This window comes from Microbispora sp. NPDC004025 (assembly GCF_053604425.1).
This window is the reverse complement of record NZ_JBSGHN010000026.1, coordinates 1-56,298: the sequence shown is the minus strand read 5'-3', so window position 1 is coordinate 56,298 and position 56,298 is coordinate 1. Positions and strand designations below refer to the sequence as shown.

General features: G+C 70.7%; 50 protein-coding genes, 2 tRNA genes and 1 riboswitch. Of the genes, 26 read left to right on the top strand and 26 right to left on the bottom strand.

All coding sequences use genetic code 11. The annotated features are described in order from the left end of the window. Positions 1-279: 279 nt before the first annotated feature. On the bottom strand, positions 280-540 hold the full coding sequence (locus ACWEQG_RS37930; protein ID WP_030509616.1) for a hypothetical protein: 261 nt from the start codon (positions 538-540) through the stop codon (positions 280-282). A gap of 335 nt (positions 541-875) precedes the next feature. Here ACWEQG_RS37930 and ACWEQG_RS37925 point away from each other — a divergent pair, with 335 nt between their 5' ends. From ACWEQG_RS37925 to purU, 4 genes are all read left to right on the top strand, one after another. Further along, on the top strand, positions 876-2,465 hold the full coding sequence (locus tag ACWEQG_RS37925) for an XRE family transcriptional regulator (protein ID WP_363462678.1): 1,590 nt from the start codon (positions 876-878) through the stop codon (positions 2,463-2,465). Between the two features lie 21 nt (positions 2,466-2,486). After that, a complete protein-coding gene (locus ACWEQG_RS37920; RefSeq protein ID WP_452292333.1) occupies positions 2,487-3,053 on the top strand; it encodes a GNAT family N-acetyltransferase in 567 nt (188 codons plus the stop codon). Positions 3,054-3,300: 247 nt separating this feature from the next. Beyond that, positions 3,301-5,226 (top strand): tetratricopeptide repeat protein, encoded by a 1,926-nt coding sequence (locus ACWEQG_RS37915; RefSeq protein ID WP_452292331.1) that lies wholly within the window; start codon positions 3,301-3,303, stop codon positions 5,224-5,226. 152 nt (positions 5,227-5,378) lie between these two features. Then, positions 5,379-6,227: a formyltetrahydrofolate deformylase gene (gene purU / locus ACWEQG_RS37910; protein ID WP_452292329.1), complete on the top strand. Its 849-nt coding sequence runs from the start codon at positions 5,379-5,381 to the stop codon at positions 6,225-6,227. A 3-nt stretch (positions 6,228-6,230) separates the two neighbouring features. Here purU and ACWEQG_RS37905 read toward each other — a convergent pair whose 3' ends face one another. Next, a complete protein-coding gene (locus ACWEQG_RS37905) occupies positions 6,231-8,294 on the bottom strand; it encodes a prolyl oligopeptidase family serine peptidase (protein WP_363462674.1) in 2,064 nt (687 codons plus the stop codon). 299 nt (positions 8,295-8,593) lie between these two features. Between ACWEQG_RS37905 and ACWEQG_RS37900 the strand changes: the two genes are divergently transcribed. Genes ACWEQG_RS37900 through ACWEQG_RS37890 form a run of 3 tightly spaced genes read left to right on the top strand, consistent with a single transcriptional unit; the run spans position 8,594 to position 10,199 of the window. Then, entirely contained in the window at positions 8,594-9,103 is a 510-nt protein-coding gene (locus ACWEQG_RS37900; RefSeq protein ID WP_363462673.1) for an HNH endonuclease, read from the top strand. A gap of 5 nt (positions 9,104-9,108) precedes the next feature. Further along, the gene (locus ACWEQG_RS37895; RefSeq protein WP_452292327.1) at positions 9,109-9,927 is read left to right on the top strand and encodes a GNAT family N-acetyltransferase; all 819 of its coding nucleotides are present in this window, start codon (positions 9,109-9,111) and stop codon (positions 9,925-9,927) included. A 50-nt stretch (positions 9,928-9,977) separates the two neighbouring features. Then, positions 9,978-10,199 carry an FmdB family zinc ribbon protein gene (locus ACWEQG_RS37890; RefSeq protein ID WP_452292325.1) on the top strand — a complete coding sequence of 74 codons (222 nt, stop codon included), beginning with the start codon at positions 9,978-9,980 and terminating at the stop codon, positions 10,197-10,199. A gap of 96 nt (positions 10,200-10,295) precedes the next feature. On the opposite strand, the gene ACWEQG_RS37885 is transcribed toward ACWEQG_RS37890, so the two are convergent. Continuing rightward, positions 10,296-10,790, bottom strand: coding sequence for a helix-turn-helix transcriptional regulator (locus ACWEQG_RS37885; protein WP_452292323.1), 495 nt, complete (start codon positions 10,788-10,790; stop codon positions 10,296-10,298). 297 nt (positions 10,791-11,087) lie between these two features. On the opposite strand from ACWEQG_RS37885, the gene ACWEQG_RS37880 reads away from it, so the two are divergent. The 3 genes from ACWEQG_RS37880 (at position 11,088) to pip (ending at position 14,780) form a co-directional block, all read left to right on the top strand. Beyond that, on the top strand, positions 11,088-12,827 hold the full coding sequence (locus ACWEQG_RS37880; RefSeq protein WP_452292322.1) for an alpha/beta hydrolase domain-containing protein: 1,740 nt from the start codon (positions 11,088-11,090) through the stop codon (positions 12,825-12,827). A 299-nt stretch (positions 12,828-13,126) separates the two neighbouring features. Beyond that, positions 13,127-13,648 (top strand): hypothetical protein, encoded by a 522-nt coding sequence (locus ACWEQG_RS37875; protein ID WP_452292320.1) that lies wholly within the window; start codon positions 13,127-13,129, stop codon positions 13,646-13,648. A gap of 169 nt (positions 13,649-13,817) precedes the next feature. Next, positions 13,818-14,780 (top strand): prolyl aminopeptidase, encoded by a 963-nt coding sequence (gene pip, locus ACWEQG_RS37870; RefSeq protein WP_452292318.1) that lies wholly within the window; start codon positions 13,818-13,820, stop codon positions 14,778-14,780. Positions 14,781-14,858: 78 nt separating this feature from the next. On the opposite strand, the gene ilvD is transcribed toward pip, so the two are convergent. After that, positions 14,859-16,697 carry a dihydroxy-acid dehydratase gene (gene ilvD, locus ACWEQG_RS37865; RefSeq protein ID WP_452292316.1) on the bottom strand — a complete coding sequence of 613 codons (1,839 nt, stop codon included), beginning with the start codon at positions 16,695-16,697 and terminating at the stop codon, positions 14,859-14,861. Between the two features lie 100 nt (positions 16,698-16,797). Continuing rightward, on the bottom strand, positions 16,798-17,433 hold the full coding sequence (locus ACWEQG_RS37860) for a nuclease-related domain-containing protein (RefSeq protein WP_452292315.1): 636 nt from the start codon (positions 17,431-17,433) through the stop codon (positions 16,798-16,800). Between the two features lie 339 nt (positions 17,434-17,772). Here ACWEQG_RS37860 and ACWEQG_RS37855 point away from each other — a divergent pair, with 339 nt between their 5' ends. Continuing rightward, positions 17,773-19,200 carry an amidase gene (locus ACWEQG_RS37855; RefSeq protein ID WP_452292313.1) on the top strand — a complete coding sequence of 476 codons (1,428 nt, stop codon included), beginning with the start codon at positions 17,773-17,775 and terminating at the stop codon, positions 19,198-19,200. Positions 19,201-19,203: 3 nt separating this feature from the next. On the opposite strand, the gene ACWEQG_RS37850 is transcribed toward ACWEQG_RS37855, so the two are convergent. From ACWEQG_RS37850 to pepN, 4 genes are all read right to left on the bottom strand, one after another. Beyond that, positions 19,204-20,172, bottom strand: coding sequence for a hypothetical protein (locus tag ACWEQG_RS37850; protein WP_452292311.1), 969 nt, complete (start codon positions 20,170-20,172; stop codon positions 19,204-19,206). 9 nt (positions 20,173-20,181) lie between these two features. Next, positions 20,182-22,071, bottom strand: a complete 1,890-nt coding sequence (locus ACWEQG_RS37845) for a DUF2207 family protein (protein ID WP_452292309.1) — start codon at positions 22,069-22,071, stop codon at positions 20,182-20,184. Between the two features lie 2 nt (positions 22,072-22,073). Then, on the bottom strand, positions 22,074-22,625 hold the full coding sequence (locus tag ACWEQG_RS37840) for a LemA family protein (protein ID WP_452292307.1): 552 nt from the start codon (positions 22,623-22,625) through the stop codon (positions 22,074-22,076). Between the two features lie 296 nt (positions 22,626-22,921). Next, positions 22,922-25,486 (bottom strand): aminopeptidase N, encoded by a 2,565-nt coding sequence (pepN, locus tag ACWEQG_RS37835; RefSeq protein ID WP_452292305.1) that lies wholly within the window; start codon positions 25,484-25,486, stop codon positions 22,922-22,924. A 182-nt stretch (positions 25,487-25,668) separates the two neighbouring features. Between pepN and ACWEQG_RS37830 the strand changes: the two genes are divergently transcribed. Both ACWEQG_RS37830 and ACWEQG_RS37825 read left to right on the top strand, forming a co-directional pair. After that, positions 25,669-26,277, top strand: a complete 609-nt coding sequence (locus ACWEQG_RS37830; RefSeq protein ID WP_452292303.1) for a mycothiol-dependent nitroreductase Rv2466c family protein — start codon at positions 25,669-25,671, stop codon at positions 26,275-26,277. 94 nt (positions 26,278-26,371) lie between these two features. Beyond that, the gene (locus ACWEQG_RS37825; protein ID WP_452292301.1) at positions 26,372-27,778 is read left to right on the top strand and encodes an aldehyde dehydrogenase family protein; all 1,407 of its coding nucleotides are present in this window, start codon (positions 26,372-26,374) and stop codon (positions 27,776-27,778) included. Position 27,779: 1 nt separating this feature from the next. On the opposite strand, the gene def is transcribed toward ACWEQG_RS37825, so the two are convergent. Next, positions 27,780-28,268 carry a peptide deformylase gene (gene def / locus ACWEQG_RS37820; protein ID WP_452292300.1) on the bottom strand — a complete coding sequence of 163 codons (489 nt, stop codon included), beginning with the start codon at positions 28,266-28,268 and terminating at the stop codon, positions 27,780-27,782. Positions 28,269-28,375: 107 nt separating this feature from the next. Here def and ACWEQG_RS37815 point away from each other — a divergent pair, with 107 nt between their 5' ends. Continuing rightward, the gene (locus tag ACWEQG_RS37815) at positions 28,376-28,846 is read left to right on the top strand and encodes a ribose-5-phosphate isomerase (protein WP_139576480.1); all 471 of its coding nucleotides are present in this window, start codon (positions 28,376-28,378) and stop codon (positions 28,844-28,846) included. 58 nt (positions 28,847-28,904) lie between these two features. Here the strand turns inward: ACWEQG_RS37815 and ACWEQG_RS37810 are convergent, their stop codons facing one another. Continuing rightward, positions 28,905-29,066 carry a hypothetical protein gene (locus tag ACWEQG_RS37810; protein WP_363462657.1) on the bottom strand — a complete coding sequence of 54 codons (162 nt, stop codon included), beginning with the start codon at positions 29,064-29,066 and terminating at the stop codon, positions 28,905-28,907. Between the two features lie 36 nt (positions 29,067-29,102). Further along, a complete protein-coding gene (locus tag ACWEQG_RS37805) occupies positions 29,103-30,338 on the bottom strand; it encodes a GNAT family N-acetyltransferase (RefSeq protein ID WP_452292298.1) in 1,236 nt (411 codons plus the stop codon). 117 nt (positions 30,339-30,455) lie between these two features. Between ACWEQG_RS37805 and ACWEQG_RS37800 the strand changes: the two genes are divergently transcribed. Further along, positions 30,456-31,568: a PP2C family protein-serine/threonine phosphatase gene (locus tag ACWEQG_RS37800; RefSeq protein ID WP_363462655.1), complete on the top strand. Its 1,113-nt coding sequence runs from the start codon at positions 30,456-30,458 to the stop codon at positions 31,566-31,568. A 4-nt stretch (positions 31,569-31,572) separates the two neighbouring features. On the opposite strand, the gene ACWEQG_RS37795 is transcribed toward ACWEQG_RS37800, so the two are convergent. Beyond that, on the bottom strand, positions 31,573-32,178 hold the full coding sequence (locus tag ACWEQG_RS37795; protein WP_452292296.1) for a LuxR C-terminal-related transcriptional regulator: 606 nt from the start codon (positions 32,176-32,178) through the stop codon (positions 31,573-31,575). 190 nt (positions 32,179-32,368) lie between these two features. On the opposite strand from ACWEQG_RS37795, the gene ACWEQG_RS37790 reads away from it, so the two are divergent. Continuing rightward, the gene (locus ACWEQG_RS37790) at positions 32,369-33,673 is read left to right on the top strand and encodes a M50 family metallopeptidase (RefSeq protein WP_452292294.1); all 1,305 of its coding nucleotides are present in this window, start codon (positions 32,369-32,371) and stop codon (positions 33,671-33,673) included. Positions 33,674-33,690: 17 nt separating this feature from the next. Here the strand turns inward: ACWEQG_RS37790 and ACWEQG_RS37785 are convergent, their stop codons facing one another. After that, the gene (locus ACWEQG_RS37785) at positions 33,691-34,200 is read right to left on the bottom strand and encodes a DinB family protein (RefSeq protein WP_452292292.1); all 510 of its coding nucleotides are present in this window, start codon (positions 34,198-34,200) and stop codon (positions 33,691-33,693) included. Continuing rightward, positions 34,197-35,414, bottom strand: a complete 1,218-nt coding sequence (locus tag ACWEQG_RS37780) for a serine hydrolase domain-containing protein (protein WP_452292290.1) — start codon at positions 35,412-35,414, stop codon at positions 34,197-34,199. Before ACWEQG_RS37780 ends, ACWEQG_RS37785 begins: the two co-directional genes overlap by 4 nt. A 322-nt stretch (positions 35,415-35,736) precedes the next feature. On the opposite strand from ACWEQG_RS37780, the gene ACWEQG_RS37775 reads away from it, so the two are divergent. Next, positions 35,737-36,168: a hypothetical protein gene (locus ACWEQG_RS37775; RefSeq protein ID WP_452292288.1), complete on the top strand. Its 432-nt coding sequence runs from the start codon at positions 35,737-35,739 to the stop codon at positions 36,166-36,168. A gap of 65 nt (positions 36,169-36,233) precedes the next feature. Here the strand turns inward: ACWEQG_RS37775 and ACWEQG_RS37770 are convergent, their stop codons facing one another. The 3 genes from ACWEQG_RS37770 to ACWEQG_RS37760 all read right to left on the bottom strand — a co-directional run bounded on the left by ACWEQG_RS37770 (position 36,234) and on the right by ACWEQG_RS37760 (position 39,290). Continuing rightward, a complete protein-coding gene (locus ACWEQG_RS37770) occupies positions 36,234-37,166 on the bottom strand; it encodes a coiled-coil domain-containing protein (protein ID WP_452292286.1) in 933 nt (310 codons plus the stop codon). Positions 37,167-37,179: 13 nt separating this feature from the next. Beyond that, a riboswitch (cyclic di-AMP (ydaO/yuaA leader) is annotated at positions 37,180-37,318 on the bottom strand. Positions 37,319-37,390: 72 nt separating this feature from the next. Beyond that, a complete protein-coding gene (galT, locus tag ACWEQG_RS37765; protein ID WP_452292284.1) occupies positions 37,391-38,449 on the bottom strand; it encodes a galactose-1-phosphate uridylyltransferase in 1,059 nt (352 codons plus the stop codon). Between the two features lie 37 nt (positions 38,450-38,486). Next, positions 38,487-39,290 carry a DeoR/GlpR family DNA-binding transcription regulator gene (locus tag ACWEQG_RS37760; protein ID WP_452292283.1) on the bottom strand — a complete coding sequence of 268 codons (804 nt, stop codon included), beginning with the start codon at positions 39,288-39,290 and terminating at the stop codon, positions 38,487-38,489. A gap of 140 nt (positions 39,291-39,430) precedes the next feature. Here ACWEQG_RS37760 and ACWEQG_RS37755 point away from each other — a divergent pair, with 140 nt between their 5' ends. Then, entirely contained in the window at positions 39,431-39,508 is a 78-nt protein-coding gene (locus ACWEQG_RS37755) for a 50S ribosomal protein bL37 (protein WP_373320643.1), read from the top strand. 9 nt (positions 39,509-39,517) lie between these two features. Here ACWEQG_RS37755 and ACWEQG_RS37750 read toward each other — a convergent pair whose 3' ends face one another. The 4 genes from ACWEQG_RS37750 to ACWEQG_RS37735 all read right to left on the bottom strand — a co-directional run bounded on the left by ACWEQG_RS37750 (position 39,518) and on the right by ACWEQG_RS37735 (position 43,988). After that, positions 39,518-40,084, bottom strand: coding sequence for a TIGR03086 family metal-binding protein (locus ACWEQG_RS37750; RefSeq protein ID WP_452292281.1), 567 nt, complete (start codon positions 40,082-40,084; stop codon positions 39,518-39,520). 87 nt (positions 40,085-40,171) lie between these two features. Beyond that, entirely contained in the window at positions 40,172-41,905 is a 1,734-nt protein-coding gene (locus ACWEQG_RS37745; RefSeq protein WP_452292279.1) for an ATP-binding SpoIIE family protein phosphatase, read from the bottom strand. A 162-nt stretch (positions 41,906-42,067) separates the two neighbouring features. After that, positions 42,068-43,426, bottom strand: coding sequence for a TrpB-like pyridoxal phosphate-dependent enzyme (locus ACWEQG_RS37740; RefSeq protein WP_452292277.1), 1,359 nt, complete (start codon positions 43,424-43,426; stop codon positions 42,068-42,070). Between the two features lie 64 nt (positions 43,427-43,490). Further along, positions 43,491-43,988, bottom strand: coding sequence for a DUF2087 domain-containing protein (locus ACWEQG_RS37735; RefSeq protein WP_452292275.1), 498 nt, complete (start codon positions 43,986-43,988; stop codon positions 43,491-43,493). Positions 43,989-44,038: 50 nt separating this feature from the next. Between ACWEQG_RS37735 and ACWEQG_RS37730 the strand changes: the two genes are divergently transcribed. Then, a complete protein-coding gene (locus ACWEQG_RS37730; RefSeq protein WP_363462642.1) occupies positions 44,039-44,431 on the top strand; it encodes a VOC family protein in 393 nt (130 codons plus the stop codon). Between the two features lie 3 nt (positions 44,432-44,434). Here the strand turns inward: ACWEQG_RS37730 and ACWEQG_RS37725 are convergent, their stop codons facing one another. Both ACWEQG_RS37725 and ACWEQG_RS37720 read right to left on the bottom strand, forming a co-directional pair. After that, the gene (locus ACWEQG_RS37725) at positions 44,435-45,196 is read right to left on the bottom strand and encodes an enoyl-CoA hydratase (RefSeq protein ID WP_452292273.1); all 762 of its coding nucleotides are present in this window, start codon (positions 45,194-45,196) and stop codon (positions 44,435-44,437) included. A gap of 164 nt (positions 45,197-45,360) precedes the next feature. Further along, positions 45,361-45,437: transfer RNA gene (locus tag ACWEQG_RS37720), tRNA-Pro, on the bottom strand. 90 nt (positions 45,438-45,527) lie between these two features. On the opposite strand from ACWEQG_RS37720, the gene ACWEQG_RS37715 reads away from it, so the two are divergent. Next, positions 45,528-45,598, top strand: a tRNA-Gly gene (locus ACWEQG_RS37715). Between the two features lie 109 nt (positions 45,599-45,707). Here the strand turns inward: ACWEQG_RS37715 and ACWEQG_RS37710 are convergent. Together ACWEQG_RS37710 and ACWEQG_RS37705 are read right to left on the bottom strand one after the other, a co-directional pair. Further along, positions 45,708-46,688: a ferritin family protein gene (locus ACWEQG_RS37710; protein WP_452292271.1), complete on the bottom strand. Its 981-nt coding sequence runs from the start codon at positions 46,686-46,688 to the stop codon at positions 45,708-45,710. A gap of 148 nt (positions 46,689-46,836) precedes the next feature. Then, a complete protein-coding gene (locus tag ACWEQG_RS37705; protein ID WP_452292269.1) occupies positions 46,837-47,316 on the bottom strand; it encodes an ATP-binding protein in 480 nt (159 codons plus the stop codon). Between the two features lie 276 nt (positions 47,317-47,592). Here ACWEQG_RS37705 and ACWEQG_RS37700 point away from each other — a divergent pair, with 276 nt between their 5' ends. From ACWEQG_RS37700 to ACWEQG_RS37675, 6 genes are all read left to right on the top strand, one after another. Continuing rightward, the gene (locus tag ACWEQG_RS37700) at positions 47,593-48,459 is read left to right on the top strand and encodes a helix-turn-helix domain-containing protein (protein WP_452292267.1); all 867 of its coding nucleotides are present in this window, start codon (positions 47,593-47,595) and stop codon (positions 48,457-48,459) included. 201 nt (positions 48,460-48,660) lie between these two features. Further along, positions 48,661-50,052 (top strand): trigger factor, encoded by a 1,392-nt coding sequence (gene tig / locus ACWEQG_RS37695; RefSeq protein ID WP_452292265.1) that lies wholly within the window; start codon positions 48,661-48,663, stop codon positions 50,050-50,052. Positions 50,053-50,405: 353 nt separating this feature from the next. Beyond that, positions 50,406-51,050, top strand: coding sequence for a ClpP family protease (locus ACWEQG_RS37690; protein WP_452292263.1), 645 nt, complete (start codon positions 50,406-50,408; stop codon positions 51,048-51,050). A gap of 14 nt (positions 51,051-51,064) precedes the next feature. Beyond that, on the top strand, positions 51,065-51,712 hold the full coding sequence (locus ACWEQG_RS37685) for an ATP-dependent Clp protease proteolytic subunit (protein WP_169987687.1): 648 nt from the start codon (positions 51,065-51,067) through the stop codon (positions 51,710-51,712). A 206-nt stretch (positions 51,713-51,918) separates the two neighbouring features. Then, positions 51,919-53,202: an ATP-dependent Clp protease ATP-binding subunit ClpX gene (clpX, locus tag ACWEQG_RS37680; RefSeq protein WP_169952773.1), complete on the top strand. Its 1,284-nt coding sequence runs from the start codon at positions 51,919-51,921 to the stop codon at positions 53,200-53,202. 76 nt (positions 53,203-53,278) lie between these two features. Further along, positions 53,279-55,867 (top strand): valine--tRNA ligase, encoded by a 2,589-nt coding sequence (locus ACWEQG_RS37675; RefSeq protein WP_452292261.1) that lies wholly within the window; start codon positions 53,279-53,281, stop codon positions 55,865-55,867. Positions 55,868-56,298 lie beyond the last annotated feature (431 nt).

The window sequence follows — 56,298 nt, the reverse complement described above, 5'->3', positions numbered from 1 at the left end:
TTGTGCGCCGGCACCCCCCCCTACCCCGCCCGCCCCCCACTCGCTGGTGGGGGCGCTCCGGCGCACTTTCCGCCGGGGGGGCGGTTCGGCCCGGGGGGTTGCCCGCTATGGGGCGGGTCGGGGGCGGGCGGCACGCCGCAGCGTCGCCGTCGCGCCGGGGCGGCGCGACGGTGACGCTCCGCACCGGGCGTCCTGCCCGCCCCCTGAGGCCGCGGTGGATGCGGCGGCCCACGGCGAGTGCGTTTTCACCGTGCTTTCACCTCGGGCCGCCGCCTTCCCCTACTCGCTCACCGCGGCGAGCACACGGGCCACTTTCGTGGCCGCTCCGGCGGGGTCGTCCGCCCGGTGCATCCGCTCACCCCAGGACCACCAGTAGTCTGCCGCCTGGCAGACGACGTTCTCCGTGAGGCTTGTCGCGTCGGGGTTGATCACGCGCACGTAGGCGCGGCCCGACGGGGTGCGCACGACTCGTGCGAGCAGGCCCCGGGCGTCGAGTTCGGCCACCAGATGTTCCAGGCGCCGGAAATCGTCCTCCCCCACCGTAGGTCCTCCTTCATTTCCGTTCGCGGGCGGAATGTGTACTTTGCGTTCCCGTCTGTTCACTCTGGTGCGCCAAAGATGGCTCACAGAAGTGCTCGGGTCAACGAGGGCCGCAAGCGGCTGAGGTGAAGGAAAACCCTTGTTGGTTGAAAGAAAACCCCTATCGGGAGACGATCCTTAGTCGGCACGTTCAGGTTGGGGGCTTGGCTGCGCCAACTATGGTCCATCATTATGTTGTGGGCGGAGCGCGACGGCAGCGTCACTCTCTGTCACTAGGTGAGGACCGCTCGAGACCACGGGCTGCTAGCGCGGCCGGCCACGAGAGAGGGGCCGGAATGTCCGGCAGGCAACACAGGGAGACGGAGATCGCGCGCCGGATCCGGGCGCGGGGCCTGGCCACCGGGCGCAGCCTGGCCGAGATCGCAGAGGAGATCCACAGCGACTGCGGGCCACAGTTCGGCACGACCCGGATCAAGGCACATCGCCTCTCACACGGTGTGGCGCTCGCCGACGTGATCGAGCAGGTGCGCGCTCTCTTCGAGAGGGACGGAAAAGCCGTCCCCGGCATCGGAGAGACGCTACTGTCCGCGTACGAGTCGGGGATGAAGCGGCCCGGCCCGGAGTATCTCCACTACCTGTGCTCGGTCTATCGGGTGGAACCGCTGGCTCTCGGGTTCGAGAGCCCGTGCATCTGTGGCCACGGACACCTCGCCGAACCGAGTAGTGGAGCCCCAGAAGAGGACAGACCTGACACTTCACCCGCTCCGTGGGGTGCGCCGGCCCCGTCGGGCGGCGAGACCCCCACGATGAACGGGGGCGAGGAGGACGAGAACGTGCTACGGAGGACGCTATTGAGGCTCCTCGCCGGCGGCGCCGTGGGGGCGGCTGGCCTCCAAGAGCTCGACGAAAAGGTGCTCGGCGCGGTGGAGAACCTCCGTCGGCGTATGGACGAGACCATGGTCACGGCCACCGTCTCGCCGGCGATGCTCGATCAGTGGGAGCAGGCCACGTCCGGGTTCGGGCGGCAGTACATGAACACCCCGCCCGTACGGCTGCTCTGCGACGTGATGCTGGAGTTCACCGCCGTGCGCAAGGCGCTGGACCGCCGCCAGCCCATCGACGTGCAGGAGCGGCTGTGCCGTATGGCCGCCCAGCTCGCCGGGCTCTCCGGGATGATCATGATCGACCTGGGGGACCAGCGGCTGGCCCGCTCGTTCTTCCGCACCGGCAGAATGGCCGCGGACGAGACCGGAGACCGCGCTCTGCGCGCCTGGGTCACCGCCCGCGAGGCGCTGGTGCCGCTTTACTACGGCGATCCGCGCGAGGCGCTCACGCTCGCGAAGAAGAGCCGCGACCTGGCCGGCCACACCCCGTGCGCCGCCCGGACCATGGCGCCGGTCGTCGAGGCGAGGGCGCTGGCGAAGATCGCCGGCGTCAACGGCTCGCGGCACGAGGTGGTCGAACAGGCCAAGCGGGCGCTGCACCGCGCCCGGGCGGCCTTCCAGCAGATGAACGACAGCGACCGGGAGGACCCGGCCTTCGGCTACACAGAGCGGCAGCTCTACTTCTACCAGGGCGACGTCCTGGTGAAGCTGGGGCAGACCGTGGAGGCCGACGTGATCCTGCAGCAGGCGCTCGACAAGTACACGGACGAGGACCTGCTCGACCAGACCCTGATCCGGTTCGACCGGGCGATGTGCCGGCTCATCGACGGCGACGTCGAGGCGGCGCTCAAGCTGGGCCAGGAGGCCATCGACCTGGTCGACAAGGACTACCGGACCGACCTGCTGCTCAAACCGGCGTACGACCTGGTGAAGGCGATCAGGGCGAAGCACGGCGACTCCGCCCGGTTGCAGGAGTTCTGCGAGGTGATCAAGCAGAGCCGCGTCACGATCCCGCCGGAGCTGGTCCGGGACGTCGGGTGACGTGGGTAGCAAGGAGGACGTGTGGCAGGAGACGCGCTGGCGGGAGATCTCGAGCCGGGAGATCCCGTGAGAGGCGGGGAGGGCGGGATCGCACCGCTGAGGATCCGGCGGTACCGCTGGTCGGATCTCGACGCGGTGTGGTCCCTTCATCAGATCGGCCTGGCCCAGGTGGGCGTGGTTCCGGGCGACGGCGTCTACTACGACGACGACTTTCCCCGGATTACCGAGATCTACCTGGCGGCCGGGGGTGACTTCCTGGTCGGAGAGGTGCCCGGGGCGGGGCTCGTCGCGATGGGCGGCCTGCGGCGCATCGACGCCGACACGGCCGAGATGTGCCGGCTGCGCGTCCACCCCGATCACCAGCGGCGCGGCTACGGTGCGCGGATCACGCAGGAGCTCGAGGAACGGGCGCGCCGGCTCGGATACTCGACGTTGCGCGGGGACACCACCCTGCGTCAGGCCGCCGCGCTGGAGCTCTACCGCAAATCCGGCTGGCGGGAGTTGCGGCGCGAGGTATGCGGCGACAACGTGGTGATTTATATCGAGAAGCAGCTAAATGGCGTGGTCTCCCGGCTTTTCTCCCGATAGATAATGGTTCCATCCCTTGGCGGATAGCTGATCCCTGCGAATACTTGTGCCTTGTCCGCAAGAGTGGGGAAAGAGGCGTGATGAAGAAGATCATTATCCGTAAGCCGGGGACGACCAAGCTGAGCGGCACCTCGAGCGTGATCCACAAGGGGTGAGGGACCTCCCGAGCCACATCTGGGTCCGGGGAGACCTCTCCCGCGACCGCGTAGCGGCCCTCCGATCGCTGGTTGCGAACCACGCCCTGGAGGTGCCGCCCCCAGTCGCGCCCGTCGTCAACGGGCACCGCCGGCTACGCGGTCCGTACACGATCGGCGGCGCGCTGCTGCGCGCCCTCGTCCCGGTCGCCCTGGAGCGTTCCCCGGGCCTGGTGGCGGCACACGACATCGAGATCCGCGCCGTCGCACCCGGCCTGCGTTCTCTGGTGCCGGCGCGCCGGCAGCCCATCGAGGACCGCCTGACCGAAGACGAGCGGATCCTCGTGCCCGCGCCGCGCCGCACGCTCCGGATCGCCAACGGCATCGCCGAGTTCGTGCGCGACTGCCTGGAGGAACCGCGGACGCTGCTGGTGGACAACCTGCACGAGGCGGATCCGGCCGACCGCGAACTGCTGCGCGTCCTGGCGCGCCGCGCGCCGGGCCTGACGCTGGCGGTGGGCTCCGTGGAGCCGCCGTGGGAGGGCATGCGGCCGGTGGAGGCGCGGGCTCAGGGCGGGCCGCCCGACGACTACGTCGCCTCGGACGGCACCTGTGACGACCCCAGGGCCTACCGCGCGTACCTGTCGCTGCCGCCGGAGGAACGCGCGCGCCGGCACGACCGGCGCGCCGCCGAGCTGAGGGCCGGCGCCGCGGCGGCGGAATACGCACTGGGCGCGGTGCCCTACCACCTGGAGCACGGCGGCGACCTGGACGCCGCGGCGCAGGCGCTGTGGGCGGCGGTGGACCACTGCGTCACCGAGGGGTTCCTGCACGCGGTCGTGGAGTTGGGCTCGCGTGGCCTGCGGCTGGTGGAGCCGGGTTCGGACCTGTGGTGGCGATTCACTCAGCGCACCGCGACCGCCCTGGCGGGGCTGGGCCGGCGCGCGCACGCGCAGGAGCTGTACGACCAGGCCCGGCGGGTCAGCGTCGATCCCGCCGTGCACGCGGCCGCCGCGTACGGCACGGCGATGCTCGACGCGCGCGACCGCGATCCGGCACGGCGGGACCTGGTCAGGGCCAGGGCCTGGATCAACGAGGCGATAGCGATCTCCACGCTGCTGCCCGACCGGCGGACGCGGGCCTTCAAGCTCGGGTTCGACCAGAACGCCCGCGCGTTGATCGAGCTGCGGGAGGGACGGGCCGACGAGGCGCTCGGCCTGGTGCAGTCGGCCATCGATCTGGCCGAGCGCGACCTGCCGCCGGGCGCCCACCCCGTCCACCGGATGGTGCTGTTCGCCAACCGGGCGCAGCTTCTCGCCCGCCTGGGCCGCACACGGGAGGCGCTGGCCGACTTCGACCGGGCCGTCGCGATCGATCCGGGCTTCCCCGACCACTATCTCGACCGGGGCAACCTGTTGTTCGAGATGGGGCGGACCGGCGAGGCGCTGGCCGACTACGAGACCGCGATCCGGGTGAGCCCGCCGCTGCCCGAGGCGTACTACAACCGGGCCGAGCTGCGGCTGGCCGCCGGGGATCTGGACGGCGCCCGGGCCGACCTCGACCACGTGCTCGACCTCGACCCGGGCTACCTCGACGCCTACGTCAACCGGGCCGGCGTGCTGGAGATGCTAGGCGAGCACGAGGCCGCCAGGCGCGACGTCGAGGCGGGGCTCGCGCTCGATCCCGGCAACGCGCACCTGCACGGTGTGCTGGGGCAGCTGGAGACCGAGGCGGGTCGCTACGCGGAGGCCACCCTGGCCTTCGACGCGGCGCTGGCCGCCGACGCCCGCCTGGCCTCGGCCTGGGCGAATCGCGCGACTCTCCGGTTCGAGACCGGCGACGCGCCGGGCGCGGTCGACGACCTGACCCGGGCGATCGAGCTGGGCGAGGACGCGGCCCTGTACTTCAACCGGGCCACCGCCCTCGACGCGCTCGGCCGGGGCAGGGAGGCACTGGCCGACCTGCGCCGCGCGCTGGCCCTGGCCCCCGGCGACCCCGACGTACGCGCGGCGCTGGAGCGGCACGAGAAGGAGGGCTGACGGGGCAGGGGGACGGTCACGCCGAGGCGCCGGGGAGCCGCTCGACGACGTCCGCGAGCCCGGTCGTCGTCCGCGTCCCCGCATGTCCGCACCTCCCGGGCCACTGGCCCTACCCTTGAACCCGATACGTCACCCCTGTCGAGGATCTGAGCATGAGCGCTGAATACGTGCTGACCCTGTCCTGCCCGGACCGGCCCGGAGTGGTCGCGGCCGTCTCCGGGCTGCTGGCCCGGAAGGGCTGCAACATCATCGAGAGCCAGCAGTTCGGCGACCCGGTCGAGGAGCGGTTCTTCATGCGGGTGCAGTTCTCCAGCGGGTTCGCCGTCGACGAGCTGCGGGCCGAGTTCGCCTCGCTCGCGCCGGAGTTCGCCATGGAGTTCCAGCTCTTCGACCTCGCGGTGCGGACCCGGGTGCTGGTGCTCGTCAGCCGGTTCGACCACTGCCTCAACGACCTGCTCTACCGCGTGCGCTCGGGGCTGCTGCCGATCGAGATCGTGGGTGTGGCGTCCAACCATCCCGACCTGCGCCCGCTCACCCAGTCGTACGGCGTGGACTACCACCACCTGCCGGTCACCCCGGAGACCAAGCCGCGGCAGGAGGCGGAGATCCTCACCCTGGTCGACCACTACCAGGCCGACCTGGTCGTGCTGGCCCGCTACATGCAGGTGCTGTCGGAGGACATGTGCGCCAAGCTCGCCGGGCGCATGATCAACATCCACCACTCGTTCCTGCCGTCGTTCAAGGGCGCCAAGCCGTACCACCAGGCGTACTCCCGCGGCGTGAAGCTGATCGGCGCCACGGCGCACTACGTGACGCCCGACCTCGACGAGGGGCCGATCATCGAGCAGGAGGTCGCGCGGGTGAACCACACCCACTCGCCGGAGGACCTCGCCGCGATCGGCCGCGACCTCGAATGCCAGGCGCTGGGCCGGGCCGTCCGCTGGCACGCCGAGCACCGCGTGCTGCTGGACGGCCACAAGACCGTCATCTTCCCCCGCTGAGAATCAGCCCACCTTCAGGCCGGTGTGCCGGGCCAGGAAGGCGAGCTGGTCGGCCGACAGCTCGACCGACCGGCTCACGGCCCGGGCGCCGTGACCCACCTCGGTCTCGTTGCGCAGCAGGATCGGGCGGTCGCCCGCCTGCGCGTGCTGCAGGGCCGCCGCCATCTTCCACGCGTGCAGAGGGTGAACGCGGGTGTCCGAGGCGAACACGGCGAACAGTGTGGCCGGGTAGGACACTCCCTCGCGGACGTGGTGGTACGGCGAATAGCCCCACAGCCAGGAGAACTCCTCCGGCACCTCGGCGGAGCCGTACTCGACGTTCCAGGTCGCCCCGAGACCGAACTTCTCGTAGCGCACCATGTCGAGCAGCGGGGCCGAGCAGACGACGGCCGCGTACAGGTCGGGGCGCTGCGTGAGCGCCGCGCCGACGAGCAGGCCGCCGTTGGAGCCGCCGGAGATGGCCAGCCGGTCGGGGCTGGTGACACCGGTGGAGACGAGGTGCTCGGCCGCGGCGTGCAGGTCGTCGAAGACGTTCTGCTTGCTGCCGAGCATGCCGGCCCGGTGCCACTGCTCGCCCTCCTCGCCGCCGCCGCGGAGCTGGGCGACCGCGTAGACGCCGCCCGCCTCGACCCAGGCCAGCGTGGTGGCGGAGAAGCCCGGGTTCATCGAGATCCCGAAGCCGCCGTAGCCGTACAGGATGGTGGGGCGGGGCCCGGAGCCGGGGCGCGAGGTGACCAGCATGTGCACCTCGGTGCCGTCCTTCGACCGGTAGACCACCTGCTCGGTGGTCGCCTCCGGCACCTCCACCGCGCCGGGCGGCGCCTCCCAGAGCGTGGTCTCGCCGGTCAGCGCGTCGTAGCGGTACACCGCGGTCGGGGTGATCTCGTCGGTGTAGCTGAACCAGGCCTCGTGTCCGCCCTCCGGCCGCTCGACGATCCCGCCGATCGAGCCGAGCCCCGGCAGCGGGACCTCGCCGATGCGCTCGCCGCTCTCCAGCGCGTGCACCGAGATCTCGCCGATCGCGTGCCTGGTCCAGCCGACGAGCAGGACCGGCTCGGCCATGCCGTCGAGGATGGCGAAGTCGGACAGCACCGCCTCGGGGTCCTCGGGGACCAGGTCGCGCCAGTGCTCCGCACCGGGGGTCTGCGGCGAGGTGACGCAGACGCGCCCGCGCGGGGCGTCCCGGTCGGTGAAGACGTAGAGCCGCCCGTCGCGGCCGAAGTGGAGCCCGGTCTGGGCGTCGACGTCCTGCTGTACGGTGACCAGCTCCGGCGCCTCGGGCGACGAGGCGACCAGGTCGGCCACCCACAGGTCGTTGCGCGGGGCCGTCCCCCGCGAGGCGGAGATCGACAGCCACCTGCCGTCGAGGGAGACCGACACCCCGTAGTAGTTGGTCTTCTCCAGGCCCTCGCCGAAGACCAGCACGTCGTCGTCGGGGGAGGTGCCGACGCGGTGCAGGTAGACACGGCGGTGGTACTGCTCCTCGCCGGCCGGGACCAGCGAGGGCGCCAGCCTGCGCACGTAGTAGAACGCCTCGCCGCCGGGCAGCCAGGCCACGGGGGAGTAGCGGCAGCGGTCGATCGGCCCCTCGACGACCTCTCCCGTCGTCACGTCGACGACGTACAGGCGCGACTCCTCGTCGCCGCCGACGGAGATCTGGTACGCCAGCCGGTTGCCCTCCTTGTCCGGCTGGTAGGAGTCGAGCGTGGTCAGGCCCGAGGGATCGAGGGCGGTGGGGTCGAGCAGCACGCGCTCGCCGTCTCCCTCCCCGACGTACAGGACCGGGTGCTCCTGATCGGGCGCCCGGCGGGTGAAGAAACGGCGCCCGCCGCGCCAGGACGGCGTCCCCACCGACCCGGAGCGCAGCAGTTCGGCGACGCGCTCGCGGAAGTGGTCGCGCCCCTCCAGTTCGGCGGACCGGAACAGAATCTCCTGCGCGTCCAGCCACTCCTTCGTCGCCGGATCGTCCGGATCCTCCAGCCACCGGTACGGGTCGGGGACGGGCGTTCCGTGGAGATCGTCGACGATGTCGTCACGGCGGGCTGGCGGGTACGGCGGTCGGCTCATGCTGGCACTTTAAATCAGCCGGGCGACTGCGACGGTACATCGGCCGTACCCGGCCAAGACGGGAATAAAGGGGTGATCGGCTGGGCATAGAAGCAGCAGGCGTCCCTGTCGTTCACCTCGCAGACCCTTTTATGGGTGGCGAAGGGGTCGCCGGAAAGGCCACACTTTGGTGAAGGGCGGTGCCGTGGTGACGATCCGCTGGGCCGTCCGGCGGAGGTCCCTGTGACGGAAGCACCCGGGTCCCAACAGGCGGGGCCACAACCCAGGCGCACAGCCGAGATCGCTGTGGAGGCCGGCTGATGCGCCAAGTCCTGCTCCTCAATGCCACATACGAGCCGCTGACCACGCTCTCCCTGCACCGGGCCGTCATCCTGGTGCTCAGAGAGAAGGCGGATGTCGTGCACCGCGACGGCCGGGGCGCGGTCCTGCGCTCGGCGACCCGCACGCTCGACGTCCCGTCGGTGATCAGGCTCCGGCGCTACGTCCGCATTCCCTATCGGACGCGGATCCCGCTCACCCGCGCGGCGCTCATGCGCCGGGACAACTTCCGTTGCGCCTACTGCGGGCAGCGGGCCGAGACGATCGACCACGTCATCCCGCGTTCCCGGGGAGGTCCCCACACCTGGGAGAACTGCGTCGCCTCGTGCACGCCGTGCAACCACCGGAAGGCCGACAGGCTGCTGGAGGAACTGGGGTGGGCGCTGCCTGTCGCCCCCGCGGTGCCGCACGGCGCGCACTGGCGGCTCATCGGCGCGCAACTCGACGGCGATCCGCAGTGGGCGCCCTACCTGTCGGAGACGGCGGCCTGATGGGCATGCGGTGGACGATCACCGACGAGGTCGAGGAGTACGCCGCGGCGGCCGAGCCCTGGCTGCTGCGCGATCCCGTCCGCAACACGGTCATGCTGACCGCGTTGCGTGGAATCCGCAGCGGCCAGTTCGCCGGCGACTGCCTGCTGGCCTGGCTGGAGGAGGACGACGGCGCGGTGGCGGGGGCGGCCTGCCGCACGCCGCCGTACCCGCTCGCGCTCGGCGACGTCCCGCTCGCGGCGCTACCCCTGCTGGTGCGCGAGCTGATCGAGATGGACCAGGACGTGGCCGAGGTCGGCGGTCCGGTGGCCGCCGCGGAGGCGTTCGCGGACGCCTGGTGGCGGCCGGAGACACATCGGCGATCCGAGCGCCTCTACCGCCTCGGCGCGCTGCGGGCGCCCACCGCGTCGGGGAAGCCCCGCGTCGCCGGCCCCGGCGACCTGCCGATGGCCGTGCGCTTCTTCCGGGAATTCCAGGACGAGGCGCACGTCGACCGCACGGCCGATCCCAGCCCGGTCGTCGCCGCGCGTATCAACCGCGAGGAACTGGTCTGGTGGGAGGACGACGACCGGCCCGTGTCCATCGCGGGGGCCTCCGCGCCGATCGCCGGGATGTCCCGGATCGGGCCCGTCTACACCCCGCGCGATCTGCGCGGGCACGGCTACGGCAGCGCCGTCACCCACGCGGCCAGCAGGAAGGCGCTCGACGACGGCGCGACCGAGGTGCTGCTGTTCACCGATCTGAGCAACCCGACGTCGAACTCCATCTACCAGCGGCTCGGTTTCCGGGCCGTCACGGACTTCGCGAGCATCCGGTTCGGGTGATCGGCCGCCGCCCGATGCCGTTCGCGGGTGCCGGGTCGTAATCTGGACGCATGCCTCGCTATGACTACCGTTGCCGCGCATGTGGATCGACGTTCGAGCTCAACCGTCCCATGGCCGAGGCCGGTGACCGGGCGGTGTGCCCCTCCGGCCACGACGACACCGTGAAGCTGCTGTCCACCGTGGCCGTGACGGGCAGGGCGTCCGGGACCTCCGCCGCCCGGCCGGCGGGCGGAGGAGGCGGCTGCTGCGGGGGTGGCTGCTGCGGCGGCTGACGCGCGAACGACCGTGTGGCCCGGGGCGTCACGCCCCGGGCCGCACGGCCACTTCGGCCGGTCCCGCCCGCCGGGGTGGCCGTGTGAGGGCAGGGGTCAGGCCGCGGACGGGCGCCTGACCCGCGCGCGTCGCTGGAACGGCAGGTAGCGCTGCGGCAGGTGGGGGCGGGCCGGCAGGTCGGTGGGCTCGACCGCCAGGATCCGGTCGAAGCGGAAGGCCCTGATCGAGCGGCGCATGCGGCACCAGCCGACCAGATACCAGAACTCTCCGTGGACGAGGCAGGTCACCGGCTCGACGTCGCGGACGGTCATCCGGCCGGCGGCGTCGTGATACTGGATGCGGATCACCAGGCGCGCGGTGATCGCGTTGGCCACCGCCCGTGCCCGGCGGGCGACGTCGGTGGGCAGCGGGGTGGTCAGGGTGGTCAGGGTCGTGGCGATGACGTCGTCGTCCAGATCGAGGTGCTCGAAAGCGTGGCGCAGGCCGCGCCGGGCGGTGACCGACTGGGGGCCGGCACCGAGGTGAGCGAGCGACAGGGCGAGGGCGGCGAGTTCCTCGGCGGTCAGCGAGTGCCGAATGACGTTGGCCATATCTCGACAATAGCGACGAGGACTGACATTTTTCCGAACGTCTTATCGGAAGGTCAGCATCATGTCGCCGCCGTGCCAGCCATTACTTCCGTGCGCGGCGGGCGGGGCCTGGTCGCTCACGCCCGGGTCGAATGGCGTGCTGGGCAGGCCACGCTCTTGGCTTTCGTTGTTTTCGGCGAAAGTTCGGTAGCTGAAAGACTATCTTTCGTTCGGATTGACAGTTAGTCTCTGCGCCAGAGACAGCGCGCTGATCCGGACGATCCCCCCGCCCCCGGCCTCTCGCAGCGAGGTGAAGTTTTGCCTGCTCTTCTTCCCACTCTCCGGACCTTTCGCCGACGATTCGCCGCGCTCGGTCTCGCCGGCGCGCTGACCGTTCCCCTCGGGCTCGCCACTCCCGCGAGCGCGTCCGGGCCCGCCCGGGGCGAGGCCGCGCCCCGCCCGTCCACCGCGACCGGCGACAACGTCGCGAACCCCGTGCTCACGGGACCGATCGCCCGCACCACCCCTGTCGGGGATCCCGCCCACGGCTACCCGTTCCTCGCCACCGACGTCGACCTGAAAGCGGCGGGCTACGTCGAGCAGGAGTTCTTCGTCTCCGGCACGGCGACGGGCTACGCGACCCCCGGCACGGCCACCGCGACCGCCGTCAGCACGGGCAACCCGTACCGCACGCGCATCGTCGTGCGCCGCCCGGTCTCGGCCCGGACGTTCAACGGGGTCGTGATCGCCGAGTGGTACAACGTCAGCAATCAGTGGGACCAGGAGGTCGACTGGTTCCAGTCGCACGAGCATCTGATCCGGGAGGGGTACGCCTGGGTCGGCGTCTCCGCCCAGCGCGCCGGAGTGCACTCCGCGACCGGGCTCAAGGCGTGGAGCCCGGCCCGTTACGGAACCCTCGACGTGACCGCAGGCGGGTTGGTCAACGACGACAGCCTGTCCTACGACATCTTCAGTCAGGCGGTGAAGGCCGTCCGCGGTCCGGCCGGCGTCGACCCGCTCGGCGAGCTGCCCCCGCCCCGGTACGTCATCGCCACGGGTCACTCGCAGTCGGCCGGTCGCCTCGCGAACTACTACAACGGCGTCCAGCCGCTCGCGAACGTCCTCGACGCGGTCGTCCTGCACGGCGGCGGTGGCCCGCTGCGCACCGACCTGGCGACGCCGGTGTTCCGGATCAACTCCGAGGGCGACGTGAGCAGCGGCATCCTGCCGACGGCGGCCCGCGCTCAGGCCGACTCGGCGGTCCTGACCAGCTGGGAGGTGGCCGGCGCGTCGCACGGCGACTGGAAACTCATCAGAGACTACGGACCGCTGCGCAAGCGTGACATCGGCACGTACCCCGGGGGCTACCCGGGCGAGCCGCAGACGTGCACGCTGCCCTCGTTGTCCCGCATTCCTCAGCACATGGTGCAGAACGCGGTCTACGACCACACCGTCGCCTGGGTGGCCCGCGGTGTGCGGCCTCCCGCGGCTCCCAAGATCCGGATGACGGACGCCACGCCGCCGGTGGTCGCGCGTGACGACCTCGGTGTCGCGCTCGGCGGCATCCGGCTCGCCCAGCAGGAGGCGCCGCTGCGCGTCAACAGCGGCAGCAACACCGGCCCGGGCTTCTGCTTCCTCGACGGCAGCTCGGTGCCGCTGACCGACGCGCGGCTCGCGGAGCTCTACCCGACCGTGCGGTCGTACGCCGACGAGGTCGTCGCGACGACGCTCGCCGACGTCGAGGCCGGGTACATCCCCCCGTCGTTCACCCGCGATCCCGCGTGGTACTCCGACCTCCGCGACCTGATCGGCGAGTACGCCGCCGCCGGTCGTATCGCCGGGCCTGTCGCGTCCTCCCTGGAGGACCGTCTCCGGCACGCCGAGCGGGCCGGTCTCGCCGGTGACGTGCCTCCCGCCATCGCGCACCTGCGGCAACTCGCCGAGCGTGCGGACAGGCATATCGAGGACGACGCGGCGAAGGCCGGAGTGCTGCGGGTGACCGAGGCGCTCGTCGCGCTTCTCGCCGAGGCGCGGAAGGCGGAGCACAAGGGCCGCTAGACAGGGTCCCTCCGGTGGGCGGGTCCGCGGGCGTGGCGCGCACGCCCGCGGACCGTCCGCGTCCGGTGAATCTTTCATCGAGCCGGTTCTGTCGTGGAATCCCATGAATTCCCGCGTTCGCGGAATTTCGGCGAGCCACCGGCACGAATTCTCCGATCCCCGCTGCGTATCGAATCACGGCGGCCGGGCCTGACCGGTATCGCTTTTCCGGTCCTCGGCGACGTGCGTTTTCGCGTTCGGGGTGACCGGGCCTTCCGGCCCCGCCGAAAACACCGATCCATTGACGGCGTCCAGGGGAGATGGTGCATTCGCTGTGGCTGTTGTCGGAGACGGGAGAGGGGCATTTGATGTTCGCGGTGAATTCGGCCAGGAGGGTGCTCGCGCTCGGTGCGGCGCTCGTGACGACCGGCGTGCTGAGCGTGGCGCTCGCGCCTACCCCCGCCATGGCGTCCACCATCACGCTACAGGCGACGATCGACTGCTCCAACTACAACAGTTTCGGGGACACCAGGGACTGGTATCCCATCGGCCCCAGCGTCAGCGCCTCGCCGTACGGGACAGGCGGGGCCGGCACCGTGGTCGCGGTCCCGGCCACGCACGCGTGGCAGATCACGCACACACTGCCCAGCGGGACGACGGCCGTCGGCGCCTCGGGCAGGTGCAGCGAAGGCCACCAGTACGACTTCTTGGGCTCGACCGCCAGTATCAGCATCCCCGCGGGCGTCACCACGGTGACGGCCACCTGGAGCTGCAGCACTGCTCCGGTCTACCCCGGCCCGTGGATGACCAACTGCAGCGTGCAGTCGGTCTCGTACAGCTGATCGCCCGGCCGGCGGTGCGGCCGCCGGGCGCGTGAACTCATGGGGCGCATCCGTGGTGGCGGAGGCGCCCCACGCTCTTTCAGCGGGCCGCGCGGCCGGAGCCGTGGTGAGCCGTCCGTCGGCGGGGAGAACCTTCCCCAGCCCTGCCGATCACTGTAGTTTCACCGGCGTGCATCCCCCGATCGAGCCTTACGACCACGGCTATCTGGACACCGGCGACGGCCATCTCGTCTACTGGGAGGTCTGCGGGAACCCCGACGGCAAGCCCGCGCTCGTCGTCCACGGCGGCCCCGGCTCGGGCTGCACACCGGGCCGGCGCCGGGCGTTCGACCCCGCGCGCTACCGGATCATCCTGTTCGACCAGCGCAACTGCGGCCGGAGCCTGCCGCACGCGAGCGATCCGGCGGCCGACCTGACGACCAACACCACCCACCACCTGGTCGCGGACATGGAGCGCCTGCGTGAGCGTCTCGGGGTCGAGCGGTGGCTGCTCCACGGCGGGTCCTGGGGATCCACGCTCATCCTCGCCTACGCCGAGGCCCACCCCGAGCGGGTGTCGGAGATCGTCATCGCGGGCGTCACGATGACCCGCCGCTCCGAGATCGACTGGCTCTACCGGGGAGTCCGCCGGTTCCTCCCGGAGCAGTGGCAGCGCTACCGCTCCGGAGTGCCGGAGGACCTGCGTGACGGCGATCTGGTCGCCGCCTACGCGCGGCTGATGTCCGACCCCGACCCCGGCGTACGGGCCAGGGCGGTGCACGACTGGACGGCCTGGGAGGACGCGGTGATCTCCCACGAGGTCAACGGCAAACCGGACGCCTACAGCGACCGGCCCACCCCGGCGCTGGAGGCGTTCGTCCGCATCTGCACGCACTACTTCTCGAACGCCGCGTGGCTGGAGGAGGGCGTGCTGCTCCGCGACGCGTACAGGCTGGCGGGTATCCCGGGCGTGCTCGTCCACGGCCGCCTCGACCTGGGCGGACCGCTGGAGACCGCCTGGCAGCTCGCCCGGGCGTGGCCCGACGCGCGCCTGGTCGTCGTGGACGACGCCGGCCACACCGGCAGCGACGCCATGAGCAGGGAGATCCGGGCGGCGCTGGACGGCTTCGCGGGCCCCGCGAAAGGGCGGTGACCCGCGCCGGTCGTCTCCCGGGAGACGACGCCTGACGGCTGCCACCCCGGCATGGGGGCGGCAGCCGTCACGCGCCGGTCAACGCGAAAGCTGGGACAGGTCGCGGGAGGCGCCGGTCGAGGCCGAGGTGGTCAGCGCGGCGTACGCCTGCAGGGCGGCCGACACCGGGCGGTGCCGGTCGCGCGGCCGGTAGCCGCCAAGGTCGGCCAGCAGCCTCTCGCGGCGGGCGGCCAGCACGTCCTCGGCCACCTTGAGCTCGATCGAGCGGCCCGGGATGTCGATCTCGATGATGTCGCCGTCCTCGATCAGGGCCATCGTGCCGCCCTCGGCGGCCTCGGGGGAGGCGTGGCCGATGGACAGGCCCGACGTGCCGCCGGAGAAGCGGCCGTCGGTGATGAGCGCGCACGCCTTGCCCAGGCCCTTGCCCTTGAGGAAGCTCGTCGGGTAGAGCATCTCCTGCATGCCCGGGCCGCCCTTGGGGCCCTCGTAGCGGATGACCACGACGTCGCCGGGCTTGACCCGGTTGCCGAGGATGCCCTCGACGGCGTCCTCCTGGGACTCGAAGACGACGGCGGGGCCGGAGAACCGCCAGATCGACTCGTCCACACCGGCTGTCTTGACCACGCAGCCGTCCAGGGCGATGTTCCCGTACAGCACGGCGAGGCCGCCGTCCTTCGTGTAGGCGTGGTCGAGGTCGCGGATGCAGCCCTCGGCGCGGTCGAGGTCGAGCGACTCCCAACGGGCGCCCTGCGAGTAGGCCTTGACCGTCCGCACGTTGCCGGGCGCCGCGTGCCACAGCTCCACGGCCTCGTCGGTGACCTCGGGAGACTTGGGGTCCCACTTGGCGATGTACTCCGCGATGGACGCGGAGTGGACGGTCGGCAGGTCGCGGTGGAGCAGGCCGGCCCGGTCCAGCTCGCCGAGGATGCCGGGGATGCCGCCCGCCCGGTGCACGTCCTCGACGTGGTACTTCATGGTCGCGGGGGCGACCTTGCACAGGCACGGCACGCGCAGCGAGATCTCGTTGATCTCCTTGAGCCCGAAGTCGACGCCCGCCTCGCGTGCGGCGGCGAGGATGTGCAGGATCGTGTTGGTCGAGCCGCCCATGGCGACGTCGAGCGCCATCGCGTTCTCGAACGCCTCGCGGGTGGCGATGTTCCGCGGCAGGACCGACTCGTCGTCCTCCTCGTAGTAGCGCCGGGTGAGGCCGACGATCTGCCGTCCCGCGTCCTCGAACAGGGCCTTGCGGGCCTTGTGGGTCGCCAGCGTGGTGCCGTTGCCCGGCAGGGCCAGGCCGATCGCCTCGGCGAGGCAGTTCATGGAGTTGGCGGTGAACATGCCGCTGCAGGACCCGCAGGTCGGGCAGGCGTTCTCCTCCATCGCCAGCAGGTCGGCGTCCGACACGCTCTCGTCGGCGGAGGCGATCATCGGGTCGATCAGGTCGAGCTTGCGGCCGGGGATCTTGCCGGCCTCCATCGGGCCGCCCGACACGAAGATCGTGGGAATGTTGAGCCGGAAGGCGGCGAGCAGCATCCCCGGCGTGATCTTGTCGCAGTTGGACACGCAGACCAGCGCGTCGGCGCAGTGGGCGTTCACCATGTATTCGACCGCGTCGGCGATCAGCTCGCGGGACGGCAGCGAGTAGAGCATGCCGCCGTGGCCCATCGCGATGCCGTCGTCCACGGCGATCGTGTTGAACTCGCGCGGGACGGCTCCCGCCTCGCTGACCGCACCGGCCACCACCTCGGCGACCTCGCGCAGGTGCACGTGGCCGGGCACGAACTGGGTGAAGCTGTTGGCGATCGCGACGATCGGCTTGCCGAGGTCGCTGCCCGCTACGCCCGTGGCCCGGAGCAGCGCACGGGCGCCGGCCATGTTCCTGCCGTGGGTGACAGTGCGGGACCTGAGAGCGGGCATCGAGGGACCCCCATCCGGAGACTACTGAGTCTTCAAATGGTACGGCCAGTGCCCGGCTGCCGAGACCCGCTGTCCACGTCTCGGGACGGCGCGCCGCCCTCTATTCGGGGTACCGCGCGGGGAGCACGCGCTCGGCGGCCCGGTAGATCGCCTCGATCTCGGCCGTGGTGAGCGATCTCTCCCGCTTGGTGATCCACTTGCGTACGAGCCCGCCGGAGAAGACGTCGACCTCGCGGATGTTGAGGATGCGCCAGGGGATCGGCGGGCCGTAGATGGCCAGGGACGGCACCACGGTGATCTCCCGGCCGAGCGCCTTGCTGATCAGGTCGCTGGCCTGCGCCGCCTCCCACCGGGCCTCGTCGAGCCGCGGCTTCTGGTTGAACGGGCCGTGGAAGAGCTTGCGGTGCGACTGGACCCGTACGGGCAGCCGCTTGTCCCACTTCTCCGAGTCCACGGCGTACACCCCGGTGGGCCCGACCACCAGATGGTCGATCTGGGCCTCGCTGCCGGGGATGGCCCGGGCGTGCAGCGTCTTGTAGCCGTTCCGCTCCAGCTTCTTGAGCTGGGCCTCCGTCTGGCGCTCCGCCGCGGAGGCGCGCCGCCACGCGGGGATGGTGGAGACGGTCCTCGCATGGTAGACGGCGTCGGCGACACACGCGAGGATGGCCGCGGTGAGCCCGAGCCGCCAGCTGCCGAAGAGCACGCCGAACACCACGCCCGCCGCGGCCGCGATCAAGGCACGGCGGCGCAGATGGCGGTAACGCGTGTCCTGCCACAGGTTGCTCAGCGACGTGCGCTGGACCGGAGCGTACGTGGGGGACGCCGGCGCCTCGGGTGGCGCCGGAGGGCGTTCCGCCTGCTCCGACGTTTGGTCACCGACCCAGATGGGTGACGTATCGTGACCGTCTTCTGGCGCTAGACCGGTATCCACATCACTCACGGTAGTTGAGCCGTCAGCGGCTTGCCTAGTGTTGGATGGTTCATACTTTTGTGGCCTGCTTGAGCCGATTCATTGCGCGGAAGTGCGGGTATCTTCTCTAGATATCCGCGGCCCGGAGGCCTACCGTTCGGTAGCGTGGCGCACATTCACGATCTTACCGCCATCGAGCAGGCGGCAGCCGTACGCACGGGGGAACTTTCTCCCGTGGAAATCACCGAGCACTACCTGGAGCGCATCGAGCGGCTCGACCCCGGCCTGGGGGCGTTCGTCACGGTGACCGCCGAGCGGGCCCTCGGCCAGGCGCGCGAGCAGGAGGCCCGGATCGCCGCGGGCGGCACCGAGGACCTGCCCCCGCTGCTGGGCGTACCCGTCCCGATCAAGGACCTCAACTTCGTCAAGGACGTCCCGGTCTACTTCGGCTCGGCCACGTACGAGGGGTTCGTCGCGCCCGCGGACGACAGCGTGGTCGAGCGCCTGCGGGACGCGGGCACGGTCATGCTGGGCAAGACCAGCACCCCCGAGTTCGGCATGCCCTGCTACACGGAGACCTACCTGGGCGAGCCGGCCCGCACCCCGTGGGACACCACGCGGTCGGCCGGAGGGTCGAGCGGGGGAGCGGGGGCCGCGGTCGCGGCCGGTCTCGCGCCGGTGGCGCAGGGCAGCGACGGCGCCGGCTCGATCCGCATCCCCTCCTCCGTCTGCGGCCTGTACGGCATCAAGCCCAGCCGCGGCCGGATCTCCGCGGCCCCCATCGTGCCCGACCTCGCGGGGCTGTCGACCAACGGGCCGCTGGCCCGCGACGTCGCCGACGCCGCGGCGCTGCTGGACGTCATGGCCCACAACAACCCCGGGGACCTCTACCACGCCCCGCCGCCCGCGCTCGGGTCGTTCTCGGCGTACGTGGGACGCGAGCCGGGCCGGCTGCGGATCGCGCGGTTCGCCACGCCCGCCGTGCCCGGCGCGGAGGTCCACCCCGAGGTGCTCGCGGCGTACGAGAGCGCCTCGGCGTTGCTGGAGTCGCTCGGCCACGAGGTGGAGGAGATCGCCCCGCCGTTCGGGCCGGACGTGGTGCCCGAGTTCGTCAAGATGTGGTTCGCCTTCTCCTGCATGCACCCGGTCGCCGAGGAACTGGAGCCGAAGCTGCGCCCGCTGACCGCGTGGTTGCGCGAGCGCGGGCGCGCCGTCTCGGCCCCCGAGTTCCTCCAGGCGCAGGGGACGCTCCAGCTCGCCACACGGTTCGCGCTGCTGGTGACCGACACCTACGACGCGGTGCTCTCGCCGACCGTAACCCAGCCGCCCGTGCCCGTGGGCTGGTTCGAGGACGTCGACTCGCCCGAGGAGACGTTCGAGCGGATGATGCGTTTCGCGCCCTTCGCCGCCATCTACAACGTCAGCGGGCAGCCCGCGGTGAACCTCCCGCTCCACTGGACGCCCGAGGGCCTGCCGATCGGCGTCATGCTGGCGGGCAGGTACGGCGACGAGGGGACGCTCATCTCGCTGTCGTCCCAGGTGGAGGCGTCGCTCGGCGGCTTCTGGGGCGACCGCAGGCCGCCGGTCTGGTAACGGCTACCTGAGCAGTTCCACCACGTGGGCGGCGACGTCGGCGAGCAGCGTGGCCGGCCGCACCGGCGCCGCCGCCACGGCGGAGAACAGGGCGGGCAGGCCCGGCAGCGGGAAGTCGTCGTCCTCGGTGACCTCGCGGGCCGCGTCGTGCTTGGCCAGCGCGGCGCGGCTGCGCTCCCACGCCTCCAGCACCTCCTCCGGCGACGGCACGCCGAAGCCGTGGCCCACCGGGGCCGCGTGGCGCAGCCGTACGAGCGGGGTATCGGCGAACGCCAGCGCGATCCGGCAGCGGGCGGACAGGTCGTCGAGGTCCGGCACCCAGGCGAGTGCCTCGCAGGGGGTGCGGCACCGGCCGGCGCAGGTGGCCAGGGCCCCCGCCACCTGGCTGTGCTGCCGGTCGAAGTAGGCCCGCCAGCCCGGCGGCGGCTCCACGCCGACACGCAGCGTCCGCTCGGCCGCCGACCGCTCGGCTCTGGTGTGGTCGCACTCCCTGACCGGCATGGTGCCGAACCGGCTGCCGGGGGCGCGCAGGCCCTCCGGCCAGCGGACCGGGTCGCCCGCGTGGCCGAGCGCGGGCTCGAAGGCGAGCAGGGGCAGATACTCGCTGCAGATGTGGACGGCCGCGATCATCGCGCTGAGCTCGCGCCGCCGCCAGCGCGCCTCGATCACCTCCAGGAGCAGCGCGTAGGCCGGTCGCAGCGAGTCGAGCGCGCCGCGCGGCTGCTCCCTCGGCGTCTGCGGCATGTGGCACGCGCGGGCGCGCCTGCGCAGGTCGGCGGGCACCGTCTGGGCGTCGATCTCGGTGGCGAAGTCCTCCGCGTCGAGGGTGAGCAGCCGCTGGCCGAACTCGCAGACCGACGTCACCAGGGCCGCCCGCGCGCCCTCTCCGAGCACGTCGGGCGCCAGCGCGCCGACGTCGCCGAACGAGTGCCGACGAGCCAGGGCGATCAACAGGTCTCGGGCTGAGTGCACCCGACGACCTTACTGACCCAGGCGGGCGGCGGCCGTACGGGCGAGCTCGATCAGCGGGCCGGGCGGCGGCGGGCCCTGCGGGGACGACACGGTGATCGCGAACGTGCCCCGGCGGGTGGCCGCCGACACCAGGCCCGGGTAGAGCATGGCGCCGTCGCCGACCCCCTCGACCGGCCGGCCCCGCACCCGGGTCAGCGTGTGCCCGACCGCCATGAGGTAGCGCGAGCGCAGGCCGGTGGCGGCGTGGACGTCCACCGTCACGCCCGTGCCGGTCTCGTACCGGCAGGAGTCGACGCGGAGCCAGGCCGGCGCGGGCGGTCCTTCACACGCCACAGGAGCCCCGACGTCGATCCCGAGGGCGCGCTTGAGATCGGCGGGGGTGACGAGGTCGGCGGGGGTGAGGTCGGCGGGGGTGAGGTCGGCAGGGCGCACGCCGTCCGCCGTCGTCCCGCGGGCCCGGGGCTCGGGCAGTATCCGGACCTCGCCCAGATTCTCCGGCGCGTCCACCAGGTGCTCGCCGGTGTCGTCGTAGGAGGGGGCGTCGCGCGTACGCGAGTCCTCGGCCACGTCGATCCGCCTGATCCAGCCCAGTCTGCGCCCCGCCACGGCCCGCACCTTGTCGCCCTCCCGCAGGGGGCGCCACATCTCCTCGCTCAGGCACATGGCCCTGACCTCGCGAGAGGCTCCCTCGTCGATCGCGCACCAGTACGTCCACTTGGGGGTGTCGTTCGCCTTGCTGCCGTCGGAGAACCGGCGCAGCCGGACGATCCGGCCCTCGACCGTCGCCGCACCGCCGAGATCGCCGATCGCGTACACGACCGGGAGGCCGGCGACCGCCAGGCCGGCGGCGAGGGCGGCGGGCAGGACGAGCCCGTCCGGCCACACGCCGAAGGCGGCGGCGACCACCAGGAGGATCCAGGTGAAGAACCCGGCGAACCAGCCCGCCGCCAGGCCCCGCAGGATCGTCCGCCCCGGCGGCCTGCCCCACAGCAGCCGCGAGGGATAGCGGACGTCGACGGCGTGCCACATCCCGCCGTAGTCGGACCAGGCCCGGTTGTCGTCGGCCGAAGTGCTGACCGGAAGGCTCCTGACGGCCCGCGGCGCGAGCCCGAGCGCGGCGGCGTACGCGAGGTGGCGGCCCCAGATCGTGACCGAGGCGGCGGGCTGCTCGGCGAACCGCCCGGTCGCGCGCAGGTGCTCGCGGACGCCGAGCCAGTGCGCGGCGGCCGCGGCCCCCTCGGCCGTGCCGCGCTCCCCGTTCAGCCTGCCCATCACCGCCACGAGCAGCGCGAAGGACACGATCGCCGCCCCGGGACCGCCGTCGTGGTTCGCGCGGGTGTCGTCGATGGAGACCGCGATGCCGATCGCCACCGCGGGGACGCTCGCGGCCACGCCGAGGAGCAGCGCGTGCGCCCGGCTCCAGCGCGGCCGGGACAGGCCCTGCTCCCGCGCTTCGACGATCACCTTCTTGCGGAAGCTCTTCCACCACCGGCCGAGGTCGCGCGAGCCCTCGGCCAGCGCGCCCGTCGCGACCACGCCGTCGACCGCCAGCGAGCGGACGTGGTCGTAGACGAGCCGCTCGTACGGCCGCAGGCTTCCCGGCTCCGCCCGCAGCCGTACGAGGGACAGCTCGGGGCCGATCTCCTCGACGGCCACGACTCCCCTGGCGGCAAGGTCGAGCAGGGTGGCCGAGGCCGCCTCGTCGCACAGCCGCCAGTTGCCGGTGATCAGGTCGACCACCGCGGGGGAGTGACCGGCGAGCTCCCCGGTGGCCGGTCCCGGCTCGACGTCCGGGTTCCTCGTCGCCACGGCGAGCGCCAGCAGGAGCAGCAGCCACAGGCCGGTCGCCGCCGCGGCGGCCACCCAGGCGGCCATCGAGGCGGCCATCGAGGCGGACACCGTCAGAACCGGACCCGCACGGGGCCGCGCTCCTCGCCGGGCGCCTGGAAGTACTCGCGGGGCGCGAAGCCGGTCATCCCGGCCACGATGTTCGCGGGAACCGCCTGGACGGCGTTGTTGTAGGTCAGGACGGCGTCGTTGTAGTACTGCCGGGAGTAGGCGATCCGGTTCTCGGTCGTGGCCAGCTCCTCCTGGAACTCGGCGAAGTTGGCGCTCGCTTTGAGATCGGGATGGGCCTCGGCCACCGCGAGCAGGCTCTTCAGCGCGTCCGACAGCGTGTTCTCGGCGGCCGCCTGCTCGGCCGGGCCCCGGGCGCCGATCGCCCGGGAGCGCGCCGCGACGACGGCCTCCAGCGTGGCCCGCTCGTGGGCGGCGTAGCCCTTGACGGTCTCCACGAGGTTGGGGATCAGGTCGTAGCGGCGCTTGAGCTGCACGTCGATCTGCGCCCAGGCGTTGTCGGCGTTGTTGTGGGAGCGTACGAGACGGTTGTAGACGGAGACGAACGCCGTGACGAGGACGGCCACGACGGCGAGGACGACGATCAGGGGGATCATGGAGGTCTCCTGCACGGACGGTAGTCCCGGGTCGTCCCCCTGTAAACGGCCGGCCGTACGCCCGGCCCACGGGGAGAGCCGTCGCGGCGGCCGTGCCGGTCACGTGGCGCCGGTGCGGCCAGGGGGGCTCGCCGCGCGGCACCGGTGAACGACCCGGTGCGCCCATGGCACCGCCGATGCCTTGCACGGGGCTTGCGCCGCGCTTTCACGGCCCGCCACGGGTCCCCTGACACGCCCGAGGGCCCCGGCGGTGCTTCGCCGGGGCCCTCGGGGTTCGCGGGATCAGGTGGGACGCGTCAGGCGGAGGCGTCGCGGGCGCGGGCGCGCAGCGCCCGGCTGACGCCGTCGGCGCCCTCGAGCAGCAGACGCCGCAGCGCGTGCGGCGGCTGCTTCGCGCTGATGTGGTCCTGCGTGCGGGCCACGGTCTCCGGACGGATCAGCAGCGCGGGGTAGCAGCCGATGGCGAAGTTCTGCGCCATGTCGGAGGTCCACTCGCTCCAGATCCGCCCGATCTCCTCGAAGTACCGGTCGCCGTACGGCTCCAGCAGCTCGGGGTGGTGCGGGTCCACGAAGCCGAGGATCGTGGAGCGCAGCAGCGCGCCGCTGAGCTTCCCACCCACGATCGCCGTCCAGGTCTCGGCCTTGGCCTCCGGGGTCGGGATCGCGGCCCGGCTGGTGGCGGCCGAGCGCTCGCCGGTCGCGGTGGCGTCCCGCGCCAGCTCCGCGTCGATGTCACCGGCGCCGAGCACACCGCCGGACACGAGCGCGTGGATGAGCGTCCAGCGCAGGTCGGTGTCGACGGCCAGTCCCTCGGGCACCTCGGTGCCGTCGAGGACGCCCTTGAGGAACGCCAGGTCGTCGGGCGAGGTGGCGGTCGCGGCGAAGGCGTTGACGTAGGCGAGCTGGTGGTCCGAGCCCGGCTCCGCCGCCGCGATCAGGCCGCGCAGCGCGCCGGCCAGCTCGGCGAGACCGGTGTCCCGCCACGCCGGGTCGGCGTACTGCTGCACGGCCTGGCGGGCCTGGCGCAGCACGGTCTGCAGGACGGTCATGTCGCGCACCGAGTCGATGCCGGAGACGACCAGCTTGACGTAGTCGCGGGTGGCCATCTCGGCGTCACGCGTCATGTCCCAGGCGGCCGACCAGCACAGCGCGCGGGGCAGCGACTCGCTGAACGCGGTGATCCCGCCGTTCACGAGGGTCTGCAGCGACCGCTCGTCGAGCCGGATCTTGGCGTAGGTGAGGTCGTCGTCGTTCACCAGCACGAGGTCGGGCCGGGCCTCGCCGACCAGCTCGGGCACGGCCGTACGCGCGCCGACCACGTCGAGCTCGACCCGCTTGGTCCTGGTCAGCACGCCGTCCCGCAGGGAGTACAGGCCGATGGCCACCCGGTGCGAGCGCAGCGTCGGGTGCTCCTGGGTGGCCTCCTGCAGCACGTCGAAGCTCAGGAACCGGCCCTCGTCGTCGGTGGTGAACGACGGCCGCAGCGTGTTGACGCCCGAGGTCTCCAGCCACTCCTTGGACCAGGACGACAGGTCGCGCCCGGAGGTGCGCTCCAGCGCCGACAGCAGGTCCTGCAGGGTGGTGTTCTTCCACGCGTGCTCGTTGAAGTAGTCGCGCACCCCGGCGAGGAAGTTGTCGAGCCCCACGTACGCGACGAGCTGCTTGAGCACCGACGCGCCCTTGGCGTACGTGATGCCGTCGAAGTTGACCTCGACGGCCTGCATGTCCGGGATGTCGGCGGCGATGGGGTGGGTGGAGGGCAGCTGGTCCTGCCGGTAGGCCCAGGCCTTCTCGACGTTGGCGAACGTCGTCCACGCGCCCTGGCCCCACCGGGTGGCCTCGGCCTGGCACAGCACGGACATGTAGGTGGCGAACGACTCGTTCAGCCACAGGTCGTCCCACCAGCGCATGGTGACGAGGTCGCCGAACCACATGTGCGCCATCTCGTGCAGGATCGTCTCGGCGCGGCGCTCGATGACCGCGTCGGTCACGCGCGAGCGGAAGACGTAGTCCTCCAGGAACGTCACCGCCCCGGCGTTCTCCATGGCGCCGGCGTTGAACTCGGGCACGAACAGCTGGTCGTACTTGCCGAAGGGGTAACGCAGGCCGAAGACGCGGTGGAAGAAGTCGAAGCCCTGCTTGGTGACCTCGAAGATGTTGCCGGCGTCGAGGTACTGCGCGAGCGAGCGCCGCACGTAGACGCCGAGCGGGATGCCGTCGTGCTCGTCCCGCACGACGGCGTACGGCCCGGCGATGAGGGCCGTGATGTACGTCGACATGACGGGGGTCGGCGGGAAGTGCCAGCGCCTGGCGGCCTGCAGCGTGCCGTGCCGCCCGCGGTGCTCCTCCAGCTCCTCGGCCGCGTCGGGGGCGGCGTTCGACACCACTTCCCAGTCGGCGGGGGCGAGGACGGTCAGCTCGAAGGTCGCCTTGAGGTCCGGCTGGTCGAAGCAGGCGTACATCCGGTGGGCGTCGGCCGTCTCGAACTGGCTGTGCAGGTAGACCTGCTGGTCCACGGGGTCGACGAAGCGGTGCAGGCCCTCACCGGTGCGCATGTAGGAGCAGTCGGCGTCCACGCGCAGCTCGTTGTGCGCGGCCAGCCCCGGCAGCGGGATGCGCCCCTTCTCGGCGTCGTAGGTGCTGACGTCCAGCTCCCTGCCGTTGAGTACGACCTTCCGCACGTGCGCGCCGTGCAGGTCGATGAAGGTGTCCGCCCCCTCGCGGTCCGAGGTGAAATGCACCGTCGTGATGCTCTCGAACCGCTCCTCGCCCTCCGTCAGGTCGAGTTCGACCTGGTAGGACTGGACGGAGAGCAGCCGAGCGCGCTCCCGAGCCTCGTCCCGTGTCAGATTCCCTGCCACACCCGCTCCTCATCGCATGATCGAGCCCCCGGATCCCCGCCGCCCCGTCGCGTCAGGGAATGCATGAATCCTGCCACGCCGCGAGGACATCGCGGATTCGAGATCGCTCCTACCTGGAATAGGAGATTTCCTGCCCGGGTTGACGACCGAGGGAACCATAGTCCGTTCGAGAGGGTGTCACAGTGTCCGACCGAAAGCTTGTCGATTTCTGGTTCGACCCCGCCTGCCCCTGGGCGTGGATCACCTCGCGCTGGATCCACGAGGTGGCCGCGCTCCGGCCCGTCGACGTGCGCTGGCACATCATGAGCCTGGCGGTGCTGAACGAGGACAAGGACATTCCCGCCGACTACCGCGAGCGGGTCGAGCAGACGCTCGGCGCCGTGCGGGTGCTCGCCGCCGCGGCGGACAAGTACGGCGAGGAGGTCCTCGGCGACCTCTACACCGAGATCGGCAGGCGCTTCCACGACGAGGGGCGCGAGCGCGACCGGGCCACGCTCGCCGAGGCCCTCACCGCCGCCGGGCTCGACTCCGCGCTGGTCGCCGCGCACGACTCGGACGAGTACGACGAGGCGATCCGGCGCTCGCACGGCGAGGGCATCGACCTGGTCGGCCAGGAGGTGGGCACGCCGGTCGTCGCCGTCGAGGGCACGGCGTTCTTCGGCCCCGTCGTGTCGCCGATCCCGAGGGGCGAGGCCGCCGCCCGGCTGTGGGACGGCGTCCTGCTCGTCGCCGGCACCGACGGCTTCTTCGAGCTGAAGCGGTCCCGGACCCGCGACCCGATCTTCACCTGACGCTGACAGGCTCCTTCACCGGCGCGCGAATCGATGGGAAAGGTTTCGGCCGGAAGGCTCGCCATCTGACAGCCGAGGCGCAAGGATGAGTGACATGCGTCACCTCTACGTGAACGGAGCCTGGGTCCCGTCCGCCTCCCGCGAGGCCGTCGACGTCGTCAACCCCGCGACCGAGGAGGTCGTGGACCGGGTGCCCGCGGGGTCGCCCGCCGACGTCGAGTCCGCCGTCGCCGCCGCCCGTGCCGCCTTCCCCTCCTGGTCGGCCCTGGAGCCGGCCGAACGCGCCGCGTTCCTGGGGGCGGCGGCCGGGCTGCTCAAGGAACGCGCCCAGGAGATCGCGGCGACCATCGCGACCGACATGGGGGCGCCGCTCACGCTCGCGCTGAAGGTGCAGACGCTGATGCCCGCCGAGGTGCTGGCCTCCTACGCCGACCTCGCCAAGAGGTACGAGTTCGACGCCGGCCGTGTGGGCAACTCGCTGATCGTGCGCGAGCCCGTGGGCGTGGTGGGCGCGATCACGCCGTGGAACTATCCGCTCCACCAGGTGGTGTGCAAGGTGGCCCCGGCTCTGGCCGCGGGCTGCACGGTGGTGCTCAAGCCGAGCGAGGTCGCGCCGCTCGCGGCGTACGCGCTGGCCGACATCCTCCACGAGGTCGGGCTGCCGGCCGGCGTGTTCAACATGGTCAGCGGTCACGGGCCGGTGGTCGGCGAGGCCATCGCCGCCCATCCGGACGTCGACATGGTGTCGTTCACCGGGTCCACCAGAGCGGGCCGCCGGGTCGCGGCCCTCGCGGCCGAGACGGTCAAGCGGGTGGCCCTGGAGCTCGGCGGCAAGTCGGCGAACATCGTCCTGCCCGACGCCGACCTGGAGAAGGCGGTGAAGAACGGGGTCGCCGGGGCGTACCTGAACTCGGGCCAGACGTGCTCGGCGCTGACCCGGATGCTGGTCCACTGGGACCAGTACGACGACGCCGTACGGCTCGCCGTCGAGGCGGCCGGCGCCTACGTCCCCGGCGATCCGTTCGCCGAGGGCACGCGTCTGGGCCCGCTGGTGTCCGCCGCCCAGCGCGACCGGGTCGTCAGGTACATCAACCGCGGTCAGGAGGAGGGCGCCCGCCTCGTGCTCGGCGGGACCGACAACCCGATGGAACGCGGTTACTACGTCGAGCCCACGATCTTCGCGGGCGTCTCGCCCGGCATGTCCGTCGAGCAGGAGGAGATCTTCGGCCCGGTGCTGTCGATCATCCCGTTCTCGTCGGAGAACGAGGCCGTCGAGATCGCCAACGGCACGCCGTACGGGCTGTCGGGGGCGGTGTGGGCGGGCACCGAGGACAGGGCGCTCTCGGTCGCGCGACGCCTGCGCACCGGGCAGGTGGCCGTCAACGGCGGCCGGTTCAACACGATGGCGCCGTTCGGCGGCTACAAGCACTCGGGGGTCGGCCGCGAGCTCGGCGAGTTCGGCCTGGAGGAGTTCCTGGAGGTCAAGGCCATCCAGCTCTGAATCAGGGCGCCTGCAGGAGAATCTTGCGGCGCTCGTCCTTGCCCAGCCGGTCGACGTACAGCGTGCCTTCGAGGTGGTCGAACTCGTGCTGGAAGCACCGGGCGAGCATGCCGCGGGCCTTGACGGCGACGGGCCTGCCGAGCTTGTCGACCCCGCGCAGGGTGACGCCGGCGGCGCGGGCGGTCGGGGCGTACAACGGCTTGCCGGTCTCCTTGCCGGGCACCGACAGGCAGCCCTCCTCCTCGACGACCTGCTCGGCGTCGTCGATGGTGAGCTCCGGGTTGATCACATGGCCCTTGCGGTTGCTGATGTCGTAGACGAACAGCCGGCGGCCGACGCCGATCTGCGGCCCGGCCAGCCCCACGCCGTCGGCCTGGTACATCACGGCGAACATCTCGTCGATCAGCCGGCGCAGTTCGCGGTCGAAGTCCGTCACCGGTTCCGCGGGGGTACGGAGGACCGGGTCGCCGACGTAACGCAGCTCGCGCATGACACTCCTGTCAGGCCGGAGGTGTAAGGGACGGATACCCATCCTGGCTATTACCTTAGTGGAGCCCGGGGTCGTCTCCGCCAGAGGCCTTCTGGGAAACTTGTGCCGTGCGTGTCTACATCGGTGCCGACCATGCCGGCTACGAGCTGAAGAATCACCTGGTCTCCTGGCTTAAGGAGCAGGGCCACGAGGTGGAGGACTGCGGGCCCCACGTCTACGACGCCGAGGACGACTACCCGCCGTTCGTGCTGCGCGCCGCCCAGGGCGTGGCCGGCGACGCGGGCAGCCTCGGGGTGGTGATCGGCGGCTCGGGGAACGGCGAGCAGATCGCCGCCAACAAGGTGCGGGGGGTGCGCGCGGCTCTCGCCTGGAACGAGGACACGGCGAAGCTGGCCCGCGAGCACAACGACGCCAACGTGATCAGCCTGGGCGCCCGGCAGCACACGCCGGAGGAGGCCGCCCGGTTCGTCGGGCTCTTCCTGGCCACGCCGTTCTCCGGGGCCGAGCGGCACGCCCGGCGGATCCGCCAGCTCGCCGACTACGAGACCACCGGCGAACTGCCGCCGCTGCCCGCCTGAGTATCCCTAGTGCCGCGACTGCCGAAGTTTGCCCGGGCAAAGGCCGGCGGGAGGGGCACTAGCGCGCGTCCCTGTCCCGGCCCCGGCGGGGCTCCCGCCGGGGCGTCTCATCGCGCAGCGGCCGCTGGTCGGCGGCCTCCAGCTGCTCCGATGTCGGCCGGGACACGTCGCGGGCCCGCATGGCCGTGATCGCGGTGATCTGCAAACTCTGCAGCGCCATGCCCCGAGACTACGCCCCGGCTGTCCGCGGCGCGTCTCAGAACACCCGGCAGCCCCAGGGCGCGGGGTCCCACGCCATCGCGGCCGACAGCTCGCGCAGGGCGCCCGCCCGATGCTCCCGCACCAGGCCGGCGTCCGCCGCCGCCATCAGCGGCCGCCCGCCTAGGTACGCCGCGCCCAGCACGCTCACCGGCAGCGTGAGGTCCGCGGGCGCCTCGCTCCGCTCGCACGACCCCTCCCCGCCGGCCGCCTTCAGCCGCCAGCGCCCGGCGTTCCACGGGCACACCTCGTCCTCCACCTCGACGACGAGGTCGGCGGGGGCGGCGTAGGCGCGGGCGGCCAGGGCCCGGTCCACGTCCACGAGACGGACCCACAGGTCGTCGATCCAGATCGCGTTGAGCTGACGGGGCTCGGCCAGCAGGTGCATGATCGGGTCGTCCAGCGGGCGCCGCTCGGCGTGGACGACCGCGCACAGGTCGCGGTCGAGGACGCCGCGCCAGGCCAGCGCGTACGCCGCGGGATCGCGGGCCTGCAGCTCCAGGAGCCGGACCTCCCCGTCCGACACGTTGTGCTCGTTCCAGCCGGACTTCGCCCGGAACAGCGCGTAGCCGCGGGGCCCCGACGCGTCCTCCGCGATCAGGCAGCGCAGCGGGCCCATCCCGCCCCGGTCGTGGTCGGTGTCCGGGAGGATCTCGACCCGCCAGTACGCCTCAGAGCGCCCGTACAGGCCGGGACGGCCGGGCTGTACGGCGTCGTAGACCCGGCGGAGCACGGCGAGCTCGTCGGCCGGCCGGGCCACCCGGAGGCGAAGCGCGGGGTCGGCGGGAGCCGCGCGGGTGAAGGCCGAGCCGCGCGTGGGGATGCGGAAGGACAGGGCGTCGGCGGCCCTGCCGTACCCGAAGCGGCCGTAGATGCCCGCCTCGCTGGCGTAGAGCGCGGCGACGGCCTCACCCCCGCGGTCGTGCAGGTCGTGCAGCTGGTGGGTCATCAGCGCGGTCAGCACGCCCTGCCGGCGGTGTGAGGGGAGCACGCCCACCGACGTGACCCCGGCGACGGGGATCGGCCCGCCGGGAACCGTCATCCGGAAGGACAGCGCCCCGGCACAGCCGACCGCCAGGTCGCCGTCGAAGGCGGACACCAGGCGGTCGATCTCCATGATCTCGCGCCAGCGGTCGGCGATCTCCAGCGAATAGGTGGAGCTGAACGCCTCGTAGGCGACGGCCACGAAAGCCGGCCACTCGGCTTCCTCGATGGGGCGGACGGCGATGCTCATCGGAACACCGTAGAAGCGGCCCGCCACGCGGGGCGACCCAATATCCGTGCCGGGTGATCTAGACCTTGGTCAAGCAGGTGCCGCCACCTGGGATGTCCGGATACAGTCGAGGCCATCATGACTTCCCGTCCGGCGCCGCTGATCCCTCCCCGGCTGCGCGCGTTCCTGGCGCGCGTGCCGCTCCTGGTGCCGTTGGTTCGTTTCGTCAGGAAAGTCTGGTCAAGGGACCGGTACCTGCTCATCGCTCTCGCCGTGCTCACCATCATGGTCGGCGTGCTCGACGCGGAGGTGTCGGCGTACTGGTTCTCGCCCTCGCTGCTGATCCTCTTCACCCTGATCGGCGGCCTCCAGCTCCGGCTGCGCAGCCTCGCGATCCTGCTGTGCGTGGTCGTGGCCTCCCTGACGTACATGGGACCGATCACGGGGGTGCCCAGCGTCGGGCCCGGCCTCCTGATCACGATGGCCTTCACCGCCGCGCTGGCGTGGACGATGGCCCGGACCCGGGGCAAGCTCGGCGTCCAGGGCCTGCGCGGCGACGCGATGCTGCTGGAGCTGCGCGACCGGCTCAAGCGGCAGAGCGAGCTGCCGTCGCTGCCCAAGGAGTGGGGCGGCAAGGTGGTGCTCAAGCAGGCCGGGGGATCGTCGTTCGGCGGCGACTTCGTCGTCTCCATGCGGGAGGGTGACCGGGTCCAGATCGCGGTCGTCGACGTGTCCGGCAAGGGCGTGGACGCGGGCACCCGCGCGCTCATGCTGTCGGGCACCTTCGGCGGGCTGCTCGGCTCGGTGGACGACTTCCTCGTCGCGTGCAACTCCTACCTGCACCGCCAGCTCGGCGACGAGGGGTTCGTCACCGCCGTCCACCTCGACCTCGACCTGTCCACGGGGGCCTACACCATCACCTCGGCCGGACACCCGCCGGTGGTCCGGTTCGACGCCGGGTCGGGCACGTGGCGGGTGTCCACGGCGAAAGGCGTCGTGCTCGGCGTGGTTCCGGACCTGGCCTGCGAGACCGACAGCGGGGTGCTGCGCAGGGGCGACGCGCTCATGCTGTTCACCGACGGGCTGATCGAGCAGCCCGGCCGGGACATCGACGCCGGGCTCGACCGGTTGCTGGGAGAGGCGGAGCGGCTGCTGCCGTCGGGATTCCGGGACAAGGCCCGGCAGCTCGTCCAGTCGATGTCCTCCGGCCACAACGACGACTGCGCGCTCGTCCTGATCTGGCGCCCCTGAGTCCCTACAGCCAGCCGGAGTCGGTGGCGATGCGGACGGCGTCGACGCGGCTGCGCGCCCCGGTCTTGAGGATGATGCGCGACAGGTGGTTGCGCACGGTGCCCACGGACAGGCCCAGCTCCGCGGCGATCTCCTTCGGGCGCGCGCCCCCCGCCGCGAGCCGCAGCACCTCGTGCTCCCGCGGCGTCAGCGGGCAGTCGGCGGCCTCCAGCGCGGCGACCGCCAGCTCGGAGTCGACGACCCGGCGCCCGGCGGTGATCCGGCGGATGCCGTCGGCGAGCTGCTCGGGACCCACCTCGATGCTCAGGTAGCCCAGGACGCCCGCCGCGAAGGCCCGCTTCACGTGACCCGGGCTCGGCTGCGCCGACAGCAGCAGCACCCGGCAGCGCGGCACCTTCTCGCCGAGCCGCGCCGCCGCGCTGAGCCCGTCCACGCCGGGCAGGTCCGCGTCGATGACGGCGGCGTCCGGCCGTACGTCCAGGGCCGCGGGCACGATGTCCTCGCCCGACCCGACGTCCGCGACCACCCGCAGGTCGTCCTCCCCGTCGAGGGACGCGACCAGGCCACGCCGTACCAACGGAAGATGCTCGGCCACCAGGATCCGGATCAAGATGCTCCCCTCTGGACGTCTCTCAAAGGGTGATCGACCAATTGCGTACTGTCAACGAAGTGTCCCTAATCGGTCACCTGCGGGCAAGCCGAACCCGCGTCGGAAGAGTCTTCGCCCGCGCGCGGGTGGGCTACGCTCGAAAGGTGCTTCGTCTGCCAGGGCACCTTCTCCACCTCGGGGGTACGCGCTGATGAGCTGGCTCTTCGTGGCCGGGTTCGTGATCCTCTTCGTCGGTCTGCTGGTCTCCATCGCGCTGCACGAGATCGGGCACCTCGTGCCCGCCAAGCTCTTCGGCGTCCGCGTGACCCAATACATGGTGGGTTTCGGGCCCACGATGTGGTCGCGCAGGCGGGGCGAGACCGAGTACGGCGTGAAGTGGATCCCGCTCGGCGGCTACATCCGCATGATCGGCATGCTCCCGCCGCGCGCCTCCGACGAGCCGGGCAAGCTGCGCAGCGTCTCCACGGGCCCCTGGCAGGGACTCATCGAGAACGCGCGGGCCGTCGCCTCGGAGGAGATCCGGCCGGGTGACGAGAACCGGGTCTTCTACCGCAAGCCCTGGTGGCAGAAGGTCATCATCATGACCGGCGGCCCGGCGATGAACTTCGTGCTCGCGTTCGTGCTGTTCGCGGTCGTGATGATGGGGTTCGGCGTGCGCGAGCTGACGCCGGTCGTGTCCTCGGTGTCGAAGTGCGCCATCCCGGCCGCCGAGGCGGGGCACCGCGACTGCCGGGACAGCGATCCGCTGACGCCCGCCGCGAAGGCCGGTCTGCGGCCCGGCGACCACATCGTCGCCGTCGGCGGCAGGCCGGCCGCCGATTGGGAGGCGGCGCAGCGGCTGATCCGGGAGCACGGCGCGGGGGCGACGACGCTCGGCATCGAACGGAACGGGCAGCGGACCGACGTGCGGGTCGACCTGATCGCGCAGGACATGCCCTCGCTGACCGACCCCGACAAGGTCGACAAGAACGTCGGCTTCCTGGGCGTGAGCCCGACCACGGTCGTGGAGAAGAAGGGCCCCGGTTACGTCGTCGGGCAGATGTGGGACCTGACCGAGCGCACCGCCGTCGCGATGGTCAACATCCCCAAGAAGATGGTCGGCGTCTGGAACGCCGCGTTCTCGGGAGACAAGCGCGACCCGAACGGGCCGATCGGCATCGTGGGGGCGGGCCGGATCGGCGGTGAGATCGCCGCCTCGGACATCCCGGTCGAGAACAAGATCGAAATCTTCATCAACCTGCTGGCCGCGCTGAACCTCGCGGTGGGCATGTTCAACCTGATCCCGCTGCTGCCGCTGGACGGCGGGCACATCGCCGGCGGGCTCTGGGAGGGCCTCAAGCGGGCCTTCGCCCGGGTGCGCCGTCGGCCCGCCCCCGGTCACGTGGACGTGGCCAAGGCGCTCCCGCTGACGTACGTCATGGCGGCCCTGCTGGTCGTCATGGGCGGCCTTCTCATCTACGCCGACCTCGTCAACCCGGTCCGCCTGTCCGGCTGAGCCCGCCGGGCGGCGGGCTACTCGCCGGTGGCGCCGTCGACGCGCTCGCGCAGCAGATCGGCGTGACCGTTGTGGCGGGCGTACTCCTCGATCATGTGGCACATGATCCAGCGCAGCGAGTGGTGGACGCCCTCACGGCCCGCCTTCGTCATGGCGTCCAGGTCGGCGCAGGCCTCCTCGGCCGCCCGCGCGTGCTCGATCTCCGCGCGCCAGGTCGCGAAGGCCTCCTCGGCGGACGCGGTGTCCACGTTGTCGAACTCGCCGTCCGGGTCGTCGGCGCTGTAGTAGATGCCGTCCAGGTCCTCGCCGTTCAGCCGCCGCCGGAACCAGGCTCGTTCGACGTCGGCCATGTGCCGTACGAGGCCGAGCAACGACATGCTGGAGGGCGGCACCGAGCGCAGCCGCAGCTGCTCCTCCGTGAGGCCCTCGCACTTCACCGCGAGGGTCTCACGGTGCCAGTCCAGCCAGGCGCGCAGCATCGTGCGCTCGTCGGCGGCGACAGGGGGATCGATACGTGTTTCGGTCATCCCAGCATCCTGCCCGGCTCACGCGGTATCGCGCCAACGCCGCCTCGGATCGCGCTGCGGACCGCGTCGAGGAGCGTGGCGGCTCTGCCGTCCGGCACGCCCTCCTGGACGCGGTTCATGACGTAGCCGAAGGCCAGGCCGGACGCCGGGTCGGCGAAGCCGAGCGATCCGCCGTAGCCGGGGAATCCGAAGGCGGTAGGGCTGTACCAGAAGGCGTCGGGGGTGGGCAGGCCGAAACCGGTGGCGATCCGGACCGGCACGCGCAGGACGCGGTCCACGCCGCCGGCCTGCTCCGCGGTCGCCGCCGCCAGAGTGCCGGGGGACAGGATGCGATGCCCGTCGACCTCGCCGATCAGCGCGGCGTAGAAGCGGGCCAGCGCGCGGGCGGTGCAGATGCCGTTGGTCGAGGGCATCTCGGCGAGCTGCTCGGCCGGGTCGTCGTGGTTCAGCAGCGGCGTGACGACGGTCATCGCCCGCATGGTGAGCGACGTGGGATCGGCGTAGGCGCGCATCACCTCGCGCGCGGACTCGGGGAGGGCGTCCAGGTCGATCCCGGTCAGCGCGCCGAGGTCGATCGGGGTGGCGACGATCCGGCTGACCCGGTGCTGCTCGGCTTCCGGCAGCCCGATCCACAGGTCGAGGCCGAGCGGTGCGGCGATCTCCTCGGCGAGGAAGGCGCCGAGGCTGCGGCCCGTCACCCGGCGGACCACCTCGCCGACCAGCCAGCCGTACGTGTGCGCGTGGTAGCCGTGCGCGGTGCCCGGCTCCCAGAGCGGCCGCTGGGCGGCCAGCGCGGTCACCATCGGGTCCCAGGCGATCGCCTCCGCCGGGGTGATCGGGTTGTCGATCGCGGGCAGTCCGGCCTGGTGGGTGAGCAGCCAGCGCACCGGGATGCGGTCCTTGCCGTTCGCCGCGAACTCCGGCCAGTAGCCGGCGACGGGTGCGTCCAGGTCCAGTTCGCCCCGCTCGGCCAGCAGGTGCGCGCAGGCGGCGGTGACGCCCTTGGTGGTGGAGAACACGACCGCCAGGGTGTCGCGGTCCCAGGGGCGGCCCGTCCCGGGGTCGGCGATCCCGCCCCACAGGTCGACGACCTTCCGGCCGTGCAGGTAGACGGCGACCGCGGCCCCGACCTCCTGCCCGCCGGACAGGTTCGCCGCGAACGCCTCACGTACTGCTTCGAATCCAGGTGCGGTCTCGCCGCCGATTCCGGGCATGCGTCATCGCCTTCCGAACGATCGGGGTGTGTGGGCAGGAGCCGACGAGGCGGGCACGGTGATGCGGTGCCGTCTCTCGCAGAGACGAAGTTAGTCCATCGATGAAACCTCGTCAACGGCGAAGACGACGTTCTCTTCCGGATCGCGGGTGCTCGCAGAGCACAAGCAGGCCGTTCATCGACTGTGGAGGCCGAACCTGACCGCCTTGACTCAGAGATGAACGGTTCATTGCTCAGGCTTGTGCATATGTGGCAGATGTGATCAAAATCAATTCACCCTTCAACTACTTGGGTGAAGGGTCACCGCACGGATGAGGAGAGGCATGAAGCGCACCATCTCCGTTCTCGCCGTCGCCGGCGGCGTTCTCGGCGCCACGCTCACCGGCGTCGGCCCCGCGTCCGCGGACACATCCGCAGTGGACTGCTCCACGGGCGGGTACACCTATGTCGTCAACAAATACGTCCCCACCAACGTCGAGGCGCCGGCGGTGGACAATCGCCTCTACAACATCGCCGGTTCGACGGCGTACACGCACGAGGTCTGCCTCGACATCCCCGACACCGAGACGTTCACGATCGAGGTCCGGATCGGGCCCACCGGGTCACAGCGAGTGATCGTGGACGACCGGCCTGGGGACAAGATCTTCCGCTTCTCGCCCGGCGCCAACACCTTCTGGCAGGTCTACGGCACGCTGACCGGGCCCGGCAGCACCTACCTCTACTACACCTGGCACGAGAAGCAGATCCCCGCCTGACCCGGAACGGCCCGGCCGCCTCGCTCGCCGAGGTGGCCGGCCTCCCCCGCGAACGCCCAGACAGGTCAGTACATCGAGATGTGGACGTGGTCGTAGTGGTTGGCGGTGACTCCGCCGCGATCGGACATGGTCCGCCAGCCCGGATGGCCGAGGTTGTAGATGCGCTGCTGCCAGATCACGTACATCACGCCCAGCTTCGGCCCGTTCTTGATGGCCCAGGCGGCCAGGCTGTCGCCGAGCGCCTTCATCTCGGGGGAGGGCATGGCGCCGCCCGAGCTCATCATGAAGTCGCAGGCGCGGCCGAGGGGGTGCTCGCCGCTGTTCTCCGCGCGGTAGCAGCCCACCGGAAACCGCAGGTTGAAGGCCTTGTCGACCTCGGTGCGCATGAGCCGCATACGGGGGGTGATGTTGTCGGAGCCGGCGGGCAGCTCCGGCGCCCACGAACCGCCGGCCCGTCTGCCCGGGGCGATCGGGATGAGGGCGTCGAGCTTGCCCTTGATCTTGTCGATGAGGTCTTCGGCGTCCTCGCGCTGTGCGGCGACCTCGGCGGCCTGCGTCTTGAGCTGTCCGGTGAGCGTCTCGGCGGCGTCCGCGGCCCGTTGCCGCTCGGCGCGGATCTGGTCGAAGTGCTCGAGCCTGGCGGCCTGCTCCTGTTTGAGCTGGTAGTTCAGCGCGGCGGTGTTCATGTCGGGCAGCGCCATCGAGCTGTCCGTCTGGTAGCGCAGCCCGGCCATCTGCCGTACGGCGTCCCTGGCGACCTCGTAATCGGCCTCCGCCTTGGCCAGCCGGCCGCGCGCGGCCTTCTCCTCGACACGGGCCTTGGCGAGCGCGACTCGTTTGGCGTTGTAGTCGGCGATCAGGCGGTCGATCCTCTTCCGCAGGTCCGACAGCTCCTGCTTGAGCTGCTTCTCCGTGGGCTTGGGGTCGGCGGCGCCCGGGGCGGCCGCGCCGAACACGAGGGCGGCGGAGGCGAGCACACCGACAGCCAGGGGGAACACGCGGGGCAGAGCCCACTCCTCTCCACATGCCGGCCGGGTTAGCTGACGGGTGCGGGCTGGAGGAGCCCGGGCAGGCGGCTGCCTTGACCCCAGATGCGTGGTTGGGTCCCCGGCTCCCGGGCGAGGCGCCCGGGATTAGGCGTACCGGCTGTGACAGCCGGTGCTCCGGGATACTACTGGTAAAGAAACCGCAGGTGCCACCCAAGTCGCAACCGTTACGGTGATCAAGCCGTGACCACTTCACGGAGCATCCGGGCGGCCTCCTCCGGGAGCACGTCGTTGACGAACGCGCCCATCGCCGACTCCGAGCCGGCGAGGTACTTCAGCTTGTTCGGCGCCCGCCGGATCGTGAAGAGCTGGAGGTGAAGGTAGGCCAGGTCGCGCCGGTAGGTGACCGGGGCCTGGTGCCAGGCGGCGACGTACGGCATGACGACGCCGAACAGCCCGTCGAGGCGGCGCAGCACCTCGATGTAGAGCGGCGCGAAGGCGGCCCGTTCCTCGGGCGACAGGGCGGGGATGTCGGGCACCCGGCGGTGCGGGTAGACGTGCACCTCGAACGGGTACCGCGCGGCGGCCGGGACGAAGGCCGTCCAGTGCTCGTTGGCGGCCACCACCCGGGGGCCCTTCCGCTCGGCGGCCAGGACGTCCGCGAACAGGTTGCCGCCCCGGTGACGGGCGGCGGTGTCCAGCATCTGGCGCGTACGCGGCGTGACGTACGGATAGGCGTAGATCTGCCCGTGAGGATGCGGCAGCGTGATGCCGATCTCGGCGCCGCGGTTCTCGAAGCAGAAGACCTGTTCCACGCCGGGCAGCGCGGACAGCTCGGCCGTACGGTCGGCCCACGCCTCGACGACCAGCTCGGCCTGCTCGTCGCTCAGGGAGCTGAACGACGCGTTGTGGTCGGAGGTGAAGCAGACCACCTCACAGCGCCCGATCCCCGGCCGCACCTCGCTCAGGCCGCCCACCTGCTCGTACGCTCCGGTGTTGAAGCTGAACGACGGGAACCGGTTCTCGAACACCGCCACCTCGTACGGCGAGGGGATCTCCGAGCCGGGATGTGCCGGGCAGAGCGGGCACTCCTGGGCGGACGGCAGGTGGGTGCGCGTCTGACGATGCCGGGCGACGGCCACCCACTCGTCCATCAGGGGGTCGTAGCGCAACTCGGAGGCGAGCGGGCGCGGCGGTAGGTCCCTGGGGTCGGTGGCGCTGTGGTCGGCGTCGTCGCGCCGGTCGAAGTAGATGAGCTCGCGGCCGTCGGCGAGATGGGTGATGGTGCGCTTCACGAAGCGGTCTCCAACTATCGGCGTGCGGTGTTCGGCGTCACAGGGCGGTTTCCAGTGCGGATTCCCCGGACGGATCGGCGAGGAGGAGCTCGCCGGCGTGCTCCGACAGCTCGGCGCGCGCCTCATCCGGCAGGCCGACGTCGCTCACGACCACGTCGGCCTCGCCGAGGGCGGCGATCGTGCTGATGCCGATCGTCCCCCACTTGGTGTGGTCGGCCAGGACCACGAGCTGCTGGGCGGCCGCGATGAGAGCGCGGTCGGTCTCCGCCTCCAGCAGGTTGGGCGTGGTGTATCCCGCCCTGACGCTCATGCCGTGCACACCGAGCATGAGCGTGTCGACGTTCAGGGAGCGGACGGCCGCCACGGCCACCGGGCCGACCAGGGCGTCGGAGGGCGTGCGCACGCCTCCCACCAGCACCACGGTCTGGTCGGGCCGCCCCGCCCGGTGGAAGACGTCGGCCACCTGCACGGAGTTGGTGATCACAGTCAGTTCGGGCACGTCCACCAGGTGGTGGGCGAGCGTCCAGGTCGTGGTTCCGGCCGACAGGGCGACCGAACTGCCCGGCCGTACGAGCATGGCCGCCCGGCGGGCGATGGCCTCCTTCTCGGCCTGCTGCCGCACCGACTTGGCCGCGAAGCCCGGCTCCTCCGTCGAGCCGGTGCCGGTGGCGGTCGCCCCGCCGTGCACCTTGACGATCAGGCCGCGTTCCGCGAGGACCTCCAGGTCGCGGCGGATCGTCATGTCCGAGACCCCGAGGTCGCGTACGAGCTGCGCGACGCGCACCCCGCCGGTTCTGCGCACCCTCTCCAGGATCGCCTGCTGCCGTTGCTGGGCCAGCATCCACCACTCCTGTCAACAGATTCAAACAAATTATGCCCCACACACGTGGGGACGTGTTGAGTTGGGGTCCGGGTACTTGCCGGTCGCGGTCCCGGGGAGGACAGTGAGCGAAACGCCGTACTCGACGGAAGGCGGTCTTCATGGGCAGACGCGCACGCAAGTCGAAGGCACGCAAGAAGAAGAAGGCCAACCACGGCAGGCGGCCCACGGGCCGGTAGAGGCCCGGCCTAGGCGTTCCTGCCCCAGGCGGCGAGCAGGCGAGTCTGCTGGTCGGCGCCGGCCGGGACGCCTCGCTCGTCCCCGATCACCCCCGCCTCGCGGTAGTCCTCCCGCGCCTTCTCGAACCATTCCGAGCAGGAGGCGACGAGCTCGGGGTCGAGCCTTTCCGGCCCGCCGATGGCACGTGCCAGGTCCCAGGTGTGGATCAGCGCGTCCGCGAACAGCTCGGTGATGTACTCCTCGCCCGGCACGTCACCGAAGGACAGGTGGGCGACGGAGGTCAGGGCGCCCTCGGCGTACACGGCCTGCACGGCGCCCTGCGCGGACGCCTCGAACGCCTTGACCGGGTCGTCGCCGAGCACGTCCCCCTCGAAGGCGTCCCCCACCTCCGCGACCGTGCGGCCGGACAGCAGCTCGGGGGCCCACAGGTTCTCGGACACGACGTGGTTGACCAGCCCGCGGACGTCCCAGTCGACGCAGGGGGTCGGCAACTCCCACTGACCGCGGCGGACGAGATGGAGGCGGTCCCCGAAACCGTCCAGCGCCCTGCGGTACGCGTCACGGATATCGATCATGTCCCCTCCTCGCCACGAACTCCCCGTTCGACCGTAACTCTTCTCAACGATCAGTAATACACGCTTGCCGGGGAGGGAACGCCCGGGTCAAGGGAGGTGCTGCTCGACCCAGACGATCTTTCCGTACGGAGTGGGCCGCGTGCCCCAGCGGTAGGCGAACCGCTTGATCAGCTGGAGACCTCGGCCGGTGTCCTCGTCGGGGGTGGCCGTGCGCGGGGCCGGAGCGGCGGGCGAGCCGTCGGCGACCTCGACCACCAGCGTCCGCCCGCGCAGCAGCCGCAGCTCTATCGGCGGCCAGCCGTGCTTGAGCGCGTTGGTGACCAGCTCGCTCACGATGAGCTGGGTGGCGTCCACCAGGCCGCCCAGGCCCCACCTCTGCAGGGTGCCGCGGACGAAGCGGCGCGCGTGCGAGACGAAACGCGGGTCGGCCGGCAACGGGCAGGTCGCGATCTCGTCCGGATCGAGGTCGCGCACCTGGGCCACCAACAGGGCGATGTCGTCACGCTCGTGGCTCGACCGCTGACTGTTGATGATCACGTCGCACATGTCCTCCAGGTCGTCGACCGGACCGGCGAGCAGGCGCCGCAGCCCCATGATCCCGGCGTCCAGGTCCCGCTCGCGGCTCTCGACCAGGCCGTCGGTGTAGAGGGCGAGCACGCTCCCGGACGGCAGGACCAGCTCGCGCGACTCCAGCGGATCGCTGCCGATGCCCAGCGGCAGGCCCGACGGCAGCTCGATGATCTCGGTCGAGCGGTCGGGGTGCAGCAGGATCGGCGGCACGTGCCCGGCGCGGGCGAGCGCGCAACTGCGCGTCACCGGGTCGTAGACCGCGTAGATGCACGTCGCGATCTGGCTCGGGTCGAGGTCCTGGCTCATGAGGTTGAGCCGGAACAGCACCTCGTCTGGCGGCAGGTCGAGGCTCGCCAGCGTACGCGCGGCCGTGCGCAGCTGGCCCATGGTCGCCGCGGCCCTGGTCCCGTGCCCCATGACGTCGCCCACCACCAGGGCCGTACGGCAGCCGGGCAGGGCGATCACGTCGTACCAGTCGCCACCGACGCCCATCAGGTCGCTGGCCGGCAGATACCGCGAGGCGATGTCCATCCCGAGCGCCTGCGGAAGCTCGACGGGCAGCAGGCTGCTCTGCAGGGTCAGCGCGGTTTTGCGCTCCGTGGTGTACAGCCGCGCGTTGTCGATGCACAGCGCGGCGCGGGCGGCCAGGTCCTCGGCCACCACCACGTCCTGCTCCTCGAACGGCAGGCTGCCGGGGCGCCGGGTGAAGACCGCGCAGCCGAGGACCCGGCCCCGTGCCCGCAGGGGCACCGCGAGGAACGAGCAGTCGGTCAGGAGCGAGGCGACCGCCTCCTCCCGGTCCAGGCTGGCGCCGATCAGCCGGGCGCTCTCCTTGTCCAGCGACGGGTACATCAGCGGCTTCCCGCCCGCCATGCACTGGGCCTGCGGGAGGATCGCCGGATAGATCGTCGCCTCGTCGACCGGGAACGCCTTCATCCAGGCGTCCGGATCGGCGCCGGCCACACCCAGGGCCACCCGGCGTACGAGGGTCGTGCCGTCGACCGGCCGGGGCGACAGCTCGCCCTCCGACATGAGGCGGTCCTGCACCATCACGGCCGCCGCGTCGGCGAAGCGGGGGACCGACACGTCCACGAGCTCCCGGCTCGTCTCGGCCAGGTCGAGCGTGCTGCCGATACGCCGGCTCGCCTCGTTCAGGAAGGCCAGCCGCTCGTTGGCGGACGCGGCGCTGCTGCGGCGCCACTGCGCCCGGTTCCCCGGGGCGGGGTCCTTGATAACGCAGTTCCGGTTCAACGAATTCTCCGGAGAGAGCGGATGGTGTTCCAGAATCGTATGGAGCTGATACCGCGCATTTCAGCCGTTTGACATGAGTGCTCCGACAGGTATGACGGCACGATGGCGCAGCCGTACCCGCCGCTCAAGGGACGAAACGGATATCAGTGAGCATGCGTCGCATCAGACGACGGGCAGGTGCGCGAGGGCCTCGTCGATCCGCCCCTGCGGAAGCGTGAAGTCCTCCAGGCGACCGGCGAGACGGCTCTCGTAGGCGGGCAGGTCGAAATGGCCGTGCCCGCACAGGGACATCACGATGACCTTCTCCTCGCCCGACTCCGCGCACCGCAGCGCCTCGGCGATCGTCGCGGCCACCGCGTGGGCGGGTTCGGGGGCAGGCACGATCCCCTCGGCCCTGGCGAAGCGGATCCCCGCGTCGAAGCACTCGGTCTGCGTGACGGCCACGGCCTCCACCAGGCCTTGCGCATACACGTGTGAGAGCAGCGGCGACATGCCGTGGTAGCGCAGCCCGCCGGCGTGGATCGGGTCGGGCACGAACGTGTGCCCCAGTGTGTGCATCTTCATCAGCGGCGTGAACCCCGCGGCGTCGCCGAAGTCGTAGGCGTACGTGCCCCGGGTCAGCGACGGGCAGGCGGCGGGCTCCACGCCGCGCAGCACCGGGTTCATCCGTCCCGCCAGCTTCTCGCGCAGGAACGGGAAGGCCAGCCCGGCGAAGTTGGAGCCGCCGCCGGTGCAGCCGATCACCAGGTCGGGAGTCTCGCCGAGAGTGGCGAGCTGCTCCAGCGCCTCCTCGCCGATGACGGTCTGGTGCAGCAGGACGTGGTTGAGCACCGAGCCCAGGGCGTACCGCGTGTCGTCGTGCTGCCCGGCGACCTCGACCGCCTCGCTGATCGCGATGCCCAGCGACCCCGTGCAGTGCGGGTCCTCCGCCAGGATCCTGCTGCCCGCCGTGGTCACCGCCGACGGGCTGGCGTGCAGGGTGGCGCCGTAGACCTTCATCAGCGTGCGCCGGTACGGCTTCTGGTCGTACGACGCCCGGACCATCCAGATCTCGCAGGCCAGGCCGTACTGGGCGGAGGCGAACGCCAGCGCGGACCCCCACTGGCCCGCGCCCGTCTCGGTGGTCAGCCTGCGCACGCCCTCCCGCGCGTTGTAGTACGCCTGCGGGACCGCCGTGTTGGGCTTGTGCGAGCCCGACGGGCTGCCGCCCTCGTACTTGTAGTAGATGCGCGCGGGCGTGCCGAGGGCGCGCTCCAGGCGGCGGGCGCGGATGAGCGGTGTCGGCCGCCAGAGGCGGTAGACGTCGAGGACGCCGTCGGGGATCGGGACGAACCGCTCTCCCGACACCTCCTGCCCGATCAGCGCCTCCGGGAAGAGCGGGGCGAGGTCGTCGGGGCCGACCGGCTGCAGCGTCGCCGGGTGGAGCACCGGTGGGGGCGGCGTGGGCAGGTCCGGGATGACGTTGTACCAGTTCCCGGGGATCCGGGACTCGTCGAGAAGGACCCTGGTCGGCTCGCCCATGTCTCCCAGTGTCCGCGCCGCGGGCCCATCGGGAAAGGGCGCCGGCCGATGTGGCCGGACCCGGTCAGACGCTTCCTCCCGATCGCCAGTAGACGTTGGCCTCCCGGGTGAGGAACCCCTCGTCCACCAGATAGCGGCGCAGCGCGGCGTGGTCGTCGTGGAACGCCCGCAGCGCCACGTCGACCTCCTTCTCCTGGTAGCGCACGCCCACCTCGAACACCTGCGCGATGTAGTCGAGCACCATCAGCCGTTTGGCCCGCTTCACCGGTATGGAGACGAGCCGCCCGTCGACCAGGAACGCGTCCATCGGGTCGGCCGGCGTGGAGGGAACCGTGCGCAGCAGTTCGCGGAAGGTCTCCGGCCGCGCCCGCCAGCCGTCCTCCTCCCGTACGGCGAGACCGCCCCTGGCCAGCCGGTCGAGGGCCTTGGCCGCCGCCTCCGGGGTCAGCCCGGTGACCTTGTCGAGCGGCTCACCGGGACGCAGGACCAGTCCGGCGAGGACGCGAAGCGTGTCGTCCTGCCCGAGCAGCCCGAGCACGCGGGAGATGTGCTTGTCGATCACCTGTCCACGGTATTGGGTCGATGAGGACCGCGGAAAACCTGGAGGCCGCCGTGACCGCTCGACTGGACCACACGATCGTGCACAGCAGTGACCGCTTCGAGTCCGCCCGGTTCCTGACCGGGTTGCTCGGCGAGCCGGAGCCCGGCGCGTTCGGGCCGTTCGCCACGGTCCGGGTCGCCAACGGCGTGACGATCGACTACGCCGACTCGATCGTCGAGCGGGACCGGATCGTCATGCAGCACCTGGCGTTCCTCGTCTCCGAGGACGAGTTCGACGAGATCTGCGCCCGCATCGCCGAGCGGGGCCTGCCGTACTGGGGCGGGCCGCACCACCAGGAGCCGCAGCAGGTCAACCACCGCCACCACGGTCGCGGGGTGTACGTGGACGACCCCGACGGCCACGCCATCGAGTTCCTCACGCACCCGTACGTGGAGGAGGAGTGACTTTCAGCGGCTCTGGGTCCGGCCCCGTTCGAAGACCGCGCGCCTGCGGGCGGCGAAGTCCTCCGGGCCGGCGATGGTGAGCCCGTCCCGGCCGGTCTCCAGTTCGGCCCGCAGGCCGTCGGCGCCGGTGCCGTCCCGCAGGAGGTCGTAGATCTCCCGGATCCTGCCCAGCGTCTGCGGGGTCGTCGTCGCGATGCTCCGTGCGAGCTCCACGGCCCGGGGCAGCAGCCGGTCGTGCGCGACGACCTCGTTCACCAGCCCGATGCGCAGCGCGAGGGGCGCGTCGACGAAGTCACCGGTGAACGTCATCTGCCGGGCCCACGCCTGCCCGACCGCCTGGCTCAGCCGGGCGGTCATGCCCCAGGAGGGCACGATGCCGACGCGAGTGTGGGTGTCGGCGAACCGCGCCCGTTCACTGGCGATCCTGAAGTCGCACGCGAGCGCGAACTCCAGGCCGCCGGTCACCGCCACGCCGTTGACCGCGCCGATGACGGGCACGGGGAAGTTCCGCAGCGGGAGGATCGAGTCGGGACGGCCGATCTGCACGTTCGCTTCCAGCTCACCGAGGTCCAGGCCCGCGCAGAAAGCGGGGTCGGCCCCGGTGAGGACCATCGCGCGCAGGTCGGGCTCGGCCGCGAGCCGCTCCAGCGTGTCCCGGAACTCCTCCAGCAGCGCCTTGGAGATCGCGTTGTACTTGCGCGGACGGTTCAGCGTCACGACCGCGACGGCCTCGGCAGGCCGGTCGACGAGGACCAGGTCGCCCATGGTGCTCCTCAGGGTCCCGGGAGTACGGCGAGAACAGGTTATAGAAACGTGCCGGAGGCCCGGAGCCCGGCGGGGGTGCCGTCGCTCCTATGGGGACCCCTATCGGGAGCGGGGGCCGCTTCGGCGGCCGTCGGCCGGAAGCGGTGTGGGAAACGCGAGAGCGATGGTCGGGGCGACAGGATTTGAACCTGCGACTTCTTGCTCCCAAAGCAAGCGCGCTACCAAGCTGCGCCACGCCCCGTCTCGTCGGGTACGCGTGCGCTCCGAGACTCCGGTACGCTTACGCCCTGACGACCGGATGAAGTCTAGACCAGATGGACACCGGGCGCGCGCGGACGTAGCTCAATGGTAGAGCCCCAGTCTTCCAAACTGGCTACGCGGGTTCGATTCCCGTCGTCCGCTCTGACGATGAAGGCCCAGGTCCGGGGGTGAGTCCCCGGCCCTGGGCCTTGGTCTTCCCACGGTCTCCGAATTCTCGCCATGGCGCGACGGGCACGACCGTGTCTCTCGGTCAGCTCGCTGCGGGGCAACGGCCGCCGAGCTCGGACAGCTGACCGGCGAAGGCCTTCGCGTGCTTCAGCTCGTCTTTCGCCGTGTCGGTGAGCACGCTGGCCGCCGCGGTGTCACCTGCGGCCGAGGCCTGGCGCGCGTAATCGGGGTACATCCGGGTGCCCTCGCGAGTCTCACCCTTGATCGTCGCGCACAGGTTGGCCGCGGTGCCGCGCACCGCGCCGGCCAGATTCGCCTCCTCGGCGAAGTGCTCGGTGCGCTCGACGGCGGCGGTGCGGTGGAACAGCTTGGCGAGCCTCGGCTGACCGGTCTCGCGGGCCTTGTCTCCGTAACGGGTGTACTTCGCGTAGGCGAAGGCTTCGCCCTTCATCGCCGTACGCAGGTTCTCCAGCGTCCGGTCGGACGAGACCTCCGGCTCTCCCGCGCGTACGGTCACGCGCTTCGCCTTGACATCCGTCGGGACGACCGCGCCGGACGACGGATCGGCGACGGCCTTCGCCGCCTCGGCGAACTTCGCGTGGTGCGCGGCCTCGTCCTTGGCGATCTCCGAGAAGAGGCGGGCCGCCTGCCGGTCGCCGTCCTTCCTGGCCTGCTTGGCGAAGTTCTTGTACATCTTCGTGGCCTCGTAGGACTCGCCGCTCATGCTGTCGCGGAGGTTCGCGGCGTTGTCGCCGACCAGGCCGACGAGCTTCGCCTGCTCGTCGAGGTGCTCGCGTAATTCCGTGTGCGCGGTGCGCCTGTACAGCCCGGCCACTTCGGGCAGGTTCTCCCTGTCCGCCTGCTTCGCGTACTCGCGGTAGGTGACGTGCGCGAGCGCCTCGCCCTTCATCGCGTTCGTGACGTTGGTGCGCGTCGACGGATCGACGTCGTCCCCATGGGGAGCGGTCGCAGCCGAGGCGCGTGCGACTCCCAGAGCGAGGAGCGTGATGGTGCCGGCAGCCGTGAGACCGGCCTTGCACCAGCCGAGACCTGAGGTTTCCATGCGACCCCCCGACGGGCGTAGAGCCTGGTGAGAGGGGAGTCGGAACCCGGCATACCCGGTTAAGGAGCGCGAATCTCCTCGGATGCCCTGTGTCTTGCACGGACATCTCAAAACATGGCCCCGGGGGTGGGGTGGCCGCCGGAGACCGTCAGTCGCCGGTGCGGAAGAGGGCCCAGACGGCCTTGCCGCCCTCGTCCAGCGCGTCCCAGCCCCAGGCCTGGCTGTAGGTCTCGACGATGTAGAGGCCACGTCCGTGCTCGGAGACGAAGTCGGGCTGCGCGGGTGAGGGCGCCTGGTCGCTCGGGTCCGACACGGCGAGCAGCACGTGCGGCGCGATGCGCAGGAGCGTCAGCGTTATGGGCGGCTCACCGGTGCGGTCCGCCGGACACAGAGCGTAACGAACAGCGTTGGTCACCAGTTCGCTCACGACGAGTGCCGCGTCGTCGCTCAGCTCCGACAGGCCCCACTCCCGCAGGGTCGTCCGGGTGACGTCACGTGCGGTCTTGACCGAATCGGCCTGCGGGGCCAGGGGGCACATCGTCGTATCGGACGGACCTGCCGCCCTCCGGAACCAGCCGAATCCCACGTCGCGGGTCAGCTGGCCGCCGGATTTGGGCTCGTCCGACATGGTTGCCCGTACCTCCCGCTGGCCTGAATCGATGACTGGTGCACATTTAGCCCAATATGCACCTAAGACATGATGGATCAGTGGCTCCCGCTGCTGCAAGACCCAAATGCACGTGCAGTTGTCATGTGCAGACGCACGTTGCGAATGTGCTGACCGTCAGGGACACGTAGATCAGACCTTGTCATCGGAGCCCGGAGTGGTGACACTGTGTGGGCTGGGGGTGTCGTACGGGTCGTCCCTTGGCGGCACACAGGGCCGAGGTGAGAGGGAGGCGCCGTGATACAGATCCAGGCTGGATCGGGTCCGACGGCTCTGCGCATCCTTCTCGGTTCCCAGCTCCGCAAGCTCCGTGAGAGCAAGGGCATCAGTCGTGACCAGGCCGGCCAGTGCATCCGGGCGTCCGAGTCGAAGATCAGCCGGATGGAGCTGGGCCGGGTCGGGTTCAAGGAACGCGATGTGGCCGACCTCCTCGTCCTCTACGGAGTCGAGGACGAGGAGACGCGCGATGTCGTGATGAACCTGGTCGAGAGGGCCAACGAGCCCGGCTGGTGGCACAGGTTCAACGACCTGCTGCCCTCGTGGTTTCAGGCGTACGTCGGCCTGGAGGAGGCGGCCGAGCGCATCCGCACCTACGAGGTGCAGTTCGTTCCCGGCCTGCTGCAGACCAAGGAGTACGCGCGCGCCGTCATCATGGCCGGCGCGGTCGGCGCGGCGCCGGAGGAGATCGCCAGGCGGGTGGACCTGCGGCTGGAACGCCAGCGCATCCTCGACGGCGGGAACAGCCCCAAGTTCTGGGCCGTGATCGACGAGGCCGCGCTGCGCCGCCCGATCGGCGGAGTCGACGTCATGCGGGGCCAGATCCAGCACCTCATCGACCTGATGAACCAGCCCAACGTGACGATTCAGGTCATCCCGTTCAGTTATGGAGGACACGCCGCCGAGGGCGGCGCCTTCAGCATCCTGCGGTTCGCCGACCCCGACCTGCCCGACATCGTGTACGTCGAGCAGCTCGCCAGTGCGCTCTACCTGGACAAACGGGAAGAAGTCGACCGCTACAGCGAGGTCATGGAGCGCCTCTGCGCGGTCAGCACCACCCCCACGGAGACGGTGGACCTGCTGCGGCAGATCATGGCAGACCTCTGATCAGTCGCTACCGGGCCTCATCTGCTCTAGACTGCCCTTGGCGTTGGACACCCGCCACAGTCGAGCATGCCCGGACAGGTCGCGTGCAGGCGAGACGGTGATCCTGCGCCTTTCACGTGGGCGCGGCGCGCGTTACTGTGCCGCGGTTGCCGTGCACGACGTGCCCGCGATCACCAGATGCTGGATCAAGGAGACCACCCCGTGAAGACCGCTGTCGAGGAGCTCAGCCCTACCCGGGTCAAGCTCACCGTCGAGGTGCCGTTCAAGGAGCTCGAGCCGAGCCTGCAGGCCGCGTACAAGAAGGTCGCGCAGCAGGTGCGCGTGCCCGGCTTCCGTCCTGGCAAGGTGCCGGCCCGGATCATCGAGCAGCGCTTCGGCCGCGCGGTGGTTCTCGAGGAGACCCTGAACGACGCTCTGCCCAAGCTGTACGGCCAGGCCGTTGACGAGACCGAGGTCTTCCCGGTCAGCCAGCCGGAGATCGAGGTCACCAAGATCGAGGACGGCGAGCAGGTCGAGTTCACCGCCGAGGTGGACATCCGCCCCGCCTTCGACGTCCCGGACTACCAGGGCGCCGAGATCGTGGTCGACCCCGCCGAGGTGACCGACGAGGACATCACCGCTCAGCTCGAGGGCCTGCGCCAGCGCTTCGCGACGCTGACCGGCGTCGAGCGGCCGGCCCAGAACGGCGACTACGTCGTGATGGACCTGCGCGCCGAGATCGACGGCCGCAACCTCGAGGAGCAGCAGGCCGCCGACGTGTCCTACGAGGTCGGCGCGGGCTCGGTCCTGCAGGGCCTGGACGACGCGCTGCAGGGCATGGCCGCGGGCGACGAGAAGACCTTCCGCACCACGCTCGTCGGCGGTGAGAACGCCGGCGAGGAGGCCGACGTGATCATCAACGTCAAGTCGGTCAAGGAGAAGGTGCTGCCCGAGCTGGACGACGAGTTCGCCCAGCTCGCCAGCGAGTTCGACACGCTCGACGAGCTCAAGGACAGCATCCGCGAGCAGGTTCGCCGCAACAAGCTGGTGGACCAGGTCATGCAGAGCCGTGAGAAGGCGCTCGACGCGTTGCTCGAGAAGATCGACATCCCGCTGCCCGAGAGCGCGCTCCAGGCGGAGATCGACGCGCGCAAGCACAACCTCGAGCACCAGGTCGCCGAGAGCGGCCTGAGCCGTGACGCGTACTTCCGTCTCCAGCAGACCACCGAGGAAGAGCTGTTCGCGGAGTACGAGGCGAACGCGGCCAAGGCGCTGAAGTCGGGCTTCGTGCTCGACAAGATCGTCAAGGCGGAGGAGATCGGCGTCAGCGAGCAGGAGCTGACCGACTTCGTGGTGCGCCGCGCCATGCAGATGGGCGTCGCGCCGAACACGCTGGCCCAGCACCTCGCCGACAACAACCAGCTCCCGCTGGCGATGATGGAGATCGTGCGCGAGAAGGCCAAGACCGTCATCGGGGACGCGGCCAAGGTCACCGACACCGCGGGCAACGAGGTGGACATCCAGGCCATCTACGCCGAGCTCAACCCCGAGCAGGAGGCCGTGGGCGTGGACGAGGCGGGCGAGGAGCCCGCCGACGAGACCAAGGAGAGCTGATCTCCGAGGCCCTCGCCTGACTTCTGCCGCCGGCCTGCCGCAGGGCGGGCCGGGGCAGTGGCAGCGCTTGAACCCCCGTCGCACTCGGGTGCGCCGGGGGTTTCCGGTTATATCCGGGCAAATCGCTGGAAATTGTTTATTACCGGGGGCGGGGAGCACGCGTACGGCCGTGACACATGTGTCTCGGCAGTCCGGCCATGGGCGGGAAACACGAGCGATGCGGCGTGGATGCGCCGTCGCGGGCCGGGCATGCGCCGACAGCGAACAGTACGGCGCACGGGCATGACCTGTCTGCGCCGCGCGTTAAGGTCACAAGCAAAGCCAATCGATTACGAGCATCGGAAGGTGACGCTGTGACCAGCCCGCCGACCTTCTTCCCGACCGGTGGTTCCGGCTTCGAGGCCCGGAGCCCGGAGGGTGGCCCCTCCCGCCTCGAGGACCAGCTCTACCAGCGCCTGCTGCGCGAGCGGATCGTGGTGCTCGGCACCCAGGTGAACGACGAGGTGGCCAACCGGCTGTGCGCTGAGCTCCTGCTCCTCGCCGCCGATGACCCCGATCGTGACATCTGGATGTACATCAACTCCCCTGGTGGCTCGGTAACCGCCGGCATGGCGATTTACGACATGATGGAGTACGTGCCGAACGACGTCTGCACGGTCGCCATGGGTCTGGCCGCCTCCATGGGGCAGTTCCTGCTCTGTGCCGGCGCCCGCGGCAAGCGGTACGCGCTTCCGCACGCCCGGATCATGATGCACCAGCCGTCCGGCGGCATCGGCGGCACCGCGGCCGACATCGCGATCCAGGCCGAGCAGATGCTCTACGTGAAGAAGACACTCGCGGAGCGGATCGCCTACCACACCGGCCAGCCGCTCGACCAGATCGAGCGCGACTCCGACCGGGACCGCTGGTTCACGGCCGAGGAGGCCAAGGACTACGGCTTCATCGACCACGTGGTGCGCAGCGCCCGCCAGGTGCCCTCCGAGGGCGCCGTCTCGTGACTGGAGCTTCCCAGATGAGTGAGCTGATCCGGCCGGGTGACATCAACGGCCGCTACGTCCTTCCCTCCTTCGTCGAGCGCACGTCGTACGGCGTCAAGGAGATGAACCCCTACAACAAGCTGTTCGAGGATCGCATCATCTTCCTCGGCGTCCAGATCGACGACGCTTCGGCGAACGACGTGATGGCGCAGCTGCTCACGCTGGAGTCGCTCGACCCGGACCGCGACATCAGCATGTACATCAACTCGCCGGGTGGCTCGTTCACCGCGATGACCGCGATCTACGACACCATGCAGTTCGTCCGGCCCGAGATCCAGACGGTCTGCCTGGGGCAGGCGGCCTCGGCCGCCGCGATCCTGCTGGCCGGCGGCACGCCGGGCAAGCGGTTCGCGCTGCCGAACGCCCGCGTGCTGATCCACCAGCCCTACACCGAGGGCGGCGGACAGGGCAGCGACATCGAGATCCAGGCTCGTGAGATCCTGCGGATGAGGTCGCTGCTGGAGGATCTCGTGGCGAAGCACTCGGGCAAGTCGCCCGACGAGGTCCGCAAGGACATCGAGCGAGACAAGATCCTCAGCGCCGAGGAGGCGAAGGCGTACGGGTTGGTGGACGACATCATCCCGTCGCGGAAGAAGCGTGCGGCGGCGGTCGCCGCTTCCTGAGGAGGTTGCCGCACCGGAACGGTGCCCATTTGGGCACGTTCCGGTGCGACTCACCGCTAGGGGGCTCACTGAGGGCCCGAGAGACGGTAACGTCGAAACCTGAGCGGGATGACGTTTTCGCACCGGATCGCGATCAATGATCGCGAAGAGGGTGTGGACGGAAGCGACCGCGGCGGCAGGCGGTCCCACGCAAAGGAGTATCTGGGGTGGCACGCATCGGCGACGGGGGAGACCTGCTGAAGTGCTCGTTCTGCGGCAAGAGCCAGAAGCAGGTCAAGAAGCTCATCGCCGGACCAGGCGTCTACATCTGCGATGAGTGCATCGATCTCTGCAACGAGATCATCGAGGAGGAGCTGTCCGAGTCCTCCGAGCTCAAGTGGGACAACCTTCCCAAGCCCCGTGAGATCTACGAGTTCCTGGACGCGTACGTCATCGGGCAGGACAAGGCGAAGAAGGCCTTGTCGGTGGCGGTCTACAACCACTACAAGCGCGTCCAGTCCGGGGAGCGAGGCCGCGACGACGGCCTGGAGCTGGCCAAGTCCAACATTCTGCTGCTCGGCCCCACCGGGTCGGGCAAGACCCTGCTCGCGCAGACGCTCGCCAAGATGCTCAACGTGCCGTTCGCCATCGCGGACGCGACCGCGCTGACCGAGGCGGGATACGTCGGCGAGGATGTGGAGAACATCCTCCTCAAGCTGATCCAGGCCGCCGACTACGACGTCAAGAAGGCCGAGACCGGCATCATCTACATCGACGAGGTCGACAAGATCGCCCGCAAGAGCGAGAACCCGTCGATCACGCGGGACGTGTCGGGCGAGGGCGTGCAGCAGGCCCTGCTCAAGATCCTGGAAGGGACCACGGCGAGTGTGCCGCCGCAGGGCGGGCGCAAGCACCCCCACCAGGAGTTCATCCAGATCGACACCACGAACGTGCTGTTCATCTGCGGCGGCGCCTTCGCCGGCCTCGAGAAGATCATCGAATCCCGGGTCGGCAGGAAGGGCATCGGCTTCAACGCGATCATCCACTCCAAGGAGGAGATGGACTCGTCCGACATCTTCTCGGACGTCATGCCGGAAGACCTGCTCAAGTTCGGCATGATCCCCGAGTTCGTCGGCCGGCTGCCGGTGATCACGTCGGTGCACAACCTCGACAGGAGTGCGCTGATCCAGATCCTCACCGAGCCGCGCAACGCGCTCGTGAAGCAGTATCGGCGCCTGCTCGAGCTGGACAACGTCGAGCTGGAGTTCACCGACGACGCGCTCGAGGCCATCGCCGACCAGGCCATCCTGCGCGGCACCGGTGCCCGCGGCCTGCGCGCCATCATGGAGGAAGTCCTCCAGTCCGTGATGTACGAGGTGCCCTCCCGTCAGGACGTGGCCCGCGTCGTCATCACCCGCGAGGCCGTGCTGGAGCACGTGAACCCGACCCTCGTGCCGCGCGACCAGCTGCAGGCCAAGCAGCAGCGGACGCCGAGGGAGAAGTCGGCCTGACGGGCCCTCGCCCGGGCGTGTTGTTGTCCACAGGGTGTGCGGCGACGGCTCGGGCGGCGTCCGGACGTCCCTAGAATTGGGCAGCGTGACTACGTCTGAGCTGCCCACCCAGTACGCCCCCGCCGATGTCGAGACCCGGAGCTACGAGCGCTGGGTATCGGCGGGCTACTTCACCGCGGACCCGGGCAGCGGGCGCGAGCCGTACAGCATCGTGCTTCCCCCGCCCAACGTGACCGGGTCGCTCCACGTGGGCCACGCGCTCGACCACTCGATCCAGGACGCGCTGACCCGGCGGGCCCGGATGCGGGGGATGGAGACGCTGTGGCTGCCCGGCATGGACCACGCCGGCATCGCCACCCAGAACGTCGTGGAGCGCGAGATCGCCAAGGACGGCCTGTCCCGCCACGACTTCGGCCGTGAGGCGTTCGTCGAGCGCGTCTGGCAGTGGAAGGAGGAGTCCGGCGGTCGGATCCTCGGCCAGATGAAGAAGCTCGGCGACGGCGTGGACTGGTCCCGCGAGCGCTTCACGATGGACGAGGGGCTCTCCCGGGCCGTCCAGACGATCTTCAAGAAGCTGTTCGACGACGGGCTCATCTACCGGGCCGAGCGGATCATCAACTGGTGCCCCCGCTGCCTGACCGCCCTGTCCGACATCGAGGTCGAGCACAGCGACGACGACGGCGAGCTCGTCTCGATCCGATACGGCTCGGGTGACGAGGAGATCGTCGTCGCCACGACCCGCGCGGAGACGATGCTGGGCGACACCGCGGTCGCCGTTCATCCCGCCGACGAGCGCTACGCGCACCTGGTCGGCAAGTACGTCGAGGTCCCGCTCACCGGGCGGCGCATCCCGATCGTCGCGGACGAGCACGTGGACCCCTCGTTCGGCACCGGCGCGGTCAAGGTCACCCCCGCGCACGACCCGAACGACTTCGAGATCGGACGCCGCCACTCGCTGGAGTCGCTCGTCATCATGGACGAGCGGGGCATCATCACCGCTCACGGGCCCTTCCAAGGCCTCGACAGGTTCGAGGCGCGGCCCGCCGTCGTCGCCGCGCTGCGCGAGCAGGGCCGCATCGTCGCCGAGAAGCGCCCGTACGTCCACTCGGTCGGCCACTGCTCCCGATGCAAGACCGTGGTCGAGCCGCGTCTGTCGCTGCAGTGGTTCGTGAACGTCACGCCGCTGGCCAAGTCCGCCGGCGACGCGGTGCGCGACGGCCGCACCCGCATTCACCCGCCGGAGCTGGCCAAGCGCTACTTCGACTGGGTCGACGACATGCACGACTGGTGCATCTCCCGTCAGCTGTGGTGGGGTCACCGGATCCCCGTCTGGTACGGCCCGGACGGAGACATGGTCTGCGTGGGACCCGACGAGGAGCCGCCGGCCGGTTACGAGCAGGACCAGGACGTCCTCGACACGTGGTTCTCCTCGGGACTGTGGCCGTTCTCCACGCTGGGCTGGCCCGACGACACGCCCGAGCTGGCCCGCTTCTATCCGACGAGCGTCCTGGTCACCGGCTACGACATCCTGTTCTTCTGGGTGGCCCGGATGATGATGTTCGGGTTGTACGCGATGGACGGCCAGCCGCCGTTCCGCACCGTGGCGTTGCACGGCATGGTGCGCGACCAGTTCGGCAAGAAGATGTCGAAGTCGTTCGGCAACGTCGTCGACCCGCTCGACTGGATCGAGCGATACGGCGCGGACGCCACACGCTTCACGCTGCTCCGTGGTGCCAACCCCGGCTCCGACGTGGCGATCAGCGAGGACTGGGCGGCCGGATCCCGCAACTTCTGCAACAAGATCTGGAACGCCACCCGGTTCGCGCTGATGAACGGCGCCGTCTCCGACGGCCTGCCCGATGACCTCACCGCGGCCGACCGGTGGATCCTGTCCCGGCTGCAGGAGGTCGTGACAAGTGTCGACGCGGCCTTCGAGGAGTTCGAGTTCGCGAAGGCCTCCGACGCCCTCTACCACTTCGCCTGGGACGAGGTCTTCGACTGGTACGTCGAACTGGCCAAGGTGCAGTTCGCCGAGGGCGGTGCGGTCGCCGAGAACACCAAGCGGGTGCTGGGGCACGTCCTCGACGCGCTGCTGCGGCTGCTCCACCCGCTCGTGCCGTTCGTGACCGAGGAGCTGTGGCGTGCCCTGACCGGCAGGGAGTCGATCGTGGTGACTCCCTGGCCGTCGGTGTCGCCCGACCTGTTCGACCCCGCGGCCGAGCAGGAGATCGCCTCCCTGCAGAACCTGGTGACGGAAGTGCGCAGGTTCCGATCCGACCAGGGGCTGAAGCCCGGCCAGCGCGTGGCCGCGCGGCTGTCCCTGTCCGGTACGGCTCTCGCGGCCCATGAGGACGCGATCCGGGTCCTGCTGCGCCTGGACGAGCCGGCGGACACCTTCAATCCGACAGCCCGGCTCACCGTCGGCACGGTGCTCGTGGAGATCGACACGGCCGGTGCCATCGACGTCGTGGCCGAGCGGAAGCGGCTGGAGAAGGACCTGGCCGCGGCGCGCAAGGAGCAGGCGCAGGTCACCGCGAAGCTCGGCAACGAGCAGTTCATGGCCAAGGCTCCCGAGGACGTCGTGGCGAAGGTGCGCCGGCGTGCCGAGCAGGCCGGCGAGGACATCTCTCGCCTCGAGGCCCAGCTCGCCGCCCTGCCGGCATAGGTGTGCCGAATGAGGTTTGGGAGTGCTGGAGACGGGGCAAGACTGTGAAGTTGCCTAAGTTGTCTCCAGCACCTCCCAACCGGTGCTAGTCTTTCTCTCGCGCTGAGGGTCCGGCGAGTCGGAACACCCCAAGGGGATCCGGTTGTTAGACTCTCGGTTACTCCCTTCCTCTGACCCGATCTCGGGTGTCTCGTCGCGATTCGACGAGGTGCCGGGGATCAGGTAAGTTCGAGGGGTTGCCCCGGAAACGGGGCGGCCGAAATTCTCGGTGAAAAACGGAATTCAAAGCAAATCGAGTTGATTTGACACGAATAACCGGACTCGCCAGAATAGAAGCACAACGAACGAAGCGAAACGCCCCGGAGCGTAGGGCCTGGTGAATCGGGTTCTGGGTGATGGTGGTCGCGTCCGTTTCTTGAGAACTCAACAGT

Coding starts and splice junctions, on each gene's coding strand:
- ACWEQG_RS37925 (WP_363462678.1), top strand. CDS start 876: ATGTCCGGCAGGCAACACAGGGAGACGGAGATCGCGCGCCGGATCCGG.
- purU (WP_452292329.1), top strand. CDS start 5,379: ATGAGCGCTGAATACGTGCTGACCCTGTCCTGCCCGGACCGGCCCGGA.
- ACWEQG_RS37905 (WP_363462674.1), bottom strand. CDS start 8,294: ATGAGCCGACCGCCGTACCCGCCAGCCCGCCGTGACGACATCGTCGAC.
- ACWEQG_RS37900 (WP_363462673.1), top strand. CDS start 8,594: ATGCGCCAAGTCCTGCTCCTCAATGCCACATACGAGCCGCTGACCACG.
- ACWEQG_RS37895 (WP_452292327.1), top strand. CDS start 9,109: ATGCGGTGGACGATCACCGACGAGGTCGAGGAGTACGCCGCGGCGGCC.
- ACWEQG_RS37890 (WP_452292325.1), top strand. CDS start 9,978: ATGCCTCGCTATGACTACCGTTGCCGCGCATGTGGATCGACGTTCGAG.
- ACWEQG_RS37885 (WP_452292323.1), bottom strand. CDS start 10,790: ATGGCCAACGTCATTCGGCACTCGCTGACCGCCGAGGAACTCGCCGCC.
- ACWEQG_RS37875 (WP_452292320.1), top strand. CDS start 13,127: ATGGTGCATTCGCTGTGGCTGTTGTCGGAGACGGGAGAGGGGCATTTG.
- ilvD (WP_452292316.1), bottom strand. CDS start 16,697: ATGCCCGCTCTCAGGTCCCGCACTGTCACCCACGGCAGGAACATGGCC.
- ACWEQG_RS37840 (WP_452292307.1), bottom strand. CDS start 22,625: ATGATCCCCCTGATCGTCGTCCTCGCCGTCGTGGCCGTCCTCGTCACG.
- ACWEQG_RS37825 (WP_452292301.1), top strand. CDS start 26,372: ATGCGTCACCTCTACGTGAACGGAGCCTGGGTCCCGTCCGCCTCCCGC.
- def (WP_452292300.1), bottom strand. CDS start 28,268: ATGCGCGAGCTGCGTTACGTCGGCGACCCGGTCCTCCGTACCCCCGCG.
- ACWEQG_RS37810 (WP_363462657.1), bottom strand. CDS start 29,066: ATGGCGCTGCAGAGTTTGCAGATCACCGCGATCACGGCCATGCGGGCC.
- ACWEQG_RS37805 (WP_452292298.1), bottom strand. CDS start 30,338: ATGAGCATCGCCGTCCGCCCCATCGAGGAAGCCGAGTGGCCGGCTTTC.
- ACWEQG_RS37800 (WP_363462655.1), top strand. CDS start 30,456: ATGACTTCCCGTCCGGCGCCGCTGATCCCTCCCCGGCTGCGCGCGTTC.
- ACWEQG_RS37790 (WP_452292294.1), top strand. CDS start 32,369: ATGAGCTGGCTCTTCGTGGCCGGGTTCGTGATCCTCTTCGTCGGTCTG.
- ACWEQG_RS37785 (WP_452292292.1), bottom strand. CDS start 34,200: ATGACCGAAACACGTATCGATCCCCCTGTCGCCGCCGACGAGCGCACG.
- ACWEQG_RS37780 (WP_452292290.1), bottom strand. CDS start 35,414: ATGCCCGGAATCGGCGGCGAGACCGCACCTGGATTCGAAGCAGTACGT.
- ACWEQG_RS37775 (WP_452292288.1), top strand. CDS start 35,737: ATGAAGCGCACCATCTCCGTTCTCGCCGTCGCCGGCGGCGTTCTCGGC.
- ACWEQG_RS37760 (WP_452292283.1), bottom strand. CDS start 39,290: ATGCTGGCCCAGCAACGGCAGCAGGCGATCCTGGAGAGGGTGCGCAGA.
- ACWEQG_RS37755 (WP_373320643.1), top strand. CDS start 39,431: ATGGGCAGACGCGCACGCAAGTCGAAGGCACGCAAGAAGAAGAAGGCC.
- ACWEQG_RS37750 (WP_452292281.1), bottom strand. CDS start 40,084: ATGATCGATATCCGTGACGCGTACCGCAGGGCGCTGGACGGTTTCGGG.
- ACWEQG_RS37740 (WP_452292277.1), bottom strand. CDS start 43,426: ATGGGCGAGCCGACCAGGGTCCTTCTCGACGAGTCCCGGATCCCCGGG.
- ACWEQG_RS37725 (WP_452292273.1), bottom strand. CDS start 45,196: ATGGGCGACCTGGTCCTCGTCGACCGGCCTGCCGAGGCCGTCGCGGTC.
- ACWEQG_RS37710 (WP_452292271.1), bottom strand. CDS start 46,688: ATGGAAACCTCAGGTCTCGGCTGGTGCAAGGCCGGTCTCACGGCTGCC.
- ACWEQG_RS37705 (WP_452292269.1), bottom strand. CDS start 47,316: ATGTCGGACGAGCCCAAATCCGGCGGCCAGCTGACCCGCGACGTGGGA.
- ACWEQG_RS37685 (WP_169987687.1), top strand. CDS start 51,065: ATGAGTGAGCTGATCCGGCCGGGTGACATCAACGGCCGCTACGTCCTT.